At 69.2% G+C, this 56402-nt stretch carries 53 protein-coding genes and 1 tRNA gene (2 of these 54 cut by a window edge); 29 read left to right on the top strand and 25 right to left on the bottom strand.

The annotated features are described in order from the left end of the window. The 4 genes from J7E25_RS01895 to trxB all read left to right on the top strand — a co-directional run. Positions 1-527: the final stretch of an FAD-dependent oxidoreductase gene (locus J7E25_RS01895; RefSeq protein ID WP_214867392.1), read on the top strand. Its footprint begins 844 nt before the window's first position; 527 of the gene's 1371 nt are visible here — the last part of the coding sequence; its start codon lies off the left edge, out of view; its stop codon occupies positions 525-527. 492 nt (positions 528-1019) lie between these two features. Continuing rightward, on the top strand, positions 1020-1919 hold the full coding sequence (locus J7E25_RS01890; protein WP_214867390.1) for a metalloregulator ArsR/SmtB family transcription factor: 900 nt from the start codon (positions 1020-1022) through the stop codon (positions 1917-1919). Between the two features lie 79 nt (positions 1920-1998). Further along, entirely contained in the window at positions 1999-2409 is a 411-nt protein-coding gene (locus J7E25_RS01885) for an arsenate reductase ArsC (protein WP_214867388.1), read from the top strand. A 3-nt stretch (positions 2410-2412) separates the two neighbouring features. Then, positions 2413-3486 carry a thioredoxin-disulfide reductase gene (gene trxB / locus J7E25_RS01880; RefSeq protein ID WP_374196185.1) on the top strand — a complete coding sequence of 358 codons (1074 nt, stop codon included), beginning with the start codon at positions 2413-2415 and terminating at the stop codon, positions 3484-3486. A gap of 85 nt (positions 3487-3571) precedes the next feature. Here the strand turns inward: trxB and J7E25_RS01875 are convergent, their stop codons facing one another. The 9 genes from J7E25_RS01875 to J7E25_RS01835 form a co-directional block, all read right to left on the bottom strand. Continuing rightward, positions 3572-4756 carry an MFS transporter gene (locus J7E25_RS01875; RefSeq protein WP_214867386.1) on the bottom strand — a complete coding sequence of 395 codons (1185 nt, stop codon included), beginning with the start codon at positions 4754-4756 and terminating at the stop codon, positions 3572-3574. Between the two features lie 88 nt (positions 4757-4844). Next, positions 4845-5510, bottom strand: a complete 666-nt coding sequence (locus tag J7E25_RS01870) for a hypothetical protein (protein ID WP_214867384.1) — start codon at positions 5508-5510, stop codon at positions 4845-4847. A gap of 145 nt (positions 5511-5655) precedes the next feature. Next, positions 5656-6906: a cytochrome P450 gene (locus tag J7E25_RS01865; RefSeq protein WP_214867382.1), complete on the bottom strand. Its 1251-nt coding sequence runs from the start codon at positions 6904-6906 to the stop codon at positions 5656-5658. Continuing rightward, complete coding sequence (locus J7E25_RS01860; protein WP_214867380.1) at positions 6903-7166, bottom strand: hypothetical protein; 264 nt, start codon at positions 7164-7166, stop codon at positions 6903-6905. The genes J7E25_RS01865 and J7E25_RS01860 overlap by 4 nt, the downstream gene beginning before the upstream one ends. Positions 7167-7231: 65 nt before the next feature. After that, the gene (locus J7E25_RS01855; protein WP_214867377.1) at positions 7232-8149 is read right to left on the bottom strand and encodes an NAD(P)-dependent oxidoreductase; all 918 of its coding nucleotides are present in this window, start codon (positions 8147-8149) and stop codon (positions 7232-7234) included. A gap of 122 nt (positions 8150-8271) precedes the next feature. Further along, on the bottom strand, positions 8272-9837 hold the full coding sequence (locus J7E25_RS01850) for an FAD-dependent monooxygenase (RefSeq protein ID WP_214867375.1): 1566 nt from the start codon (positions 9835-9837) through the stop codon (positions 8272-8274). 64 nt (positions 9838-9901) lie between these two features. After that, positions 9902-10705: a DNA/RNA non-specific endonuclease gene (locus J7E25_RS01845; RefSeq protein ID WP_214867373.1), complete on the bottom strand. Its 804-nt coding sequence runs from the start codon at positions 10703-10705 to the stop codon at positions 9902-9904. Positions 10706-10758: 53 nt separating this feature from the next. Further along, positions 10759-14535 carry an SCO7613 C-terminal domain-containing membrane protein gene (locus J7E25_RS01840; protein ID WP_214867371.1) on the bottom strand — a complete coding sequence of 1259 codons (3777 nt, stop codon included), beginning with the start codon at positions 14533-14535 and terminating at the stop codon, positions 10759-10761. Between the two features lie 98 nt (positions 14536-14633). After that, the gene (locus tag J7E25_RS01835; protein ID WP_214867368.1) at positions 14634-15224 is read right to left on the bottom strand and encodes a hypothetical protein; all 591 of its coding nucleotides are present in this window, start codon (positions 15222-15224) and stop codon (positions 14634-14636) included. A gap of 123 nt (positions 15225-15347) precedes the next feature. Between J7E25_RS01835 and J7E25_RS01830 the strand changes: the two genes are divergently transcribed. Together J7E25_RS01830 and J7E25_RS01825 are read left to right on the top strand one after the other, a co-directional pair. Further along, positions 15348-15683, top strand: a complete 336-nt coding sequence (locus J7E25_RS01830) for a metalloregulator ArsR/SmtB family transcription factor (protein ID WP_214867366.1) — start codon at positions 15348-15350, stop codon at positions 15681-15683. Then, positions 15680-16162, top strand: a complete 483-nt coding sequence (locus tag J7E25_RS01825) for an SRPBCC domain-containing protein (RefSeq protein WP_214867364.1) — start codon at positions 15680-15682, stop codon at positions 16160-16162. The genes J7E25_RS01830 and J7E25_RS01825 overlap by 4 nt, the downstream gene beginning before the upstream one ends. Positions 16163-16260: 98 nt before the next feature. On the opposite strand, the gene J7E25_RS01820 is transcribed toward J7E25_RS01825, so the two are convergent. Then, entirely contained in the window at positions 16261-17973 is a 1713-nt protein-coding gene (locus J7E25_RS01820) for a cellulase family glycosylhydrolase (protein WP_251038699.1), read from the bottom strand. Between the two features lie 289 nt (positions 17974-18262). Between J7E25_RS01820 and J7E25_RS01815 the strand changes: the two genes are divergently transcribed. Then, positions 18263-19120, top strand: a complete 858-nt coding sequence (locus J7E25_RS01815) for a carbohydrate kinase family protein (protein WP_308164305.1) — start codon at positions 18263-18265, stop codon at positions 19118-19120. 26 nt (positions 19121-19146) lie between these two features. Here the strand turns inward: J7E25_RS01815 and J7E25_RS01810 are convergent, their stop codons facing one another. From J7E25_RS01810 to J7E25_RS01795, 4 genes are all read right to left on the bottom strand, one after another. Further along, positions 19147-20931, bottom strand: coding sequence for a beta-galactosidase family protein (locus J7E25_RS01810; RefSeq protein WP_214867362.1), 1785 nt, complete (start codon positions 20929-20931; stop codon positions 19147-19149). 130 nt (positions 20932-21061) lie between these two features. Then, complete coding sequence (locus J7E25_RS01805; protein ID WP_214867360.1) at positions 21062-22411, bottom strand: ABC transporter substrate-binding protein; 1350 nt, start codon at positions 22409-22411, stop codon at positions 21062-21064. 103 nt (positions 22412-22514) lie between these two features. Beyond that, positions 22515-23402: a carbohydrate ABC transporter permease gene (locus J7E25_RS01800; RefSeq protein ID WP_214867358.1), complete on the bottom strand. Its 888-nt coding sequence runs from the start codon at positions 23400-23402 to the stop codon at positions 22515-22517. Then, a complete protein-coding gene (locus J7E25_RS01795; RefSeq protein ID WP_214867356.1) occupies positions 23399-24352 on the bottom strand; it encodes a carbohydrate ABC transporter permease in 954 nt (317 codons plus the stop codon). Before J7E25_RS01795 ends, J7E25_RS01800 begins: the two co-directional genes overlap by 4 nt. An 87-nt stretch (positions 24353-24439) precedes the next feature. Here J7E25_RS01795 and J7E25_RS01790 point away from each other — a divergent pair, with 87 nt between their 5' ends. From J7E25_RS01790 to J7E25_RS01780, 3 genes are all read left to right on the top strand, one after another. After that, positions 24440-25501 carry a LacI family DNA-binding transcriptional regulator gene (locus J7E25_RS01790; protein WP_251038698.1) on the top strand — a complete coding sequence of 354 codons (1062 nt, stop codon included), beginning with the start codon at positions 24440-24442 and terminating at the stop codon, positions 25499-25501. Positions 25502-25601: 100 nt separating this feature from the next. Beyond that, on the top strand, positions 25602-25943 hold the full coding sequence (locus J7E25_RS01785) for a cupin domain-containing protein (protein WP_214867354.1): 342 nt from the start codon (positions 25602-25604) through the stop codon (positions 25941-25943). Positions 25944-26009: 66 nt separating this feature from the next. After that, positions 26010-26915, top strand: coding sequence for an LLM class flavin-dependent oxidoreductase (locus tag J7E25_RS01780; RefSeq protein WP_214867352.1), 906 nt, complete (start codon positions 26010-26012; stop codon positions 26913-26915). A gap of 49 nt (positions 26916-26964) precedes the next feature. On the opposite strand, the gene J7E25_RS01775 is transcribed toward J7E25_RS01780, so the two are convergent. Both J7E25_RS01775 and J7E25_RS01770 read right to left on the bottom strand, forming a co-directional pair. Further along, the gene (locus tag J7E25_RS01775; RefSeq protein WP_308164304.1) at positions 26965-27882 is read right to left on the bottom strand and encodes a DNA-3-methyladenine glycosylase 2 family protein; all 918 of its coding nucleotides are present in this window, start codon (positions 27880-27882) and stop codon (positions 26965-26967) included. Positions 27883-27912: 30 nt separating this feature from the next. After that, positions 27913-28725 carry a universal stress protein gene (locus J7E25_RS01770; protein WP_214867350.1) on the bottom strand — a complete coding sequence of 271 codons (813 nt, stop codon included), beginning with the start codon at positions 28723-28725 and terminating at the stop codon, positions 27913-27915. Between the two features lie 191 nt (positions 28726-28916). Here J7E25_RS01770 and J7E25_RS01765 point away from each other — a divergent pair, with 191 nt between their 5' ends. After that, positions 28917-30641, top strand: coding sequence for a GAF domain-containing protein (locus tag J7E25_RS01765; RefSeq protein ID WP_214867348.1), 1725 nt, complete (start codon positions 28917-28919; stop codon positions 30639-30641). Further along, positions 30638-31279, top strand: a complete 642-nt coding sequence (locus J7E25_RS01760; protein ID WP_214867346.1) for a response regulator transcription factor — start codon at positions 30638-30640, stop codon at positions 31277-31279. The genes J7E25_RS01765 and J7E25_RS01760 overlap by 4 nt, the downstream gene beginning before the upstream one ends. A gap of 27 nt (positions 31280-31306) precedes the next feature. Here the strand turns inward: J7E25_RS01760 and J7E25_RS01755 are convergent, their stop codons facing one another. From J7E25_RS01755 to J7E25_RS01745, 3 genes are all read right to left on the bottom strand, one after another. Beyond that, positions 31307-32143, bottom strand: coding sequence for a universal stress protein (locus J7E25_RS01755; protein WP_214867344.1), 837 nt, complete (start codon positions 32141-32143; stop codon positions 31307-31309). A 110-nt stretch (positions 32144-32253) separates the two neighbouring features. Continuing rightward, positions 32254-33720 (bottom strand): carboxypeptidase-like regulatory domain-containing protein, encoded by a 1467-nt coding sequence (locus J7E25_RS01750; RefSeq protein ID WP_214867342.1) that lies wholly within the window; start codon positions 33718-33720, stop codon positions 32254-32256. A gap of 150 nt (positions 33721-33870) precedes the next feature. Further along, on the bottom strand, positions 33871-34518 hold the full coding sequence (locus tag J7E25_RS01745) for an NADPH-dependent F420 reductase (RefSeq protein ID WP_214867340.1): 648 nt from the start codon (positions 34516-34518) through the stop codon (positions 33871-33873). 167 nt (positions 34519-34685) lie between these two features. Between J7E25_RS01745 and J7E25_RS01740 the strand changes: the two genes are divergently transcribed. Then, positions 34686-35012: a hypothetical protein gene (locus tag J7E25_RS01740; protein ID WP_214867338.1), complete on the top strand. Its 327-nt coding sequence runs from the start codon at positions 34686-34688 to the stop codon at positions 35010-35012. 20 nt (positions 35013-35032) lie between these two features. Here J7E25_RS01740 and J7E25_RS01735 read toward each other — a convergent pair whose 3' ends face one another. Then, entirely contained in the window at positions 35033-35602 is a 570-nt protein-coding gene (locus tag J7E25_RS01735; RefSeq protein ID WP_214867336.1) for a TetR/AcrR family transcriptional regulator, read from the bottom strand. A gap of 156 nt (positions 35603-35758) precedes the next feature. Here J7E25_RS01735 and J7E25_RS01730 point away from each other — a divergent pair, with 156 nt between their 5' ends. The 4 genes from J7E25_RS01730 to J7E25_RS01715 all read left to right on the top strand — a co-directional run bounded on the left by J7E25_RS01730 (position 35759) and on the right by J7E25_RS01715 (position 38960). Continuing rightward, complete coding sequence (locus J7E25_RS01730) at positions 35759-36808, top strand: zinc-binding dehydrogenase (protein ID WP_251038697.1); 1050 nt, start codon at positions 35759-35761, stop codon at positions 36806-36808. Positions 36809-37035: 227 nt separating this feature from the next. After that, the gene (locus tag J7E25_RS01725) at positions 37036-37569 is read left to right on the top strand and encodes a YbaK/EbsC family protein (protein ID WP_214867334.1); all 534 of its coding nucleotides are present in this window, start codon (positions 37036-37038) and stop codon (positions 37567-37569) included. Positions 37570-37615: 46 nt separating this feature from the next. After that, positions 37616-38320 carry an SOS response-associated peptidase gene (locus J7E25_RS01720; RefSeq protein WP_214867331.1) on the top strand — a complete coding sequence of 235 codons (705 nt, stop codon included), beginning with the start codon at positions 37616-37618 and terminating at the stop codon, positions 38318-38320. A 67-nt stretch (positions 38321-38387) separates the two neighbouring features. Next, on the top strand, positions 38388-38960 hold the full coding sequence (locus J7E25_RS01715; RefSeq protein ID WP_214867329.1) for an SDR family oxidoreductase: 573 nt from the start codon (positions 38388-38390) through the stop codon (positions 38958-38960). 3 nt (positions 38961-38963) lie between these two features. Here the strand turns inward: J7E25_RS01715 and J7E25_RS01710 are convergent, their stop codons facing one another. Continuing rightward, positions 38964-39266, bottom strand: coding sequence for a metal-sensitive transcriptional regulator (locus J7E25_RS01710; protein ID WP_214867327.1), 303 nt, complete (start codon positions 39264-39266; stop codon positions 38964-38966). A gap of 123 nt (positions 39267-39389) precedes the next feature. Here J7E25_RS01710 and J7E25_RS01705 point away from each other — a divergent pair, with 123 nt between their 5' ends. The 3 genes from J7E25_RS01705 (at position 39390) to J7E25_RS01695 (ending at position 42667) form a co-directional block, all read left to right on the top strand. Continuing rightward, entirely contained in the window at positions 39390-39695 is a 306-nt protein-coding gene (locus tag J7E25_RS01705; protein WP_214867325.1) for a heavy-metal-associated domain-containing protein, read from the top strand. After that, on the top strand, positions 39692-41992 hold the full coding sequence (locus tag J7E25_RS01700) for a cation-translocating P-type ATPase (protein WP_214867323.1): 2301 nt from the start codon (positions 39692-39694) through the stop codon (positions 41990-41992). The genes J7E25_RS01705 and J7E25_RS01700 overlap by 4 nt, the downstream gene beginning before the upstream one ends. Positions 41993-42073: 81 nt before the next feature. Continuing rightward, entirely contained in the window at positions 42074-42667 is a 594-nt protein-coding gene (locus J7E25_RS01695) for a DUF305 domain-containing protein (protein WP_214867321.1), read from the top strand. 182 nt (positions 42668-42849) lie between these two features. Here the strand turns inward: J7E25_RS01695 and J7E25_RS01690 are convergent. After that, positions 42850-42936 (bottom strand) — tRNA-Leu (locus tag J7E25_RS01690). Between the two features lie 188 nt (positions 42937-43124). Here J7E25_RS01690 and J7E25_RS01685 point away from each other — a divergent pair. The 9 genes from J7E25_RS01685 (at position 43125) to pknB (ending at position 55372) form a co-directional block, all read left to right on the top strand. Beyond that, positions 43125-43952 carry an HAD-IA family hydrolase gene (locus tag J7E25_RS01685; RefSeq protein WP_214867320.1) on the top strand — a complete coding sequence of 276 codons (828 nt, stop codon included), beginning with the start codon at positions 43125-43127 and terminating at the stop codon, positions 43950-43952. Next, positions 43949-46459, top strand: a complete 2511-nt coding sequence (locus tag J7E25_RS01680) for a glycoside hydrolase family 65 protein (RefSeq protein ID WP_214867318.1) — start codon at positions 43949-43951, stop codon at positions 46457-46459. Before J7E25_RS01685 ends, J7E25_RS01680 begins: the two co-directional genes overlap by 4 nt. Before the next feature lie 65 nt (positions 46460-46524). Beyond that, positions 46525-47274: a DUF3662 and FHA domain-containing protein gene (locus tag J7E25_RS01675; protein ID WP_214867316.1), complete on the top strand. Its 750-nt coding sequence runs from the start codon at positions 46525-46527 to the stop codon at positions 47272-47274. Further along, the gene (locus tag J7E25_RS01670) at positions 47271-47834 is read left to right on the top strand and encodes an FHA domain-containing protein (protein ID WP_214867315.1); all 564 of its coding nucleotides are present in this window, start codon (positions 47271-47273) and stop codon (positions 47832-47834) included. The genes J7E25_RS01675 and J7E25_RS01670 overlap by 4 nt, the downstream gene beginning before the upstream one ends. A 5-nt stretch (positions 47835-47839) precedes the next feature. Continuing rightward, positions 47840-49069 (top strand): PP2C family serine/threonine-protein phosphatase, encoded by a 1230-nt coding sequence (locus tag J7E25_RS01665; protein WP_214867313.1) that lies wholly within the window; start codon positions 47840-47842, stop codon positions 49067-49069. A 70-nt stretch (positions 49070-49139) separates the two neighbouring features. Continuing rightward, positions 49140-50471 carry an FtsW/RodA/SpoVE family cell cycle protein gene (locus J7E25_RS01660; protein WP_214867311.1) on the top strand — a complete coding sequence of 444 codons (1332 nt, stop codon included), beginning with the start codon at positions 49140-49142 and terminating at the stop codon, positions 50469-50471. Next, on the top strand, positions 50468-51922 hold the full coding sequence (locus J7E25_RS01655) for a penicillin-binding protein 2 (protein ID WP_214867309.1): 1455 nt from the start codon (positions 50468-50470) through the stop codon (positions 51920-51922). The genes J7E25_RS01660 and J7E25_RS01655 overlap by 4 nt, the downstream gene beginning before the upstream one ends. Continuing rightward, complete coding sequence (locus J7E25_RS01650) at positions 51919-53628, top strand: protein kinase (protein WP_214867307.1); 1710 nt, start codon at positions 51919-51921, stop codon at positions 53626-53628. The genes J7E25_RS01655 and J7E25_RS01650 overlap by 4 nt, the downstream gene beginning before the upstream one ends. A gap of 49 nt (positions 53629-53677) precedes the next feature. After that, on the top strand, positions 53678-55372 hold the full coding sequence (pknB, locus tag J7E25_RS01645; protein WP_214867305.1) for a Stk1 family PASTA domain-containing Ser/Thr kinase: 1695 nt from the start codon (positions 53678-53680) through the stop codon (positions 55370-55372). A 100-nt stretch (positions 55373-55472) separates the two neighbouring features. On the opposite strand, the gene J7E25_RS01640 is transcribed toward pknB, so the two are convergent. The 3 genes in view from J7E25_RS01640 to J7E25_RS01630 are tightly spaced (at most 1 nt apart) and all read right to left on the bottom strand, a layout consistent with a single transcriptional unit that may run on beyond the window. Continuing rightward, the gene (locus J7E25_RS01640) at positions 55473-56111 is read right to left on the bottom strand and encodes an aminodeoxychorismate/anthranilate synthase component II (protein ID WP_214867303.1); all 639 of its coding nucleotides are present in this window, start codon (positions 56109-56111) and stop codon (positions 55473-55475) included. Beyond that, positions 56108-56269, bottom strand: a complete 162-nt coding sequence (locus tag J7E25_RS01635) for a hypothetical protein (RefSeq protein ID WP_214867301.1) — start codon at positions 56267-56269, stop codon at positions 56108-56110. Before J7E25_RS01635 ends, J7E25_RS01640 begins: the two co-directional genes overlap by 4 nt. A gap of 1 nt (position 56270) precedes the next feature. Then, positions 56271-56402, bottom strand: partial view of a class E sortase gene (locus J7E25_RS01630; protein WP_215006875.1) — the 3' end only. 681 nt of this gene lie beyond the right edge of the window; the window shows 132 of its 813 coding nt (coding positions 682-813); its start codon lies beyond the right edge, outside the window — the gene reads right to left on this strand; its stop codon occupies positions 56271-56273.

The following is a 56402-nucleotide window of genomic DNA, read 5'->3' as shown; positions in this document are numbered from 1 at the left end:
TCGTCGACCGCTTCGAGATCGTGCGCCTCGAGCGCAGCGTCGCCCACTCGGGCGCCGACGCCGACGCCACCGTCGCTTCTGCCGGAGCCGCGCGCATCACGGGCCGCCGCCGCGACGGTCTCGAGACCATCGTCGCCGATCGCATCGTGAACGCCACCGGCTTCCGGCCGAACCTCGCCATGCTGCGCGAGATCCGTCTCGAGCTCGACGAGATCGTCGAGGCGCCGCGACGCCTCGCCCCGCTCATCGACCCGAACGTGCACAGCTGCGGAACCGTGGAGCCGCACGGCTTCGCCGAGCTCACCCAGCCCGAGCGCGACTTCTTCATCGTGGGCATGAAGAGCTACGGCCGTGCGCCGACATTCCTGTTGGCGACGGGCTACGAGCAGGTGCGGTCGATCTCGGCATGGCTCGCGGGCGACGAGGCCGCGGCGCGCAACGTCGAGCTCGTGCTCCCGACCACGGGCGTGTGTTCGACGGATGCCGCGCCAACTGCTGCCGGCAGCGGCGCCAGCTGCTGCGGGTGACCCGCTCCAGTTCGTCGGCCGAACCGGTGGCGGGGCCTGATGCGCGCGTGAGCAGGCGCGTGATGGCGCGCCACGCACGGGCACCCAACCGCCGATCGCGGCGTCGCTTCTCGCGCGAGTCGGGCCTGTGAACTCGACGCTGGCAGCCGCGCGGCACTGCCGATGGCGGCCGCACCCCACTCGCCGAACCGCGCAATGACCAGCCACGTGTCTCATGTGAGATCTGCCTCACATGAGGCGCGATCGACATGAGCCGAGCGGCACGTCGGTTTCTCGCTGGCCACGGCATGAGCTCACGGGTTCCGCACGTGCCAGGGTGGCTCCCGTGCTGCGGGCAGCCCGATTGAGCTGAAATGCAGGAGATTCGCGTGCAGAGGGCGGAATAGACACGTATGACCCCGGATCTCCTGCAGTTTCTCGCGGGTCCGACACGGTCAATGCCGGGAAGGCGGCGCGAGTCATCGCCCGGCCCCGTCGAATAGACTTCGGTCTATGGATGGGATCGACACGGCACGCGGCATCCGTCTGCTGACCGACCCGACGCGGCTGCGCATCCTCGGGCTCATCGAGTCGAGCCCCGACGGTCGCGCGCTCGTCGGCCGGCTCGCCGACGAGCTCGGGCTGCGCCAGCCCACCGTGAGCCACCACGTGAAGGCGCTGCTCGACGAGGGCGTGCTCGAGCGCACCCCCGAGGGTCGCCAGGTCTGGTACTCGATCGCGCCCGCGGCAGCAGAGCGGGTGAGTGAATTGCTGCAGTCGGATGCCGCGAGCCAGGTGTCAGACGAAGTGCTCGAGCGTGTGGCATCCGACCTCGCCCAGCGCTTCGCCGGCGTCTTCTCGCGAGAGACCGTCGAACGCTACGTGCACGAGAGCCACGACCTGCTCGCGGAACGCTCACGCATCACCCGATACCTTCCCTCGCTCACGTCGAAGTTCGCCGCCGACCGCCTGACGGCGCTCGCCCGGGAGCAGGCGCCGCGAGGCGACGAGCCGCCCGAGGTGCTGTTCGTGTGTGTGCAGAACGCCGGCCGCTCGCAGATCGCCGCGGCGATCCTCCGGCACCTCGCCGGCGATCGCGTGCGAGTGCGCACTGCGGGGTCGGAGCCGGCGAGTGCGGTGCGCTCGACCATCATCACCGCGCTCGACGAGATCGGCGTCGCGATCGGCGGGGAGTATCCGAAGCCGCTGACCGACGAGGTCGTGCGCGCGGCCGACGTCGTGATCACGATGGGCTGCGGCGACGCCTGCCCGGTGTATCCGGGGCGGCGGTATCTCGACTGGGAGCTCGACGACCCGGCTGGGCTGCCGCTCTCGCGGGTGCGCGGCATCCGTGATGACATCGAGGCAAGGGTGCGGCAGCTGCTCGACGAGCTCGAGGTGAATGCTGTATGAACACGGCCGCCGCGCCGTCGCCTGACTGGAAAAACGATAGACGCTGATCTATGCTTTGACTGTCGAAAGCGAGGGAACCATGTCTGAAACCCCAACCGTGCTGTTCGTCTGCGTGCACAACGCGGGCCGCTCCCAGATGGCCGCCGGGTATCTGCGCGAACTCGGGCAGGGCCGCGTCGAGGTGCTCTCCGCGGGCTCCGAGCCGAAAGACACCATCAACCCCGTCGCCATCGAGGCGATGGCCGAAGAGGGCATCGACATCGCCGGCAACACGCCGAAGATCCTCACCGTCGATGCGGTGAAGGAGTCCGACGTCGTGATCACCATGGGGTGCGGCGACGCGTGCCCAATCTTCCCGGGCAAGCGCTACGAGGACTGGGAACTCGAAGACCCCGCGGGCAAAGACCTCGAGACCGTGCGCCGAGTGCGCGACGACATCCGCGGCCGGGTCAAGACCCTCCTCGCCGAGCTCGTACCGACGGCGGCGTAGGCCATGAACGATCGCATCGACCCCGCCGCATCTGCAGCCGCTGCATCCGCTGCCGATGCCGAGGCGACCATGGAGGCCGACACCGAGCCCGCCACCGAGCCCGCCGTCGAGAACGTCGTCGTGATCGGTTCCGGCCCAGCCGGATACACCGCCGCCGTCTACCTCGCACGCGCGGGCCTCTCCCCGGTCGTGCTCGCGAGCTCGGTCGAGGCGGGCGGAGCGCTCATGACCACGACCGAGGTGGAGAACTTTCCCGGCTTCGCCGACGGCATCATGGGCCCCGATCTCATGGAGCAGATGCGGGGCCAGGCCGAACGCTTCGGCGCGCAAATCGTCTACGACGACGCGGTCGAGGTCGAGCTCACGGGTGACATCAAAGCCATTCGCACGATCAACGGCGTCGAATACCGAGCGCACACCGTGGTGCTCGCGATGGGCTCGGCCTATCGCAAGCTCGGCGTCGAGGGCGAAGAGCGACTCACCGGTCGCGGCGTCTCGTGGTGCGCGACGTGCGACGGCTTCTTCTTCAAGGGCAAGGACATCGCGGTCGTCGGGGGCGGCGACTCGGCGCTCGAAGAGGCGATGTTCCTCACGCGGTTCGCCGATTCCGTCACGCTCCTGCATCGCCGCGACTCCCTGCGCGCGTCGCACATCATGCAGGAGCGTGCGCTCGCGAATCCGAAGATCATCCCGTACTGGAACGCCGAGGTGATCTCCGCCGAGGGCGACGACGGCCTCGAGCGACTGCAGCTGCGCGACACCACGACGGGCGAGCTTGCGTCGCTCGACGCGACCGGGCTCTTCATCGCGATCGGCCACGACCCACGCAGCGAGCTCGTCGCCGGCCAGGTCGACGTCGACGAAGAGGGATACGTGCTGGTGGAGCATCCGTCGACCCGTACGAACCTCGAGGGGGTGTTCGCGTGCGGCGACCTCGTCGACAAGCGCTACCGCCAGGCGATCACCGCGGCGGGCACCGGATGCGAGGCCGCGCTCGACGCGGAGCACTACCTCGCCGAGCACGGGCTCGCCGATCCGGTGGAGGAGCAGGCCGCCGTCATCTTCGAGGCGTCCTGAGCCCGAAGGCCTGAGCCGTAAGGCCAGAGCTGGGCGGTCGAGCTCCGAGCGGATGCCTCGACCCCCGACGCCTCGCGCAACCGCCCTACGTGAGCCGCGCCGTCGCCGCCGCGACGAGCACCACCCCGGCCATGATCGCCGCCATCGCCGCGTACGATCCCACGCCGACGGCGACGGCCGGGCCGATCGCGGGCGTGAGCGCCGCCGCGATCGTGATCGGTGCAGCGAACGCGCCGTTGATCGCGCCGTAGTTGCGGGTGCCCCAGCGGTCGGCCACGGCGGAGGCCTGCACGAGCGTGTAGGCACCGCGCACCGCACCGGCCGCGATGCCGATCGCGATGAGGAGCCACGCCGGGCCGGGCACGAAGGCGAGTGCGCCGAGCGAGGCGCCCGCGAGCAGGCCCACGAGCATCACCGGCAGCCACGGCCGGCCGGTGCGCGGGCGGATCAGGAAGAGCAGCCGCCCCACCACTTGCCCTGCACCGATGAGTCCGAGGCCGAGCGCCGCGAGCTCGAACGAGAGCCCCTTCTCCATGAAGAGCGGCACGCCGGCGAGGGTCGCGCTGAGCAACGAGACGGTGAGCACGATCATGGTGATCTCGAGCAGCCAGAATCGGCGGCTGCGGATGACGCCCGCCACCGAGTGCATGGTCTCAGTGTGATGCGCGGCGGGCAGGTGCGCCCAGGACCGCTCGAGCGAGAACCAGTGGAGTGGGATCGTCACGACCGCGAGCACGCCGGCGAGCACGAGGAACGCCACGCGCCATTCGAGCACCGAGAGCAGGCCAGCGACGACCGGCGCGAACACGGTCGAGGCGAGTCCGCCCGCGAGGGTCAGGATCGTGAGCGGCGTGCGACGCCGCTCGCCGTAGCGCCGCGTGATGACGGTGAACGCGGCCTGGTAGAGCACCGCCGATTGACCGATGCCGCACACCACCCAACCGGCGGTGAAGACGATGAGATCGGGCGCGAGCGCGACGATCACGAAGCCCGAGGCGCCGATGGCGGAGCCGATCGTCATCACGTGCCGCGGTCCGCGCTCGTCGAGGAGTCGCCCGACCAGCACGCCGCAGATCGCCGACGCGATGAGGCCGCCCGAGAACGCCGCCGTGATGGCGACGATCGGCCAGCCCGTCTCGCTGGCGATCTCGGGTGCGGCGACGATGATCGCGTAGTACAGGATGCCCCAGCTGACGACCTGGCCGACCGAGAGGGCCGCGAGACGCGCAGGCGCACGCGAACTCGTCTCGAGGCTGGCGGTGCGGGTCATCAGCACCACCGTACCGCAGTGCATCGATAACTGTCGATATACGGATGTCGCAGCTGAACGGGCCGCGACCTGCCCCGCACGCCGCGCGTCACCCCACGAAGTCGCGGAAGGCATCGCCCGCGTCCGCACGGCGGGCCCGCTCGGCGTCGGCCTCACGGAGGTCGCGTTCGAGATCGACGAGCAGCTCGCGCGTGCGCTCGTCGCGCGCGAGCTCGTACTCCGCGTCGACCGCGATGTCAGGCCACTCACGGGCGAGGCGCGCGTCGATCGCGGCCGCGATGTCCTCCCACGCGGCGTCGCGCGCGTGCTCGGTGAGCCGCTCGAGGTAGGCGGGATCCTCCCGCAACTCCCAGAGCCGCTTCGCCACCCCGGCGTACACCCGCTCGCGATGGCGGAGGTTCACCGTGTCCGCTCGGTGGTAGTCGTGCTGGTGCGCCGAACGACCCTCGCGTTGCGATGCGCTCTCGCGCTCGGCGGCGGCTCGTTCCGCAGCCTCGTCGGCCTCCTGCACGAGTTCGTAGAGCACGTCGCGCGCCATCGCCATGGCACGGGCCGGCTCGAACCGCTCTTCACCCCGCAACGCGAACACGATGAGCCGGTTCTTCAGCGCCATCCGGCCTGCGGATTCCGCGACGAGCACGCCCTCGGCGAGCATCTCGTCGAACGATGGTGTCGGCCGCTTCGGCAACGCGGCCCGGTCGAACGGCTTGAACGGCGTTCGACGACGGAAGAGACGACGGAAGAAGCGCTTCATCCGCTCACCTCCGCACTCCGATCGTCCGTGCTTCCGAGCCTACCGATCGCCGCACCGACCCGAGCGGGCCGGGGCCATGGGCAGGGGCGGGGGCACCGTGGCGGACCGCGCGCCGAGATGGCCGCGGGCAGTGGACCGGCCGCACTCACGCCGCGAACGCGAGCCGCATGTGATCCGCGGGCAACGCGGGGAAGTGCCGCAGGTTCGCGCTCAGGTCCTGCGGCGGAACCCGGACCTCCTCACTCGCGAGGAAGCGCGCGAACTCCTCCATGAGGGCGATCGTGGCACCCTCTCCGGGGCAGCGGTGGCCGTCGTCGACGCTGCCGGGGCCCTGCGGGATGAGGGCGTTCACGTCGCCGTCCCAGCTCGCGAAGCGATCGGGGTCGAAGCGCTCGGGGTCGCGCCAGATGCGCGGGTCGTGGTTGGTCGCCCAGAGGTCGAGCAGCACCCAGTCACCGATGCGCACACGGCTGCCACGCCAGCCGAACGCCGCGCGGGCGGTGCCGCCGACGATCGGGAAGAACGGCGCCGTGCGCCGCACCTCGTTGACGAACCAGTCAACATGGTTACCGCGCTGGATCGGCTCCTTCCATTCCGGATGCTCGATGAGGGCGAGCGCCGTGAACGCGAGGAATCGGCTGACCGCTGCGATCGGCCGCAACAGGTTGAGCAGCTCCACCCCGGCGTCTTCGGCGGAGAGCGGATGCCCCTTGGCATCACGGTGCCGGGCGAGTCGGGCGATCGGCGAATGCTCGGCGACGGCGATCTGCTCGTGGCGCACAGCGATGATCGCCTCGCTCGCCCATCGCTCGGTGCCGCGACGCCTCGCCCGGGCACGCCAGTTCGAGGGTCCGACTCGTCCGGCGTTGTCGACCATCGAGATGAGCTGCTCGGCGAGTCGCTCGGTGTCGACGAGTTCGATGGGGATGCCGCTCCAGCCCAGAGCCGCCCGCGTGAGCGCGAGCGGGGTCGCGTCGGCGATGGCGAGCGGATGACCGCCGGCCGCGGCGACCTGGGCACCCCACGCCACGGCGAACCGCTCGCGGAGCCGCTCGAGCTCAGTCGGCTGCAGCACGTCGATGAACAGCGACTTGCGGTGCCGATGCTCCGCGCCCTCGAGGGTCTGCACGCTCCCCTTGTCTTGCAGCAGGTGCTGCACGGTCGAGGGCATGGCGCGCTCGCGTGAGAACCGGCGCCCCTCGGTGAACATGCGCGCGGCCTCGGCGCCGAACACCACCGTCACCGGGCGGCCCAGGAGCCGAGTGCGGAAGGCGTCGCCGCCCACCTGCTCGAATCGGCGACGGCCGAATTCGTAGCCGTCGGCCAGGAAGCCCGCGGTGCTGTCGGGCACGCCGAGGGCGGGGATGCCCCCATCGCGCGATCGCGCCACGGTCATCGCTCGCGCCGTGCCCGCAGGAAGGAGACCAACGCGAGCAGCAGGAGCAGCGCCCCGACGCCCACGAACAGCGCGGAGCCGATGATCACACCCGACTGCCACGCGGCATCCGCCGGTGCATCGCCTTCGGCAGGCGTGTTCCGCGGAGTGAACGTGTAGATGGCGACGCCGACGATGCCGATGGCCAGCGCGATCACGCCCGCGACACTGAGCACTCCGGTCTTCGCGCCGCTCGCCTCGATCTCGTCTCGGCTGTCCATGCTCCTGACGCTACGTCGGGCCCGTTCGACTGCACAGGGGGTTGACGTCTGCCGCGTGACCCGCCTCACACGGTCGGGTCGAACCCCTCCACGGTGCCGTCGGCCGACGCGTACTTCACGATGAGGCTGCAGTCCTTGCCCCCGTAGCCCTCGGCGATCAGCTGTTCGAACTGGTCGAGCGCGAGCCTCGCCCCAGGAAGGCGCAGGCCCGCCTCCTCGCCCGCGGCGAGCGCGAACGAGAGATCCTTCTCGGCGAGCATCGTCGTGAACGACGCGTCGAAGTTGCGGTTCGCGGGGCTCGTCGGCACGACGCCGGGCACGGGGTACCACATGCGCAGCGGCCACGAGTCGCCCGACGAGACCGACGCCACCTTCCAGAACGTCTCGGCGTCGAGCCCGAGTTCAGCCGCGAGCTGCGAGCCCTCGGCGAGGCCGACGAGCGAGACGAAGAGCATGAGGTTGTTCGCGAGCTTCGCGGCGATGCCCATCGTGGGGCCGCCGACCGCGAAGACGTGGCCGGCCATCGGCTCGACGAGCGCCGTCGCCTCCCGCACGTCGGCCTCCTCGCCGCCGAGCATGAACGTGAGCGTGCCCGCCGCCGCTCCCGCGATGCCGCCCGACACCGGGGCGTCGACGAAACGGAAGCCGTGATCGACGGATGCCTCGTGGCAGTACTGCGACGTGGCGACATCCACCGTCGACGTGTCGAGCAGCAGCGCCGAGCGCGGCGCGTTCGCCCAAACGCCGTCGGGTCCCTCGAGCACCTGCCGCACGTGCTCGCTGCGCGGCAGCGACGTGAACACGGCATCGGCGCCGGCGACCGCGTCGGCGATCGAGTCGACCACGAGCACGCCGCGCTCGGCCGCCGCTTCGCGCGCGGCCGGCACGACGTCGACACCCCGCACCTCGTGACCCGCGGCGGCGAGATTGCCCGACATCGGGCCGCCCATGTTCCCCAGACCGATCCACGCGATGGTGGCCATGGCCCCTCCCGACGTCGTCGACGCGAAGTGCAGTCGGCACCGGCGCCGCTCGGGCGCCCATGCGCTTCCAGCCTATGGTCGGGGCATGCGGCGGGCAACGGATGCCACGCCGTGGGCCGCGTTCACCCCGCGAGTTGCTCGCGGAACGCCCGCGGACCGCCGGGCACGGCGTGAGCGGATGCCTCGGCCGCGACGAACCCGTCGCGACGCACGAGGTAGACCCGATCGGGTCGCAACCGTCTGTTCGGATCACGACCGAACGCGTGCGCCTCGACGCCGAGCTCGCTCGCGATGCGCTCGACCTCGGCGGGCAGCACACCGTAGCCGTGCACCTGCCACGTCATCGAGCGCAGCACGTCGTAGTTGCCACCCGTCCACGGGAGGCGCCGGCCGACGACGGCATCGCGGCGATGGTCACGGCGACGGCCGCGGTCGCGGCCGCTCGGCCGCGTCATCCGATAGTGGATCCTCGTCTGCGAGATGTAGCCGAACACGCGCTCGCCGCCGACGACGCGCGACACGAGTCGCGCGACGATCGGGCCGATGACCGGCACTACGCGTCCCCGCATGAACCGGGCCCACCGCGAGTCCGAGGTGATCGTCGCGAATGCCCGATCGGTGGTGCCCACGAGTCGCGCCGCGACCGGTCGGCGCTCCTGCTCATAACGGTCGAGGCGCTCGTCGGGCATGCCGCCGACGAGCACGTCGGCGAACGCGCACGCGAGGTTGTGCGCTTCCTGCAGCCCCGTGTTCATGCCCTGGGCACCGACCGGCGAGTGGATGTGCGCCGCGTCGCCGGCGAGGAAGAACGGGCCGTCGCGGAAGCGCGCCGCGAGCCGGTGGTGCAAGCGGTAGGTCGTGAACCAGCTCGAGTCGCGATAGCGCACGCCGAAGCCGCGCTCGACGCGTTCGTGCACGAGCGACTCGGGCAGGGTGCCATCGGCGGCGAGATCCCGGTCGCGCACGATACCGAGCAACCGGGTGTGCCCGCCCGGCCCCATCGGGAACGCGAGCAGGAAGTCGTCGGCGTTGAACCTGATGTTCACCGCGTCGTCGACGAGCCCCGTCACGCCGTGGGCGTCGACCACGTAGAAGGTGTGCACGTTGGTGACACCCTCGAACGGGATGCCGCGGAGGCCCCGCACGATCGAGTGCGCCCCGTCGGCGCCGACGCAGTAGCGCGCACGCACCGTGACGGGTCCGCCGGGCGAGTCGAGCGTCGCGGTCACCGGATGGCGCCGCCCCGCGGCATCCGCTCGCACCGATGCCTCCTCGAGCGACGTGAGCCGATGCTCCCAGAGCACCACCCGCCCGAGCTCGGCGAGCGCGTCGACGAGGATCGCCTCATTGCGGCTCTGCTCGAGCACCGTGACCTCGGGGTACGGCGTGACCCGTGTGCCGAGCCCGCGCAGCGCGATGCTGCCGAACGGCCGGTCGCGGAAGCCGGGCACGGCGTTGCGGGCCGGATAGCTCTCGGCGAGCACCCGGTCGATGAGGCCGAGCTGGTCGTAGAGTTCCATCGACCGCGCTTGCACGCCGAGCGCCCGCGACTCGCGCGTCGGCCCCGATTTGCCATCGACGATCACCGCATCGACGCCGAGCCGCGCGAGGCACACGGCGAGCATGAGGCCGCTCGGGCCTGCTCCCACGATGAGCACGTCGGTGCTGAGCTCGGTCACGTCGCCCATGCCCCAACTCTTTCACCGCCCGGCGGCCGCGACCACCCCGCCCGTGCGTGGCGGCGCAGTGCGATCAGAGCAGGAGGTCGGCGGATGTCTCGAGCCGCCGCCAGCCGGTCGCTGCAATCGTCTTGGGCAAGCGATCGGCCCCGACGAGCTCGGGCATCTCGAGCCCCGTGAGCGCCGCGACATCCGCGATCGGAACCTGGAACGTGCGGAACGGCCCCAAGTCGGGCACTTCGCCCGGCAGTGGTGCCCGAGCCTCGCTCGTGTCGACGAGCGGCGCCTGGTCGACCACGAATGCGGCTGCGGCGAGCTCGCCGCTCGAGTTCCACGCGGCCACCTTCCAGTACCTGAGCGGCACGCGGATGCCGCGATACGCCGGGTCGCCCGCGGCGAGGATCGGCGCCGTGAAGACGCTGAGCCGCAACCCGTTCACGCTCGCGTGCGCGAGCACGTGGTCTTCGAGCCCGAGCCAGAGCTCCTTCGACTGGTTGAAGCCCGAGGCCTGCGGCGCGGCGTTCGGATAGCGGAACGTCTCGGCGTTCGCGCGCGCCGCGACCTCGGGGCTGCCCCACACCGGGTCGCGGCGACGCACGAGGTGCCCGCGGTCGAGGTCGTTGCGCGCATAGACCGCCGGGCCGGCCTGCCAGTCGGCGGGGATGCGCTCGTCGAGCTGCCAGTCGTCGCCGCCGCGATCAAGCTCGACGAGGGCGGCGCCGTCGACATTCACGCCCGTGACCCGCGCGAGGCGCCTGGCGGTGTCGAGCAGCACCGAGAAGTGCACGTAGTCGAGTTCGACGGATGCCGCGGCATCCGCTTCACCCACTCGCGGCATCGGAGCGTGCAACTCGAGGAACCGCGCGTCGAAGCCCATGGCCCCACTCGACCACGAACCGCCGACACGGCGCCACTCGACCACCGGGCGGGTTACTCGAGCTCGCGCAAGCGCGCCGCGACGCCCCTCCCCTGGTTCGTGCGCCGCTCGGAGCCGACCGCGATCGCGAGCAGCACGGCGCCGGCCGTCGAGAGCGTGATCCACCACGGCATCGCCCCGACGGCGCGATCCACCTGCGCCGAGAACACCACGATGTTCTCGATCGGCAGCACCGCGAGGCCGAGGATGAACGGGGCGGCGAGCTTTCGCGACGAACCCACGAGGATCGCGACGAGCGCCAGCGCGATCACGAGGATCGGCCGGTACAGTTGCGGATCGGTGCCGGTCGCGAGCACCGAGGGCAGCAGAGTGAGCACGATTCCGGGTGCCAGCAGGCGCCACGAACCCGTGAACCCGAGCGGCCATGAGCCGAGCGTCGCCCGCGTCGGCAAGGAAGTCGCACGCATCGCGACGATTCCAGCGGCCAGCACCGTGAGACCGAGCGGGAGCGAGAACACCTCGACGCGCAGGTCGCGCTGGCCCCACCCGGCGACGCCGGTCACCCAGGCGAGGGCGTACACGAACCAGAACGGCGGCAGCACCGGCACGGTGGTGCGAGCGCGCGCGACCATGACGAGCGCCACGCCGAGCAGCAGCGCCATGAGGCCCCAGAGCGTGAAGATCGCGAACCAGTCGCGCCGGATCGCCGCGATCGGGCCGACGACGAGGAACACGAGGGCGGGCGCGTACAGCCACCTCGAGCCGAGCAGCCACCGCTCGAGCACCGACCGGCCGAGCGCCACGCGAGCTCCTCTCCGAAACAGCGACGCCGAGGCGACGGCGATCGCGACACCTGCGAGCGTGAGCCCGAGCACCGTCGACATGAGGAAGACAGGGTCGACGACGTCGAGAGGGTCGCGCTCGAGACCGTAGCGCACGGCTTGGACAGGTCCGGCGGATGCCGCGACGAGCGCACCCGCGAGCACGGGAACACGCAGCATCCGCTCACCCCTGCTCCTTCCCGCCCCGCGGCGGGTGAGCGCCCAGCCCAGAGCGAGCAGCACGACGGACGCCGCGAGCAGCGCCGCAGTGCGCCACGCGAACGTCGCCGAGCCCCAGGCGCCGAGCATGATGAGCGACGGAATGAGGGCGAGGGCGAGCCCGCTTGCGAACAGCGGCACCCCACGGCCGCCCCTCGCGACGAGGATCGCCGCGACCACCACGGCGCCGAGCGCCGGCGGCAACGTGTACGGCTCCACCACGTCGACGCCGAGCATCGCCCAGATGCACCAGAGCGCACCGGTCCAGCTCGCCCCGGCGAGCGGCCAGCCGTAGCGGCGGCCGGCGAAGACACTCGTGGCGGCGGCACCGAGCCCGATGATCACGAGCACCGCGATGGTCGTGCCGAGACCGGCAGCTTCCCGCACGACTGCGAGCAGCACCGCGATCGCAGCGGTCACGAGCGACGAGATCTCGATCCAGCGACGCGCGGATGCCGCGTCGGCGACACCGAGTCCGTGCCGCACGAGGGCCGCCTCGATGACCTTCGTCGCCGGCAGCGCCACCGCGACGATCACCGCGATGACGGGGAGCGTCACGGGCGAACCGCTCACCTCGAGGAACTCCGCGCCGAGGCAGACCACCACCACGGAAAGCGCGGGCACGAGCATCGCCGCGGCAGCAGAGCGCACCAGCCGGTTGAGCCCCGGTCGGCGCGTGAGCACGAGTGCGAGCGCGAGCAGGAACGTGACGCCCGTCGAGAGCGCCGTCCAGCCGCTCCGCTCGCTCAGCACCGACGCGACGCCGATGAGGAACGGCACCGCGGTCACGATCAGGATCGCGTACCACGACCGGGCATCCATCCGCTGCACGAGCGTCGCGGCGAGCGCGCTCAGCGCGGCGAGGGTCGTGGTGAGGCAGAGCACCGCGATCGTAACGGCGCCCGCCTGGTCGAGCGCGGTCGCGAAGACGATGAGCGCGTATGCGTACGCGATCGCGACGTGCGCGGCACGGGCGCCGGCGGGCACCGAGCGTGCGAGCACGAGGATCGCGGCGACGATGACAGCGCCGACCGGCACGGTGATCGCAGGCTCCGTCCACGTGATGAGGGCGGCTTCCACGAGCGCGAGATGACCGAACACGATGAAGGGCGAACGGATGCTCCTGCGCGCCCGAGTGAACCGCGACCACGGCACGAGCACTGCGGCGCTCGCGAGCACTGCGGCGGCGATGCCGATCCCGGCCCGGGCAAGTGGCACGAGGCCGGTCCACGCGATGAGTGCGAGCGCGCCCGTCGCACCGAGCCACAGTGCGAGGCCGAGGGTGCCCACGGGGAATCCGTAGCGCGTTTCGGGCGGCGAGACCCGCCGGGCCGCGACCGCGAGTGCCGCGACGCCGAGCGATGCGGCGAAGAGCCCGAGCACTCCGGCCAGGCTCGGGACGACCGGCAACGCGTCGGAGCTCGTTGCCACGGTCCTCAAGCTGAACGGCGCAAGTCCGACGGTCGCGAACTCCTGCACGACCGCGCTGAGGCTGACGAGCGCCAGCATCACGGCGGGCACCGCGACGCCGAGCCCGACCGTCAGCGCGCCGGCCTGCGCGGCCCGGGCGTGAAGGATGCCGCGGGCACGGACGAGTCCTGACGTGCCGACGCCGACGGCGGCAGCGAGCGGCACAAGCATGGTCAGCCAGGCAAAGTCGACGCCCGGCATGGCGAGCGGGAGGACCGCGAGCGCAGCCACGCCGAGAGCGCCCGCCGCGAAGCTCCAGAGTCGGGGCACGTGGTTGCGTGTCGACAGCGACGCGAGGACCGCGAGTACAAGGAGGATCGCCGCGCGCGCGAGCATCGCGGACGACCATGATCCAGACGGCAGCGTCGGCTCCGACGGCAGGAACGCGAGTTGCGCGAGCACCACGACGGTCGCCCCGAGTTGCAGACCGGTGAGCATGTCGCGGTCAGCACGGAGCCCGCTTTCGAAGCGCCCGACCGCGCGGCGCACGACCTCGTGCGCCGCCAGCGCCACCGCGACGACGCCGACGTGTCCCCATGCGGTACTCCACGCGCCGCCCGGGTATCCGAAGAGTGCGGGCACGACCGCGAGACCGATGAGCGACGCCCACAGCCAAGTGCGTATTCGCGCGCGCCACGCGACGACGAGCATGGCGATCGACGCGAGGAGCGTGCCGATCCCCGCGAAGATCCAGCTGCTCATCGCCGCGGGCGCGATCTCGGAGAACGCCCACACGTCGAGGACGAGGAAGACCACGCCGAGCGCACCGATCGCCTCTGCCGAGAACTGCACGCCGCGTCGGCGCAGCATCCATGCTCCCGTGAGGAACAGCACGGTGACCACGGCGATCACCATCGTGCGGACCCCGAAGCCGACGTCGGGATTGAGGAACGCGAACACGATCGCAGCGACCGCGAAGAGGGCGGCGCCCGCAACCGCGAGCACGGATTGCACGCTCACCTGTGATGTCTCGGGCGGTTCGGCGGGTGTCTCCCCTCCCGTCGGTGCCGCGGCATCCGCTCGCGTCGATGGACTCGACCCCGATGCTGCCGCCGGCGCGGTGACCCGAGGTCCGGCCGCCGCGACCGCTGCGACGACCGCCGCCCGCGCGGTGGGCAGCTCCGCAACCAGCCGCTGCCGCTCCAGGACCGCGTCGGCCGCACGCTTCGAGGCCCGCCACACCGACGCACCCTCGGGACCGCCGAGATCGGCCGAGCATGAAGCGCACACCGGAGTGCCTCCGAGCTCGGCGTCGCAGCGCGGACAGATCGTCGTGGCGAGCAGATATCGGGCGGCGTTCTCATTCCATGTGCTCACCATTCGCGAAGTCTATGCACGCGCGTGGCGGATGGGGCGGAGGTGAGGGTGCTCGGCTCGTGGCGGGCTGCGGTGCGATGCGCGTCGGGCTTCGCCCGGCGCTACTCAACCACCGGGAGCCGCTCGACCATCGTGACCTGCAGGCCGTCGAGCGCATCGTGCACCGCCGGCTTCGTCTTGCCGCAGCCGTCGCGCGGATAGTGCACGGGCACGAACCCACCGGATCGGGCCTCGAGCCAGAGCGGCGGCACCATCTCCATGTCGGCAGTGCACATGAGCCCCTCGGGTGGCACGTCATCGGCCACCGCGAGGGCTTCGAGCAGCGGCCCGAGGTCGCCTTCGAAGCGTTCGACCAGCCAGAAGACCTCCATCTCGTCGCCGGCCTCACCAGGCTCGCCGAATTCGACGGAACAGCGAACGGCAGCAGTTGCCTCGAACCCCTCGGGTACCCGGCCAGGCACCGGAATCGACGGGTCGGCGGTGGGCTCCTCCGCGTTCGGCAGCAGGGAGCTCGGCTCCGACTGGCAGTCGATGGCCTCATGGAGCTGGGCCTCGGGGCGGTCGGGCGCGTTCGCTCCAGGGCCGTCGGGTGCATTCTGCGCGCAGCCGCTCGCCAGGAGCCCGGCGAGGACCGCGAGGGTCGCGAAGCCAAGGCCACGACGTCGGCCGTGATCGCTCGTCATGCTCGTCATGTCGTCTCCATCCCGAAGGTGCCCTTACCCTCTGAGACGTGCGACGGCCGGAAAACGTTGGGTCGGAACTCGACCATCGGGGCATCATTGAACTTCCGGGTTCAGTGTCATATACTGAACCACATGGTTCAGCAACAGACATTGGATCGGGCGTTCGCGGCCCTCGCCGACGAGACCCGCCGCGGCATCCTGACCCGGCTCGGAGACGGGCCTGCCACGATCACCGAGCTCGCCGAGCCCTCGGGCATGACGCTCACCGGCATCCGGAAGCACGTCGACGTGCTCGAGGCCGCGGGCCTCGTCACCACCGAGAAGGTCGGCCGGGTTCGGCAGGTCCAGCTCGGCACCGAGCGTTTGGACGACGCCATGGCATGGATCACCTTCTACCAGCGGCTCTGGGAGCGTCGACTCGACGGTCTCGAGGCCTACTTCACCCTCAGGAAAGGAATGGAATCATGAGCGAGACCGAGTCCGGTCAGTCGACGCAGACCGACGAGACCATCGGCCTGCGGATGACGCGGCAACTGCCCGCCACACCCGAGGAGGTCTTCGACGCCTACACCGACGCTGAGAAGCAGAAGATCTGGTATCCGATCCTCGATGTGGAGCCGAGCATCGTCGAGATCGAGGTCGACCTGCGCGTCGGCGGCAAGCAGACCGCCGTATGGGGGCCCGACCGCGACACCCTGTTCCGCGAGACCCAGACCTTCCTCGAGATCGACCGCCCGCACCGACTCGTCACCGAGTCGAGCGGCAGCGACCCGAGCGGCGCCACCATGTCGACCAGGGTCGAGGTCACCTTCGAGGCGCTCGACGGCGGCACCCTCGTGACCGTCGAGCAGACGGGGTTCCCGACGCCCGAGATCCGCGACTTCTTCCAGACCGAAGCGTGGGTCGGCGCATTCGACCGCATCGAGGCGTACCTCACGCGCGCCTGAAGTGGATCATCGGAGGACTGCAACAGCATGCGTGGCACGGTCCGGAAATGCCCTTGGGGCGGTGCGTTGCTCGCACCGCCCCAAGAGTTTTTCGTGTGTCAGGCGACGCCGGTGACGGCCGTGCCGTCGCGGGTCACCGTGAACTCGAGGGTCTTGCCGCTCCAGAAGTGGAACGTCAGGGACACCGGCGAGCCGTCCGTGATGCTGTTCAGGTACCGCTTCGTCAGTTCGATGGTCCCGCCCTCGTAGTCCGGCTTGAAATCGTCCCAGAACTCCGGGAAGATCGTCCAGTTGTGGTACCCGGCCCCGGTGCCGTCAGCGTAGACGGACTCCATCGTGGCCAGCCGGTCGCCGTTGAACGCCGCCGGGATCAGCAGCGAATCGGTGGCGCCGGTGGCGCCTTCGATGACCGGGTCCTCTGAGCTGATCACGTTGAGCTTCCACGGCATGCCGTCGGAGAAGCGGACCTTCAGCTGCGCGGTGGTGCCGACCTCGCGGTCGCCGAGGATGCGCTTCAGCAGCTTGGCCTTGAGTGTCAGCGTGGTGCCCTCGAGCGTGTAGTCCGGCCCGGGCTTCAGCGTGCTGTTCCCGAAGCGGAGGTCCTTGAACTCGAGGTCATTCAGGTTCAGCGTGACCGACTTGTCCGTGACCTTGTCCGAGGCGTCGACGAACACGAGGTCGGACGAGGCGGTGGCTGAGCGCGTGGTCCAGGCAGTGGAGATGTAGTCGAACTGCTCTTGGTCGCGCCACACGCGCTTGTAGCGGTCGAAGTGCGTGCCGTTGTCCCACCACATTGTCGTGATGCCCGTGGTGCGGGCGAGGTAGCCGAAGTGCTCGAAGAACTTCAGAGATTCGCCACGCTCGACCTTGTTCTCGGAGTTGTCGAGCAGGCCGTACTCCCCGATGATGACCGGGACGCCCTTGGAGACGAAGGTGTCGACCTGGCTCTGGAAGTTCTCCACCAGCAGGTCCTGGACCTCTTCGTTGTACGTCGTGTACCCGGCGACATTGACGCTGAAGGGCCAGAAGCTGTAGTTGTGGGTGGTGGCCGCCAGCATCGGGTCGTCGAGTGCCACGATCTCGGCGGCGAGCGCGTCCATGTCGCCCTGGTCGGCCCCGGTATGGAGTGTCGGCAGAACCAGCAGGCGGTCGGCGTTGTTGCCGCCGGAGGGGCGCACGATCTCGTGGAATGAGCTGTTCAGCTCGGCCATGAGCAGGTGGTCAGCTTCCGACCCGCCGGACCAGGTGCCATCGAAGCCCACCTCGTTGACCGGCTCGAACACCAGCTCCTGCGGGTAGTCCTTGAAGGTGTCCGCGATCTGGGTCCAGGTTGCGGTGTACTGGGCCATGACCTCGTCGTGCTTCTCTGGCTTGGCCAAGTTCGTGATCCACTGCCATGAGTCATGGTGCGTGTTGATCATGACGTAGAGGTTCGCGTCGAGCGCCATATCGACGACCTCTTGCACGCGATCCATGGTCTCGGGCTCGACGATGTAGTCGGGCGCCGGGCCGGTGTGGTTGCCCCAGCTGACTGGGATGCGGACCGAGTTGAAGCCTTCGGCCTTGATGTCCTGGAAAAAGGTGTTGTCGACGCGCGGGTTGCCCCACGCGGTCTCGTCATCGCCCTCGCCGCAGCACATGGCGTCGAGGGTGTTGCCGAGGTTCCAGCCCGGCTGCATCGCCGCGACGAGCTCCTGAGCGGACAACTGGGCGGTGTCGGCATCTTCCTGGGCCTGCGCTGTGGTCGGCAGGGCCACCATGGCAAGTGCGAGTGAGGCTGCGACGAGCAGTTTCGAAGTTCTGCGTATCAACGGACGTCATTCCTTCCATCGCGCCAGGGACTGGCTGCGTCGGTGCAGCAGGTGGCGCGCTCCCTAGAGAGAGTGGCAATATTCGCACGCATATGTCAACCAAAGATTGGACCTCTGACGCACGAGAATCGGGCATTTCCGGGATGATCGCGCGCTCATTCTGGCGTTGACCGGGTATTCATACGATCTTAAGTCGGTGAAGCGCTTCGATAACAAAACCCTGGTGACGGTGGGCTGCGGCAGGATGGAGCGGCACCATCCGAACGCCACGCACCTAGGAGCGCAACCGGTGACCGAGCACGTCTTCATCGCCGGGCCCGCCGCCTGGAATCGCATCGTCTACCTCGACCGACTGCCCGAGCCGGTGCCGCACATGCAGTTCGCCCTCGACGACTACGAGACCGTCGGCGGCACCTCGGTTGGCAAGGCGCTCGGGCTCGTCGGCCTCGGCCGCCGCGTCACGCTGCACCTGCTGCTGGGCCGCGACCCCGACGGTGCACGGCTCCGCGGCTTGCTCGAGGCCGCCGGCGTTGAGCTGCTCGCCGAAGACAGCCCCGCAACCGAACGGCATCTCAACCTGATGACCCCGGCGGGCGAGCGCGTGTCGCTGTACCTGTCGACTCCCGGCGATCCGGCCGAGGGCCCCGGCCCGGCGGTCGGGTCCGCGATGACGGATGCCTCGGCCATCGTGCTCGATCTCGGCGAACGCTCTCGCCGGCTCATCCCCGCAGCGCGCGCGACCGGTCGCCCGATCTGGACCGACATCCACGACTACGACGGCGAAGCCGACTTCCATCGCCCGTTCATCGAAGCCGCCGACGCGATCTTCATGAACGCCGACCGCATCGGCGACCCGCAGCCGTTCATGGAGCGCTGCATCCGCAGCGGGGCCCGACTCGTCGTATGCACCCTCGGCGAGAGCGGAGCGATCGCGGTCGACGAGCGGATGACGCTCCACCAGGTCGCGGCGGAGCCCGTCGACGTGCGCGATACCAACGGCGCCGGCGACGCGTTCATGGCCGGCGTGCTCGATGCGACGCTCGATGGCGCCGAGCTGCCCGACGCCTTGCGGGCGGGAGCCCGGCACGCTGCATCCGTACTCGTGACCCGGCACCTGCATCCGAGCCTCGACGCGCTGCTCGCCTGACGGCGAGCCACCGCGCTGTTGCCGCGCTACACCTCGGTGTGGCCGAGGCTCGGTCGGTCGACGAAGCTCGCGCTCGCGCCGGTGAACACGTCGAGCTCGAGCACGACGAGCTCGTTCACGCCGTCGCGCGTCGCGGGGCTCGGCACGTACAGCGTCTGCTGCGGCCCGCGGCGCCAGTAGCGGCCGAGCGCGAAGCCGTTGATCCACGCGAATCCCTTGCCCCATGCGCTCGTGTCGAGGAAGAGGTCGGCCGCCTCGTCGAGGGTGAAGCTCGCGCGCGCGATGACGGGACCTGCGACGGGCGCGGCAGGTGCGACCGCCGCGGCAGGAAGGAAGCCACCGACGGACGACGGGGTCGCGAGTCCCGGCACGCGTTCGAGATCGAGCGGGGTCACGCTCCAACCGGTGATCGGAACACCGTCGAGTGATGCGCCGCCGATGAGCCCCTTCTCCTCGCCGATCCGCGTGCCGTAGTCGACCCGGCCCTGGTCTTCGACGAGCACGGTCAGCTCACCCCGGGTGGCCGGGAGCGCGAGCACTCGCTCGTGCGCATCGCGTGAGAGCACGCCGACCGGCACGCCGTCGAGGAACAGCCATGCGCGATCGCGCACCTCGCCGAAGCTCAGGATGCCGGCCCCGCCGTCGCCCTCGAGGCGGGTGCGGAACAGCGCGAGCCCGCGGTCGTGGTGGAGCTCGTCGAAGGTCGGCAGCTCGTCGTGCTCCCGCCGCTCGCCGAGCTGCGCGTCGACCGCGAGCAGCGAGGCGGTGAGCTCGAGCGGCACGTCGAAGGCCGGGGCGGGAGCGGATGCCGCAGGCTCCTCCTCGGGTACGGGCGCGTACTTCGCGATCACGTCGCGGAAGGCGAAGTACTTCTCGGTCGGGCGACCAGCCTCGTCGAGCGGGGCGTCGTAGTCGTACGACGTCGTGATCGGCACGTAGCGGCCCTTGTGGTTGGCGCCATTCGTGAGGCCGAAGTTCGTGCCGCCGTGGAACATGTAGAGATTGACCGAGCCGCCGACAACGAGGAGCGCGTCGAGGTCGGATGCCGACTGCTCGGCCGACGTGGTGTGGTGGTGGGTGCCCCAGCTGTCGAACCAGCCGTCCCAGAACTCCATGCACATGAGCGGGCCTGTCGGCTGGAACTCGCGGAGCGTCGCCATCCGCTCGACGGAACGCGAGCCGAACGAAACGGTCATGTGCAAGCCGGGAAGCCTTCCGGCTTCGAGCATCTCGGGCACCGGCTGGTCGATCGTCGTCAACGGCAGGGTGATGCCCGACTCGCGGGTCACCCGCACGAGTGCGGTGAGGTAGTCCTTGTCGTCGCCGTAGGCGCCGTATTCGTTCTCGATCTGCACGAGCACGACCGGTCCGCCGTGCTGCACCTGCAGCGGCGCCACGATCTCGTAGACCTGACGGAGGTACTCCGTGACGGCGTCGAGGTAGGTGGGCTCCGAGCTGCGCGGGCGAACTGCGGCATCGCGCAGCAGCCAGGCCGGCAGGCCGCCGTTGTCCCACTCGGCGCAGATGTAGGGGCCGGGTCGCACGATCGCGTGCATTCCCTCGGCCGCTATGAGCGAGAGGTAGCGACCCAGGTCGAGCCCGCCGTCGGTGATGAACTCGCCCCGACGCGGTGCATGGGCGTTCCAGGCGACGTACGTCTCGATCGTGTTGAGTCCCATGAGCCGGGCCTTGCGGATGCGATCGGCCCACTGGTCGGGGTGCACGCGGAAGTAGTGCATCGCTCCGGAGATGATCCGGTGCGGTTTCCCGTCGAGCAGGAAGTCGTCCGCTCCGATTGAGAACTCTGGCATGAGGCTATGTTGCCTTCCGTGTGGTGGGCGAACGTGTGCGGGCCGGTTTCCCGGCCCGCACACGTCGGACTGCGGCGATCAGCCGCGGCGATGAACGGCGCCGGTCAACGGCTCCGATCGGCTGCGATGATCAGCCCTTGACGTCGAAGCCCTGCTCGTTGCCGTAGTCGACGAGCTGCTTCTGCCAGGTGGCGAGTCCGGCATTGAGGTCGGACTTGTTCGCGTAGGCCTGGCCCACGGTGTCGCCGAAGATGCTGTTGGCGTACACCTGGTAGGGCAGGTACGACCAACCGGGCAGAACGTCGCTTGCCGCCTGTGTCAGCACCTCGTTGATCTTCTGGCCACCGAAGTACTCCGACTCCTGATTCACGAAGTCCTCCGATTCGAGCTCGGCGACCGTCGACGGGAACCCGCCGCTCTCGCCGAAGATCTTGATCGACTCGGGGTCGCTGTTGAGCCACTCGAGGAAGGCCGCGGCGAGCGCCGGGTTCTTGCTCTGCTTCAGCACGGCTTGGCCGCCGCCGCCGTTCTCGGCGGACACGGGCTCGCCGTCGTACGTCGGGATCGGCGCGACTCGCCAGTCGCCGGCGGCGTCGGGAACGCTCGACTCGAGCACGCCCGGCATCCACGCACCGACCACGAGGCTTGCGATCGTGCCGTCACCGAGACCCTTGAACCACTCGTCGCTCCAGCCCGGGATGTCGGAGAGCAGGTCCTTCTCGAGCAGCTGGTTCCACGTGTCGGCCCACTTGGCGCTGCCTTCGTCGGCGAGGTCGACAGTGATGTCAGCGCCGTCGACGTCGAACGGGTGGCCGCCGGCCTGCCAGATCATGCTGGTCGCGAAGCCGGAGTCGCCCGTGTCGGAGGTGATGTACTTCGTCGGGTCTGCAGCGTGCAGCTGCTCACCGGCGGCGATGTACTCGTCCCACGTCGTCGGCACGGCGATGCCGAACTGGTCGAACACCGTGGCGTTGTAGAACAGCGCCATGGGACCCGAGTCCTGTGGGAGGCCGTAGAGCTTGCCGTCGATGTTGACGGAACCCCAGGTCGAGGCGGTGTACTGGTCTTCGAGCTCGTCGAGGCCGTAGGCGGAGAGGTCGAGCAGCGAGTCAGAGAGTGCGAACTGCGGCATCGCGTAGTACTCGATCTGCGCCACGTCGGGGGCGCCCGAGCCGGCCTTGATCGCGTTCTGGAGCTTCGTGTACTCCTCGGTGTTGGTGCCGGCGTTCACGAGCTTCACGTCGACCTTGGGGTAGGCCTTCTCGAAGGCCGCGACCTGGGCCTCGGCCGAGGGGGTCCAGCTCCAGTAGGTGATCGTGCCGCCCGCTTCGAGGGCTGCCTCGAGGTCGGATGCCGAGCCCTCTGCGGTGCCGGCGCCGGCCTGGGGTGCACAGGCGACGAGCGCGCCGCCCAGGGCGGCGACGGTGACGACGGCAGTGGCGATCCGGCGGAAGCCGGACCTGCTGCGCTTGGTGGTCATGGTGTTCCTTTCACTTCGTTGTAATCGGTGATCGTGATATCGGGTGTTCGGTGCAGGACGCGCCGGGTGAGAGGGATGGTGCTCGGCAAGACAGCGCCTCTCGTCACTGCTTGACGCTTCCGGCGCTCAGGCCCGACTGCCAGTACCGCTGCAGCACGAGGAAGGCGACGACGATGGGGACGATCGTGAGCAACGATCCGGTGAGCACGAGGTTGTAGATCGGATCCGCGGCGGCACCCGTGGCCTGGTCGTTCCACTGGTCGAGACCGACCGTGAGCGGATACCACGCGGGGTCGCTCAGCATGATGAGCGGGAGGAAGTAGTTGTTCCACGTCGCCACGACGGTGAAGAGCAGCACCGTGACGATGCCCGGCGCGAGGAGCCGGATCGAGATCGTGAAGAACGTGCGGAACTCCCCCGCGCCGTCCATGCGTGCCGCCTCGAGGAGCTCCGTCGGAACGGAGTCGACCGCATAGACCCAGATGAGGTAGAGGCCGAACGGGCTGATGAGCGACGGGATGATGATCGCCCACGGCGTGTTCGTGAGTCCGAGCTGGCTGAACATGAGGAACGTCGGCACGGCGAGCGCGGTGCCTGGGATCGCGATCGCACCGAGCACGATGGCGAACACCGCCCGGCGGCCCGGGAACCGGAACTTCGCGAGGCCGTAGCCGGCCACCGTCGCGAGGAGGGTCGCCCCGCCGGCGCCCAGCACGACGTAGAGCAGCGTGTTGCCGAGCCAGCGCACGAAGATTCCGTCGCGGTAGGTGAGCGTCTCGACGATGTTCTGGCCGAGCACGAACTCGTCGCCGAACCACAGGCCGAACGTCGTGAAGAGGTCGGCCTGGGTCTTGCTGGCGTTGATCACGAGCCAGAGGAGCGGCACGAGCGTGTAGATGAGGAAGACCGACATCAGCACGGTGAGCGTGATCGACTTGCGGGTGCGCGGGCTGGCGTTGCGGGGTGCACCCGCGTACGCGATGCGGCTCATCGTTCTTCCTTTCGCGACCCGCGCAGCTGCACAACGTAGGCGATCACTGCGGTGATCAGGCCCATCACGATCGCAACGGTCGCCGAGTAGTTGTACTGCTGCCCCGAGAACGACAGGTTGTAGGCGTACATGTTCGGGGTGAAGAAGGTGGTGATGATGTTCGGCGCCAGGGGCTTCAGGATGTTCGGCTCGTTGAAGAGCTGGAAGCTGCCGATGATCGAGAAGATCGTCGAGATGACGATCGCGCCGCGGAGGGCGGGAATCTTGATGCCCGTGATCACCCGGAACGGGCCCGCCCCGTCGAGCTCGGCCGCTTCGTAGAGCTCGGTGGGGATGGTGCGCAGCGCCGCGTAGAAGATCAGCATGTTGTAGCCGACGAACTCCCACGTGACGATGTTGCCGATCGAGGCGAGGATCCACTCGCGCGCGAACGGTGTGATCGCCTCGAATCCGAGCAGGTCGTTGATGTTCGCCGCGAGGCCGAAGTTGCCGCCGTAGATGAACCCCCACATGAGCACGGCCACGACCCCGGGCACGGCGTAGGGCAGGAAGATCACGATGCGGAAGAACCCGGCGACGTGCAGCCGCGCGCTGTCGATGGCGAGCGCTGCGGCGAGGGCCATCAGGAGCATGATCGGCACCTGCACGACCAGGAAGAGCAGCACCCGCAGGAAGGACTCCCAGAACTGCGTGTCGGTGAACACCTCGCCGAAGTTCTCGAGACCCACGAACGCGTTGCCCCCCATGAGCTGCTCGCGGAAGAGGCTGAGGTAGACCGCGTAGACGATCGGTGCGATGAACACCAGCACGAACACCGCCATGAAGGGGCCCACGAACGCCCAGCCGCGCCAGTCGAGGCGGGCCTTCACCTTGCGGCCAGGGGTCGGGGCGCCGTGCACTTTGCTCGGGCTGGGGGCCGCCGGGGCATCCAGTTTCGACAACGTCGTCATTTCGCTCTCTCGGGCTCGGGCTATGTTCACGTAAACATGAGTCCAGCGACTGTAGCATGTTGACGTAACCATCACCAAGGGGGACCGATGACCGTTGCCGATGAGGCCACCGACGCAGGCCAGCCGCGCCGGCGGAGTCCTTCGATGGCGGATGTCGCGCGCGAAGCAGGCGTGTCGGGCCAGACCGTCTCACGCGTCTCGACGGGCCGGCCCAACGTCGACGAAGACACCCGCAACCGAGTGCTCGCGGCGATGCGCAAGCTCGGATACCGGCCGAACAGTGCCGCTCGAGCCCTGCGCTCGGGCCACTTCCGCAACCTCGGCGTCATCATGTTCACGCTGTCGTCGTTCGGCAACATGCGCACGCTCGACTCCATCGCCGTCGCCGCGGCGGCGGCCGGCTACTCGATCACGCTCATCCCGGTGCAGCACCCGACGCAAGGGGAGGTGACCGTCGCGTTCAGTCGATTGAGCGAGCAGGCCGTCGACGGCGTGATGATCATCATCGAGGCGCATGCCCTCGACGAGGCCGACATCGAGCTACCGCCAGGGCTCCCGGTCGTCGTGGTCGACTCGAGTGCCCGCTACCAATACCCCGTCGTCGACACCGACCAGGCCGAGGGCGCGCGGCTCGCGACCGAGCACCTCCTCGACCTCGGTCACCACACCGTGTGGCACATCTCGGGCCCGGTGCACTCCTATTCCGCCGAGCGGCGGCGCAATTCGTGGGCCGAGACGCTCGCGGCCCACGGGCGCCCCGTTCCCGACGTCATCGTCGGCGATTGGTCGTCGGATGCCGGCTACCGCGCGGGCCTCGAACTGGCCGCGCGTCCCGAGGTCACCGCGATCTTCGCCGCCAACGACCAGATGGCGCTCGGCGTACTCCGCGCGCTGCACGAGCGCGGCCGGGCGGTTCCCGGCGACGTGAGCGTCGTGGGCTTCGACGACATGGAGGAGTCGAAGAGCTTCTGGCCGCCGCTCACGACCGTGCACCAGAGCTTCGAGGAGGTCGGACGGCACACCGTCAGCCAGCTCATCGAGGAGATCGAGGGCGCTCCCCCCTCGTCGGTGAGCGTGCTGGTGCCGACCGAGCTGGTCGTTCGGGCGAGCTCCGGGCCGGCGCCGCGGCATCCGATCACCGACGCCTAGCCTGACCCCGCGCACGTTGCGCCAGCGGCACTCCGGACACCTCTGGACCGCGCCTCCCGCAGCGCGGTAGCGTGTGCGCGTCAAGCTCTGGAGGTCAGCGATGTCCATCTATCAGCGCACCGGCGACCAGCCCGACGACCTCGGCTGGAACGAGAGCATCGAGGGTGTCGCCCTCGGCTCCGAGGTCTCGGTGATCCTCATGCACACGTCCAGGCCGGGCGCCGGGCCTCGGCTGCACCGGCATCCGTATTCCGAGACCTTCGTCGTGCGCCGGGGCCGCGCCATGTTCACGGTGGGCGACGAGCGGCTCGAGGCCCACGGCGGGCAGGTGCTCGTGGTGCCCGCACTCACCCCGCACAAGTTCGAGGTGATCGGTGGCGAGCCGTTCGTGTCGACGAACATCCACGCGAACCCGACCTTCGAGACGGAGTGGCTGGAGTAGAACGCAGGCCCACCCTGTTGTAAGGGGCGAGAACAGCCTTCGAACCCGGCACAGGACGGAGCACGGATGACCGACTACGGGCACGACCTGATCTTCGGCACGTTCATCACGCCGATGCACGAGAGCGCCGAGCAGGTGGTGCAGGCGGCGCAGCACGCGGAGCGGGCGGGACTCGACCTCGTGACGTTCCAGGACCACCCCTACCAGCGGCGGTTCCTCGACACGTGGACCCTGCTGAGCTACGTCGCCGCTCGCACGCATCGCGTGCGACTCGCGGGCGACGTGCTGAACCTGCCGCTGCGGCCGCCCGCGGTGCTCGCGAAGTCGGTCGCGAGCCTCGACGTGCTGAGCGGCGGGCGCGTCGAGCTGGGGCTCGGCGCGGGTGGCTTCTGGGACGCCATCGAGGCGTACGGCGGCCGGCGGCTCTCCCCCGGCCAGGCCGTGAACGCGCTCGGCGAGGCCATCGACGTGATCCGCGCCATCTGGGACGTCGACGCGCGTGAGGCGACCTCGATCCGCGGCGAGTACTACCGGCTGGTGGGCGCGAAGCGCGGCCCGGCGCCGGCGCATCCGATCGAGATCTGGCTCGGTGCCTACAAGCCGCGGATGCTGCGACTGACGGGCACGAAGGCCGACGGCTGGCTCCCCTCGATAGGTCGCATGAGCATCGAGGAGATCGTGAAGGCGAACGAGACGATCGACGAGGCGGCGACCGCCGCGGGCCGGGATCCGCGACACCTGCGCCGGCTCGCCAACATCATCGGGCAGTTCGGGCCGACGAGCCCGCGGCTGCTGTCGGGGCCACCCGAGCAGTGGGTCGAGCAGCTCACCGCCTTGACGCTCGAGCACGGCTTCTCGGGCTACATCCTCGCTGGAGACAACACCGGCGACTACGACCGCATCGGCCAGGAGGTCATCCCGGCGGTGCGGGAGCTGGTCGCCGACGAGCGCCGACGAAGCGTGGCATCCTGACGCCGCGGGTCGAGACGACGCTTCGCGGCTCCTCAACCCGCGGGCCGCGTCAGATCGCCCGGTGGTCGACGAACGACATGCGCGGGCCGCGCCGCGGGCGCCCGCGCACCCCGGCGGCGCCGAGCAGCCGCACCACGCGATAGCGGTGGCCCGCCCACGGCGTCATCGCCTCGAGCATCTCGTCGTCGGTCATGTCGCGACCCCAGAGCGCGTGGCCGAGGTAGTTCGAGAGGTGGTAGTCGCCGACCGAGAGCGCGTCGGCGTCGCCGAACGCGCGCTGGGCCACTTCGGCCGCCGTCCACGCGCCGATGCCGGGCAGCAGGGTGAGGCGGGCCGCGGCATCCGCCGGGCTCATCCGCACCGCCTCTTCGAGCCGAGACGCGTACCGCGCGGCGTTGACGACCGTGCGGGCCCGGCGCGGATCGACGCCGGCCTGGTGCCACTCCCAGCTCGGGATCGACGCCCAGCCGCTCGGCGACGGCACGACGTGCATGGGTCGGGGCGTCGGGCCGGGCGCGACGCTGCCGTGCCGCTTCACGAGTCGCCGCCAGGAGGCGTGCGCCTGGAGGGTGATCACCTTCTGCTCGAGGATCGCCGGCACGAGCGCCTCGAACACGCGCCCGGTGCGCGGGATGCGCAGGCCCGGATTGCGCCGGTGCGCGTCGGCGATGAGCCTGATGCGCGGCTCGAACTCGGATGGATCGTCGAGCCCGCCGGCCAGCACCGGCGCCGCCTCGACGGCAGCGCCCGCGCCCGGCCCCCAGCCAAGGCAGCGGAGCTCGCCCGCTGACCGCTGCTCGATCCGCAGCGTCGCCGGCCCATCATCGGTGAGCGTCGTGCGCCACACGGCGCCCGCCGAATCGATGTGCAGCGTCGGGTCGCCGCCGCCGCGCCCGAGACCCGAGAGCGTCTGCAGCAGGTCGGTCGGATGCGCCGGGCTCCACGTCAGTGCATGGTCGGCGATCACCCCTCCAGTGTGCAACACCGCACCGACGATTCAGACCGGTGCCTCGACGAATTGCGGCACGAGGATCGCCGGTCCCCCGAGATTCATGAGCAGATCGCTGTTCGCGCGGCCGAGCGGCCGAAAGGAGTGGTTCCCTGCGGCGGTCGGTCTTCCACTCACCGTCACGACGGCGCGTCGCGACGCCGCGGAGAGCGCCTCACCCGGCGCGGACTCGGCGTGCCGCAGCTCGATGCGGAGATCGGGCTCGGCATCGCTCGCGAGCTGTGCCGCCCGCGTCATCCGTTCGTCGCCGGCCTCTCCTCGTTCACCCGCTCGCAACAGCACGAGAGGCTCGTCGAGCGTGAGGGCCTCGGATGCCGCGAACCTCACGATCGGGCCCCAGCCGGGCGCATCGCCGACACCGACGACGACCCCCCTGCGCCCACGAGCCGTGACCACGGGGACCACCGCAACAGGCACCGGGGCCAACACGGCGAGTTGCAGGCTTCGGGAGCCGAGCGCATGGCCGTGGAAGTAGCCGAGCTTGTGCGTGCCGATCGCGACCAGGCCGAACTCGGTCGACTCCCCCGAGAGGGTGAGCATCGGGTTGCCGCTCGCGAGTGCGACTCGGACACGGGCGGACGAGGCCGACTCCCGTGCGAATTCGAGCTCGCGCTCCGCGAGCTGCTCGGCGGACTCGCGAAGCTCCCGCAGCGAGGGATCGCCGATCGTGCCCCATTCGTTGTCGACGACCATGAGCAGTTCGACGTCGACCTGGGAGGAGGCGGCGCGGGCGAGCGCCCACGTGATCGCCGCCCGGCTTGCGATCGAGCCGTCGATCCCGACGAGGAGTGGAGCGTCCATCACCTGTTCCTTCCGCCTCGCCTCGCCCCTGCCGTGCCGTTGTGAGCGGCCGATACCGCATGGGAACAGGCTCGCCGAGGGGGTCGTCGCAGGGCGGGCCTTTGGTCCTTCCACGGCGGTTCCCCCGCGGGATTCCGCCGATGACCGCAGCCCGAGTGGTAGTCTGCGGCCATCACCGCGCCGGAGGTGTCGTGACCGCTCAGCCACCGTTGTCGTTTCCCGATCAACCGCGATCCGAGCTCGACCGGGCATTGCGGGAACTCGTCGAGCGCGCCGGTGAGGTGATGCACACGCAGGGGCGCCTGCGCGCCCTGCTCCGCGCCACCCAGACGGTCGTCGAGCAGATCGAGCTCCCCGTGGTGCTCCGGCGCATCGCCGAAGCGGCGGTCGGACTCGTGGATGCGGAGTACGGCGCAATCGGGGTGCTCGGTCCCGACGGCGGGCTCGAGGAGTTCATCCACGTGGGCATGCCACCCGACCTCGCGAAGGAAATCGGGCACCTGCCAGAGGGCCGCGGCGTCCTGGGTGCGCTGATCGAGGACCCCCGGCCGATCCGCCTCCGTCACATCGACGACGACGTCAGATCGGTCGGCTTTCCGGCGCGGCATCCGCCGATGGAGACCTTCCTCGGCGTGCCCATCCGAGTGCGCGACGAGGTCTTCGGCAACCTCTACCTCACGAATCGACGGGTCGGCGAGTTCTCGCGGGAAGACGAGGAACTCGTGGCGGCGCTGGCCGCGACCGCAGGGTTCGCGATCGAGAACGCACGCCTGTTCGCCGAGACGCGGACGCGCGAGCTCTGGGCCGAGGCATCCGCCCAGATCGCCGCCTCGCTCGCGACGAACCCGAGCACGGCAGCAGTGCACGTGCTCGCCGACGAACTCATCGACCGGGCGACGGCCGACCGGGTCTGCGTCGTGCTCGCGGGCCCGGAGCCCCTCACCCTTCGAGTCGACGAGGCCCGCGGAGTGGGCGCCGACAACCTTGCCGGCGGGGTCCTCGCGTCGATGGACTCCCTCGCGGGAGTGGTGCTCGAGAGCGGAGAGTCGCGCGTGATGAGCGGGGTGCGGAGGGGTGCGGAGCCGGTCGAGTCGCTGGCGATCTCCGACGACGATGCGATCGGGCCGTCGATGTTCGTCGCGCTGCGGAACGCCGCATCCGTCTGGGGGGTGCTCGTCTTCGGCAGGATGCCGGGCGCCCGTCACTTCACGCAGGCGGAGCTCGACATCGCCGACGACCTCGCGAACCGCGTCAGCCTTGCAATGGAGCTCTCGAGGGCTCGCGAGGACCAGCAGCGGGTCGCGCTCCTCGAGGACCGCTCGCGGATCGCCCGCGACCTCCACGACCACGTCATCCAGCAGCTGTTCGGCACCGGGCTCGAACTGCAGACCCTCGCGGCACTGGCGGAGGATGAGGATGTCGCGCGCAGGCTCGAGTCCGCCGTCGCGACCCTCGACCAGAGCATGGCGCAGGTCCGCACCATCATCTTCGCCATGACGCCGCGCGAAGACGACTCCCCCTCCCTTCGCCACCGGATCCTCGACCTCGCCGCCGAAGTGTCGAGGTCGCTGCCACAGCCGGTCGCCGTGAGCTTCAGCGGACCCGTCGATCTCGTCGTCACGGGTCGCGGCTCCGACGACGTCATCGCAGCGGCACGGGAGATGCTCACGAACACGGTCAAGCACGCGTCGGCGAACTCGGTGCGCATCGACGTGGCGGTGCACGACGGCGCCGTGCGGGCAACCGTCACCGATGACGGCGTCGGCATGGCGCCCACCGGGCGGCGCAGCGGTATCGCGAACCTGCGCGAGCGCGCCGAGCTTCTCGGGGGCACGCTCACCATCGAGTCGTCGGGCGCCGGCACGTCGGTCGAGTGGTGGGTCCCCGCCTCGCGGTCGTACGGAGCGCGGGAGTGATCCGGGTCTTCCTCGTCGACGATCACGAGATCGTGCGGCGCGGCGTGGCAGAGCTCCTCGAGCGGGAGGATGATCTCGCGGTCGTCGGCGAAGCCGGCACGGTCACGCACGGATTGTCACGCATCGCCGCGACCCGGCCCGACGTCGCGCTGCTCGACATGCGGCTGCCCGACGGCGACGGCATCGACCTGTGCCGTGAGGTGCGCTCGCGGCATCCGGGAATCCATTGCCTCATCCTCACCGCGCATGACGACGAGGAGGCGGCCATGGCCTCGATGCTCGCGGGGGCTTCGGGCTACGTGCTCAAGAACATCAGGGGTTCCGCCCTCGTCGACGACATCCGCTCGGTCGCGTCGGGGCGCGCCCTGAGGAACACCCCGGTCACCGAACGCCTCGCAACCCGAGCATCGCACCCCGAGCACGACGACCCCCGGTTCGGGGCGCTGAGCCTGCGAGAACGCCAGGTGCTCACCCTGATCGCCGACGGCCTCACCAATCGGCAGATCGGCGACCGGCTGGAGCTCGCCGAGAAGACCGTGAAGAACTACGTCTCGGGACTGCTCAGCAAGCTCGGGTTCGAACGCCGGACGCAAGCCGCCGTGTACCAATCGGAGCGGCGGGCCCGTCCGGGCGGATGACTCGGCGCGGGCGCTTCGGTGCGCCGGTCACTCGCCGGGTCGCACGACGATCGTGGGCGACGGCATCGAGACCAGCACGTCGTGGCTCACCGAGCCGATCAGGAATCGGCCCACCCAGTTGCGGCCGTGGCTGCCGACCACGAGGAGCGACGCGTCCTTCGCGGCGAAAATGAGCTCCGCGGCTGCGCCACCCTCCTCGAGCCGCCCCTCCGCCGCCGCGCCGCGCGAAGCGGCGATGTCGAGCGCGTCGTCGAGGATCTGGCGGTGCATGTCCTGCACGACCGCGACGTCCTCCGCGTAGTCGTCGTAGACCGACTGCCATTCCGTGGGCACTCTCCAGACGTGCACGAGCGTGAGCGGCTCGCCCGAGCGTGCCGCCTCGTCGACACCGATGCCGATGGCCTCGAGTGATGCCGCAGATCCGTCGACGCCCACGACGATCCCCGAGCGCGCGGACCGGTCGAGGCCTTCGGGAATCACGGCCACGGAGCCTCCGCCCGGCCGTCCGGCGAGGCGCGAGCCGAGCGTCCAGCGTGACGAGCGACCGTGGGACGCGGCCCCCACGACGATGAGCGTGCCCTTGGTGAGATAGTCGTCCAGTTCGCGAAGCGGGTCGCCGTGCACGGTCGCCGTCGTGAGCCGAAGCTCCGGGTTGGCCTCCCGCACCTCGTCCGTGACCTCCATGAGGCCGATGCGTGCCTCCGCCGGTGAGCCCTCGGCTCCGCGCTGCTCGCCCGACTGCTCTCGCCCCGGCATCACCTGCACGACGACGAGGGGAACTCCGTCGGTACGATCCACCGCCCAATGGAGCGCGTCTCGAGCCGATGGAGTGTCATCCCAGCCCACCACGATCTTGTCGAACATCGTGATCACCTGCTCTCGGGCGTTGGTCGCCCTCTCCCAATTCTCTCACCGGCGATCGTGCGGCACTCGGTCGAATGTCACGTCGTTGATGTGTCCAGACGGGCCTCGTATCAGCGACGACTGGCGGTCGCTCTGACCCTGGCCTCTGCCGGCTTCATCCGTCGCAGCGCGAGAGCACCGAGGCCGGCGATGAGCAGCAGACCGGCGAGGAGTCCGGCGGGGGCCGGATCCTGCCCCGTCGTGGCGAGCCGAGCCGTTGCGGCGGCTCCGGCCACTGCGGCGGGAGAAGCCACGGACGCGGATGCGGCGGTGACGGTGATGTCCTCCGAGGCGTACCCCCTGGCCTCATCATCGACGAGCACGAGGTGATGCACGCCGGCCGGAGTGGTCACCGGTACTGCAACACTCGCCGTGATGGCGCCATCCGCGTCGGCGACGACCGTGCCGAGCTTGACGGGCGTCGACTGCAGCCACATCGCGAGCGACTGGCCGGGTTCGAATCCCTGCGCCGTCACCGAGAGGAGGCCGCCTGCGGTGACCGTCTGTGCTTTCGTCAGGTTCTTCGGTCCCGCTTCTGCGGGGGGCGTGGTCCCGAACACGACATCGATGCCCGTGACGGACTCCCCGTCTACGACCGTGATGACCGCTGCCTCTTCGAACGTGGAGGCGTTCTTCCACCACCCGAGCACCTGCCGCGACGGCATGTCGAAGTCGGCCACGAAGGAGATCTTGTACGAGCCCGCGGGAATCGAGTCGATGGTGAACGTGCCGTCAGCCTGGACGCCCGCCGCAGTGACGGTGCTCTCCGGCTGATTGCGTACGGAGACCAGGATCGAGTCGGGCAGCTCCGTGCCGGGCGCGGCGCTCACCCGCCCGGAGATCGAGGCGCCACGTACGAGCGTGACATCCGCACCGGTCACGTCGGCGTCTGCGACATCGACGACGAGCGCGTCCTGCGCGTAGGCGTAGCCTTCCGCGGACACGCTGATCACGTACGAGTTGCCGGCAGCAACCGGAACGGCGAAGGCACCGTCTGCGCCTGTCGTCGCGGAAAAGGCCTGGAACGCCGTCGTGTTCCTGACGATCACCGTGGCACCGGCGAGCGGCTCGGTGACGCCTCCGGCGCTGCCGTAGACGATGCCGGAGATCACCGGACGTGCCGGGAGGGTGATATCCACCGTCTTCTGCTCAGCGTCGCCGACGGAGACGATCGGAAGCGTCGCCAGCTCGGCCGCAGTCGGCAGGAACGAGGCGATGGTCGGCACGTTGACCCAGGGGGATGACCCACCCTGCTGCTTGACGGCGATGCGGTAATCGCCCGCCTGGAGGTTCGCGATCGTGAACGTTCCGTCGCCCGCGGTTGTACCCCATCCGGCCGGGAAGGTCGAGTCGCTCCGATACGCCGTGACCTGCGCCCAAGCGATGACCGTGACGTCGACGCCCGCGCCGATGACGACGCCGCTGATCGACGCACCGGAAGTCGAGGCGGCAGCGGGACTCGCGACACCCGCCAATGCCAGTCCGGTCAAGATCGTCGCCAACCAGATGAGCGCGCGTCGTCGAACCGGGATCGCCATGCTTGCCTTTCGCAGGAGCTCGCAAGGCGAGCACGGTGGGTAACTCCGAAAGTCTACGAACATCCCTCGGAAAGCGCTTGTCCCCCGTTCGGGGAACATCGGCGTGGCCGCTTCGATGAAGAAGCGGCCACTCCGGGTCTCGGTCTGCGACTATGCCGCGAGGAGTCGCTCGGCTCGATCGAGGTTGGCCTCGAGCTCTTCGCGATTCTGCCGCACGACATACGCGGGCTGGTCGCGCTCGATCCGCCAGCTCTCGGAGAGCGGGCCGACGTTCACGGTGTCGAAGCCGAACTCGTCGTAGAGCGCGGTGACGAGCTCGATGGCGTCGTCGAAATCGCTCGCGGTCCCGAGGGCGCGGCGGTTCGGTGAACCTGCGGGGCTGCCGTCGGTGAGGATCTCTCCGGCGTTGATGTGGTTGAACGCCTTCACGACTCGCGACTCCGATAGGTGCGCCTGCACGAGGGCGGAGGTCGTGGTGCGGGCCTCGTCGAGATCGGGGATGCGCCCGGCGCTCTCCCAGTAGTAGTTGTTGGTGTCGAGCACCACCTTGCCGGCGAGCGGGGCAGCCGGGATCGACGGGTACGCCTTGAACGGCAGAGTGACGATGACGAAATCGCCGGTTGCGGCAGCAACATCGGGAGTGCTTGCCGTCGCCCGCGGGCCGAGCTCCCCGATGAGGGCGCCGAGCGTCTCAGGCCCCCGCGAGTTGCTGATGGTCACGTCGTACCCGCGCTGGATGAGCCCGCGTGCAAGGGTTCCGCCGATGTTGCCTGCGCCGATGATTCCGATTCTCGTCATGCGAGAGGACAACGCTGACAGGTGGGGTGTATTCCGCCGAAGTCGTAATCCACGAGATGGATGGCTGGATCGAGTGACGCTCGCGGGTGGAGAATGGAGAGGTCCCTGCTGCGTCCGCACGTAGCGCCCGCCGCCGGTGGCCTCGCCCCGATCGCGGAGTCGAAGAGATGACAGCGACACCCCCTGAGCACGACCCGCCAGTGCCGAACACCGATTCGGCCCCGTCCGAGGTGCGCGCCGATCCGCCCGTGCCGCCGAGGCCCAGCATCCACGTGACCGCGCTGATCGTGTGGCTGACGATCTTCCCGCTCGTCGCCATCTTCAGCACGCTGCTCGGCCCGGTGATCATGGACTGGCATCCCGTACTCAGGGCGTTGGTGCTCACCCTCATCGTCGTTCCGATCGCCGCGTACTGGCTCATGCCGCAGATGTTCCGGTGGTATGCGGCGTGGGCGCAGCGTCGAGCGCGGCGCGCACAGAAGCCCGTACCGTAGTCGCTCGTCAGCGACGGGCGTCAGACCGGGCGATAGGGCTCGAGCAGGCGACGCACCGACTCCGACAGCACGCGCCGGAGCGTTGCCCGGTCGACGAGGCTGCTCGCCGGGTCGGCGCCCGTCATCATCAGCCCGCCACCCGCGATGATGAGTGCCGCTCGGGCCGCGGGCGTGGGGTTGTCGCCGATGAGCGCACGATCGAGTCGGTCGGTGAGCGAGGCGAATGAGCCGTCGGCCGCGAGGACCTCGGCGACCGCGGCATCCCTTCGGATCATCGCGGCGATCTCACCGTGCTCCATCACGAGATCGACGAGCCCCTCGAGCACCGTCTCGAAGGCGTGGGCTCGCGAGCCGGCCTGCTCGGCGTCTCGCGGGATGCTCCGCATCTGCTCGATCGCGGGTTCGAGCACCGCTGCGAGGATCTCCGCCTTCGAGGGGAACTGGTGATAGACCGCCGCTTTGGTGACGCCCAGGGCGTCGGCGATCATCTGCAGCGATGTCGCGGCGAAGCCGCGGTCGATGAAGAGGGATCGGGCGGTGCGGATCACCCGGTCTCGCGCCGAGAGCGTGCCGACTCGACCTTCCGCCACGTGCACCTCCTGAGTGTCGGCTGCGACTCTACCCGAACTGTTGAGGCGAACTAGCCGATCGGCTATCCTCGTGATCGATCCTAGCCGATCAGTTAGGCGGTTGACGGATGCCACGGCACCGGCAACCCCGACCACACATCTGAAAGGCGCCCGACCATGAGCCCCGAGGCATCCGTCGCCCCCACTGACACCATGCACGCCGTCTACGTCACCGGTCCCGGAACCGTAACGAAGCTCGAGGTGCCGCGACCCGCGGCCGGCCCGAAGGACATCCTCGTGAAGGTGCGCGCGTGCGGCATCTGCGGATCCGACGCCTTCTACACGCAGATCGGCGGCATCCCCCCTCGGCAGGGCCACACTCCCCTCGGCCACGAGCCGGCGGGCGAGGTCGTCGACGTCGGGGCGGAAGTGGTCGACATTCCGCTCGGCGCCCATGTCGTGATCAACCCGATGGTCGCGCCGAGCGGCATCATCGGCAACGGCGGCGCGACCGGCGCCCTCGCGAACTACCTGCTCATCGAGAACGCCGAGCTCGGCTCGAGCGTGGCGATCGTGCCCGACCACATCCCGTTCGCCGTGGCCGCCCTCAACGAGCCGATGGCCGTCGCGCGTCACGGCGTCAACCGCCTCGACCCGAAGCCGACCGACAAGGTCGTCGTGTTCGGCGCCGGCCCAATCGGCCTCGGTGCGGCCATCGGATTCAAGCTCCGCGGCGTCGAGAGCGTGGTCGTCGTCGACCTCATCCCCGCCCGCCTCGAGACCGCACTCGAGGTCGGTGCCGACGCCGTCATCAACTCGGCAGAGGAAGACGTCGTCGCGCGCCTGGTCGAGCTCCACGGCAACGCGCCACGGCGCCCGGGTGAGTCACGTCCCGGCACCGACCTCTACCTCGATGCCGCCGGCGCTCCTGTCGTGATCGACATGATCCTGAAGAACGCCAAGCACGGCGCGAAGCTCGGCATCGTCGCGGTGCACAAGAAGCCCGTCGAGGTGGACTTCGGCTCGATCCTCTCGACGGAGCTCACGATCGTGATGGCGGTGGGCTATCCGACCGAGATCTTCGAGGTCACGAACGACATCATCGAGCACTGGGAGCGCTACGGCGCCATCGTCAGCGACCAGTTCTCGTTCGACGACGTCGAGGAGGCGCTCACGACCGCGGCGACGCCCGGCGCGGCGGACAAGGTGGTCGTGACGTTCGACTGAAGTCGGTGAGCTCGGCTCAACGGCTCGGGAGGACATAGCGCGATTGGGAGGACACCTGCGCCCGCATTCGTCCTCACCAACCCGCGGATGTCCTCCCAAACCCCCGAGTCGTTGATCACGACATCGTCACGGAGCGCACCGCCCACGGTGTTCGCGCCGTGGAACTTCGGGGTCGGTCACGTCTCGCGAGAAGCCGGCCGCGGCATCCGTCGTACGCTGAAGCCACCATGCGCTTCGGAACGCTCGACTTCACGCCAGCCATCGACTCCCCCGCGCTCCTCGCCGCACCGACGGCTGCGCTGCTCCGATCGACGGATGCCGCAGGCGTCCTGGTCGCGGCGATCGACCCCTCGCTCGCCGATACCGCTGCATTCTGCGAGCACTACGCGATCCCGATGGCCGATGGCGCGAACTGTGTGATCGTGCAAGCCCGTCGCGGCGAGCGGAGCTGGTACGCGGCCTGCCTCGTGCGCGGATCCCACCGCCTCGACGTGAACGGCGCCGTGCGGCGACACCTCGGCGCCCGCAAGCTCTCGTTCGCGCCGATGGACGACGCCGTCGAGCTGAGCGGCATGGAATACGGCGGCATCACGCCGATCGGCCTTCCAGCCGACTGGCCGATTCTCGTGGACGAGTCGGTCGCGGCCCACGATCGACTCATCGTCGGCAGCGGCATCCGCGGATCGAAGCTGCTCGTCACCGGGGCGTTCCTGGCCGGCCTCCCGAACGCCGAGGTACTGCCGATCGCCCAGCGCGACTGAGCGCCGATCGATGGCGACTGTCGGCGGGCGGGTGCAGACTGGGGGCATGTGCGGACGCTTCGCGAACGACGCCAAGGTCGACGAGATGATCCAGGAGTTCGTCGCGCAAGGCAATGACTACCGCGACTGGAGGCCGCAGTACTCGCTCGCCCCCACCCAGCTGGTGCCGATCGTGCGTGAGCGCCAGAACAAGGAGACCGGCGAGATCGTCCGGTCGATCGACCCGGCGGTCTGGAACTTCCATCCCTCCTTCATGAAGGAGTCGAAGCGCCCGCAGTTCAACACCCGCATTGAGACCGTCGCCACGAACGGGCTGTGGAAGGGTGCGTTCGCGTCATCCCGATGCCTGGTGCCGATGCGCGGCTACTACGAGTGGACCGGCGAGCCGGGCAACAAGCAGGCGTTCTTCCTTCACGGCCCACACCCGATGCTCGCCGCGGCCGGCATCTACACGGCGCGCAAAGTCGGCGACGAGTGGGAGGTGTCGACGTCGATCATCACTCGCGAGGCTCGGGATGCCTCGGGCGAGGTGCACGACCGCATGCCGGTCTTCCTCGACCGCGACGCGTGGGACGAGTACCTCGCCCCGGTCAAGCTCGACGACGCCGGCAAAGAGGACATGGTCGCGCTCCTCAACGCCGAGTCCGAGAAGGTCGCGTCGACCATCACGAACTACGAGGTCGACCGCAAGGTGAACAACACCCGCACGGTCGACCCCGAGGACCCCACGCTCATCGAGCCGCTCGAGTGATCAGGTGAGCACCGCCGGGCAGCTGACCTCGAACGGCTGAGCGACACCCGCCGTCAGCGCGGGGCGAATGCCGCGTGGAAGAGCGCCCACGCCCGCCGCGATCGCCCGGATCCTGTCGGCCGCGGGCGACCGCATCGACGCGCTCGCGAACGTCGCCGGCATCATGGACGACATGACCCCCGTCGGCGAGATCTCCGACGCGGTCTGGAAGCGTGTGTTCGCGATCAACGTCGACGGCACCATGAAGCTCATGCGCGCCGTCGTGCCCTCGATGCTCGCGCAGGCGAATGGATCGATCGTGAACGTCGCCTCCGAGGCCGCGCTGCGCGGCTCCGCGGCAGGCGCCGCGTACACCGCCTCGAAGCACGCCGTCGTCGGCCTCACGAAGAGCAGCGCGTTCATGTACGGCCCGAGCGGCATCCGCACCAACGCCGTGGCCCCCGGCCCGACGATCACGAACATCGAGGCGAAGTTCGCGTCAGCGCTCGGGGCCGAGCGGGTTCGCACGGGCATGGCCGTCATGCCTGAGGCAGCAGAAAGCGACGCCCTCGCCGCATCGATCACGTTCCTGCTCAGCGACGACGGCGTGAACGTCAACGGCGTGGTGCTCCCGAGCGACGGCGGCTGGTCGGCCGCCTGAGCATCAGGATCGAACGAGCCGGGCGATGGCGTCGGATGCCTCGCGCAGCTTCTCTTCGGCCTCCGCGCCGCCTTCCTGCGCCGCGGTGAGCACGCAATGCGTCATGTGGTCGTTCAGCAGGCCGAGCGCGACGGCCTCGAGCGCCTTCGTCATGGCCGACACCTGGGTGAGGATGTCGATGCAGTACTTCTCGTCGGAGACCATGCCCTGCAGCCCGCGTGCCTGGCCTTCGATGCGCTTCAGGCGGCGCAGGTACTCGTCTTTGTCGCTGATGTAGCCGTGGTGGCCGGAAGCCGTGTGGCTCATGTGCGTCCTCGTTCCGCTCGTGCGATCTGCGCTGCCTTGTTTGACAGACTACCCCTCAGGGGTATAGTCGAGGTGTACCCCATGGGGGTATATACTTCGATGAGTTCGAGTGAGGACACACCTATGCGCGACACCAACGGCACCTACGAGCACGCAACTGAGCAGGGTCACGCCCACGAACACGGCACTCCCGCGGCGGCTCTGGTGAGCGCCGACTTCGGCGTCGCGGGCATGACCTGCTCGCACTGCGTCTCGTCGGTCACCGAGGAGCTTGCGCGCCTCGACGGCGTGAAGCACGTCGACATCCAGCTCGTGGCCGGCGGCGTCTCCCGCGTGACGGTCGCAAGCGAGGCATCGCTCGACGAGCACCGGGTGGCGGCCGCCATCGATGAGGCCGGTTACGAGCTCGTCGGCGGCCTGTCGCGATGAGCGCTCAGCAGGTCGAACTGCTCGTCGGCGGCATGACCTGCGCGTCCTGTGCCGCTCGCATCGAGAAGCGACTCAATCGGATGCCAGGGGTCGAGGCGACGGTGAACTACGCCACCGAGAAGGCGAGCGTGCACCTGCCCGACGGTGTCAGCGTCGATGACGCGATCGCGACGGTCGAAGCGACCGGCTATACCGCCGAGCTGCCGGCGCCCCCACCGACCGAGTCGACCGAGGCAGGCGGCGCGCGCGAGATCGGCGCCGAAGCGGCATCCCTCCGCCAGCGCCTGTTCATCTCGATCGCCCTGACGATCCCGGTCGTGGCGATGTCGATGATCCCGGTGCTGCAGTTCACGAACTGGCAGTGGCTCGCCCTCGCCCTCGCCGCGCCCGTGGCGGTCTGGGGCGCATGGCCGTTCCACCGGGCAGCGTGGGTGAACCTCAGGCACGGTGCCGCGACCATGGACACCCTCATCAGCGTCGGCGTGCTCGCGGCGCTCGGCTGGTCGCTCTACGCGTTGTTCTTCGGCATGGCCGGAATGGCCGGCATGACGATGGACTTCGTCCTGTTCAGCGAGCCCGGCGGCGGAGCCGACGAGATCTACCTCGAGGTCGCTGCAGCGGTCACGGTCTTCATCCTCGCGGGGCGCTACTTCGAGGCGCGCGCGAAGCGGCGCTCCAACGCCGCCATCACCGCGCTGCTCGAGATGGGCGCCAAAGATGCAACAGTGCTCCGCGGCGGAATCGAGCTGCGAGTCCCCACCGCGACCCTCGTGGTGGGCGACCTGTTCGTGGTTCGCCCCGGCGAGAAGGTCGCCACCGACGGCACGGTCGTCGAGGGCAGCTCCGCCGTCGACGCGAGCATGCTCACGGGCGAGGCCGTTCCCGTCGAGGTCGGGCCCGGCGACGATGTGGTCGGGGCGACCATCAACGCCGGCGGGCGGCTCGTCGTGCGCGCAGAGCGAGTGGGCGCCGACACGGAACTCGCGGTCATGGCCCGTCTCGTCGAGCAGGCGCAGACCGGCAAGGCCGACGTGCAGCGCCTCGCAGACCGCGTGTCTGCGGTGTTCGTGCCCATCGTCATCGCGCTCGCGCTCGCGACGCTCGCCGTCTGGTTGCTCATCGGCGCGAGCCCCGAGGTCGCGTTCACGGCCGCCGTCGCGACGCTCATCATCGCGTGCCCCTGCGCGCTCGGCCTCGCGACGCCCACGGCGCTGCTCGTCGGCACCGGGCGCGGTGCGCAGCTCGGCATCCTGATCAAGGGCCCCCAGATCCTCGAGTCGACCCGCCGCGTCGACACCATCGTGCTCGACAAGACGGGAACCGTCACGACCGGGAAGATGAGCCTCAGCACCGTCATCCCGGCAGCCGGCGAGGATGCATCCGAGGTGCTGCGGCTCGCCGGCGCGGCCGAGACCGGCTCCGAGCACCCGATCGGCGCGGCGATCGCTGCTGCGGCCCGTGACGGCGACCAGCCGTTGCCGGCGTTGGAGTCGTTCACCTCTGAACAGGGACTCGGCGTGCAGGCCGTCATCGACGGACACCTCGTGCTCGTCGGCCGCCCCTCGTGGCTCTCCGCCCAGTGGGGCGTCACGCTTCCGGCCGACCTCGCCGATCAGCAGGCGTCGCTCGAGGCGGGCGGCGGCACCGTCGTCGCGGTCGCCTGGGACGGTCGGGCTCGAGGCATCCTCGCAGTCTCCGACACGGTGAAGGTCACGAGTGCCACGGCAGTCGCGCAGTTGAAGGCGCTGGGTCTCACGCCGATCCTCCTCACGGGCGACAACGAGCGCGCGGCTCGCGCGGTCGCCGCGGAGGTCGGCATCGACGAAGTGCGCGCCGAGGTGCTGCCCGCCGAGAAGGCCGAGGTGATTCGCGCCCTGCAGCAGAACGGTCGCGTCGTCGCGATGGTCGGTGACGGGGTGAACGACGCGGTCGCGCTCGCGACGGCAGACCTCGGCATCGCCATGGGAACCGGCACGGATGTCGCCATCGAAGCGAGCGACCTGACCCTCGTGCGCACCGACCTGGTCGCCGTCGTCGACGCGATCCGCCTCTCCCGGCGAACGCTCGCGACCATCAGGGCGAACCTCTTCTGGGCGTTCGCATACAACGTCGCGGCGATCCCTTTGGCGATGCTCGGCATGCTGAACCCGCTCGTCGCGGGCGCGGCGATGGCGTTGTCATCGGTGTTCGTGGTGAGCAACAGCCTACGGTTGCGCCGCTTCCGCGGTGCCCCCGACACCGCGGCCGCTCCTTCCCTGCGGCAGCGCCGAGGCGAAGTCGCGTTCGCCGCCCCGTGAACCGCGCTGCCGACTCGGCCGTGCATCGGCCACACCGCGGCGGCTCCGATCCGATCAGTACCGACAACGAAGGAACTCACAATGCTGAACACTCGCAACCTTCTCCTCGTGTCCGCCGCGGCGGCGGCCACCCTCGCCTTGAGCGGCTGCGCGGGAGGCATGTCCGGCATGGACATGAGCGGCTCGGATGCCCCGGCCGACTCAAAAACGTCGGCCGGCACCTTCAACGGCGCCGATGTCACCTTCGCCCAGATGATGATCCCGCACCACGAGCAGGCCGTGGAGATGAGCGAAACGCTCCTCGCCGAAGACGGAATCGACGATCGGGTCCGTGACCTCGCAACCCGGATCAAGGACGCCCAGCAGCCCGAGATCGACCAGCTGAAGGGGATGCTCTCCGACTGGGGTCAGGAGGAGAGCGACATGGGCGGCATGAATCACGGCGACGGCATGATGTCCGACGACGACATGACGGCGCTCGAGGATGCGACGGGCGACGATGCGGCCCGGTTGTTCCTCGAGCAGATGACGGTTCACCACGAGGGCGCCATCGAGATGGCTCAGGCCGAGGCGGCCGACGGTGAGAACGCCGAGGCGACGAAGCTGGCCGAGACCATCATCGCCGCCCAGACCGACGAGATCGCCGTCATGAAGGAGATGCTCGCCGACTTCTAGTCGGGTCATCGCCGAGGCGGAACGCGGCGATCGACCTTGTCGCGTTCCAGGCGGGGGCCCTTCCTTCTTATATGGGCTCCCGCTGACCCTTCTTCGAGTGAGATGCTGCAGAAGACCATGCGGAAGGCTCCTCGCCTGAAGGGCGGGTCGCGGCTCGAATGGGAGCCTGCTGAAAAGCCAGGTGGTGCGCGAGGGGGGACTTGAACCCCCACACCCTTGCGAGTACTGGCACCTGAAGCCAGCGCGTCTGCCAATTCCGCCACTCGCGCACGTGCAGCGCGCCGAAGCGCGCCAACCAAGCGAGATTATCACCCTTGGCCGACCAAAGCCATTCGAGCTCTTCCGCGGCATCGCGCGGCCAACCCTTGGCGATTCCTTGGAGTCTGCATTCTGCCTCGCGCTCGCCCGTCCTCGGGAATAGCATCGTCTCGCGGGTTCTGGCGCCCCGGCCGACGCGATGAAAGGAACGCCCGTGACCCCCTCCCCCACCTCAGACGCCGCTGCCGTCGATCTCACCGGCATCCGCGGCTATCTGTTCGACCTCGACGGCGTGCTCACGCCCACCGCCGTCGTGCACATGCATGCGTGGTCCCGCCTGTTCACGCCGATCCTCGAGGCGCATGGCGCCGCGCCGTACACCGACGACGACTACTTCGCCTATATCGACGGCAAGCCCAGGTACGACGGCGTTCGGAGCCTCCTCGAGAGCCGCGGCATCCGCGTGCCAGAGGGTGTGCCGACGGATGCCCCGACCGCCGATACCGTGCACGGCTTCGGCAATCGCAAGAACGAGGCCTTCAACGCGACCCTCGCCGAGGAGGGCGTCACGGCCTATCCCGCAAGCGTCGCGTTCCTCGACGCCGTCGAGCGCGCAGGCCACAGGGTCGCCGTGGTCTCGAGCTCGAAGAACGCACCGTCGGTGCTCGAAGCCGCGGGGCTCGCCCACCGGTTCGATGTCGTCGTCGACGGCGCCGTCGCCGTGCGCGACGGCCTCCCCGGCAAGCCCGAGCCCGACACGTTCGAGCGTGCCGCCGAGCTGCTCGGCCTGCCGACCACCGTCTGCGCCGTCGTCGAAGACGCGGAGTCGGGCGTGAAGGCGGGCGCGGCGGGTGAGTTCGGCCTCGTGATCGGCGTCGACCGCGGCGTCGGGCGCGCCGCCCTCGAGGAGCTCGGCGCCGACGTGATCGTCGACGAGCTCGATGAACTGATTCCCGCGGTCGAGCGTGCCGCCGCGGCATCTGACCCCCATACCAACACCTCTATCCCCCGAGAGGACCCTGAATGAGGTTCGCCGACCACGACCCCCTGAACCGCAGCCGCTTCCCCGTCGACGAGTGGGCGCTTGTCGAGACCGAGTTCGGCATCGGCGACCTCGGCCGCACCGAGACGCTCTTCGCCGTCGGCAACGGCTACCTCGGGCTCCGTGGCAACGTCGAGGAGGGTCGCGACGGTCACATGCAGGGCACGTTCGTGAACGGGTTCCACGAGACCTGGCCGATCCGTCACGCTGAAGAGGCGTTCGGCTTCGCGCGCGTCGGGCAGACGATCGTGAACGCTCCCGATGCGAAGATCATCCGTCTCTACGTCGACGACGAGCCGCTCGTGCTCACCGAGGCCGAGCTGCTCTCCTATGAGCGCCGACTCGATTTCCGGCTCGGAGCGCTCTCGCGTTCGATCGAGTGGCGCACCCCGTCGGGCAAGCGCGTGCTCATCACGAGCCGGCGCATGGTCTCGTTCACCGACCGGCACCTCGCCGTGCTCGACTACGAGGTCGAGATGCTCGACGCGGATGCCGCGGTCACGATCTCGAGCCAGATCCTCAACCGTCAAGACGGCCGCGACGAGTACCGCTCGGGTGTGCTCGAGGCGGCCGGCGCGTTCGACCCCCGCAAGGCCGAGCAGTTCACCGAGCGCGTGCTGCAGCCGCGACTCAAGCGTCGCACCGAGAGCCGCTACGTGCTCGGCTACCAGTGCACCAACTCGGGTATGACGATCTCGATCGGCGCAGAGCACTCGATCACGACCGACAACACGTTCACCGAATCGGGCTCGATCGAAGACGACCTCGCGAAGCACATCTACAAGGTGCAGGCCAAGCAGGGCGAGCCGATCCGCATCACGAAGACCGTGAGCTACCACACGGCGCGCCGAGTGCCCGCGCGCGAGCTCGTCGACCGGTGCGACCGCACGCTCGACCGCGCAGCCGACCTCGGCGTCGCGGAGGTGTTTGCGCAGCAGCGGGCATGGCTCGATGACTACTGGACCCGCTCCGACGTCGAGATCGCCGGCCAGCCCGCGATCCAGCAGGCCACCCGGTGGAACCTCTTCCAGCTCGCGCAGGCCACCGCCCGCACCGACGGCGGCGGCGTCGCGGCGAAGGGCGTCTCGGGCTCCGGCTACGGCGGCCACTACTTCTGGGACAGCGAGGTCTACGTCCTCCCGTTCCTCAGCTACACGGCGCCGATCGTCGCGCGCAACGTGCTGAGATTCCGGCAACGGATGCTCGACGCCGCCCGCGCCCGCGCGCTCGAGCTCAACCAGCGCGGGGCCCTGTTCCCGTGGCGCACGATCAACGGGCTCGAATCGTCGGCGTACTACGCCGCCGGCACCGCGCAGTACCACATCGACGCCGACGTCTCCTATGCGCTGTGCCAGTACGTGGCGGCCACGGGCGACGAGGACTTCCTCGGCCGCGGGGCCATCGACATCCTCGTCGAGACCGCGCGCATGTGGGAAGACCTGGGCTTCTGGCGCACGAACACCGACGACGTGTTCCACATCCACGGCGTGACCGGCCCCGACGAGTACACGACCGTCGTGAACGACAACCTGTACACGAACGTCATGGCGCGCTCGAACCTCGCGGCCGCGGCATCCGCCGTCGACAACCTGCAGGTGCTCGATCCCATCGGCTACAACCGGCTCGTCGACCGTCTCGGCGTCACCCCGGCCGAGGTGGCGAGCTGGCGACGTGCCGCCGCGCACATGCATATCCCGTTCGACCAGCAGCTCGGCATCCATCCGCAGGACTCGGCCTTCCTCCAGAAGGAGCTCTGGGACCTCGAGAACACTCCCGAAGACCGCCGCCCGCTGCTCCTGCATTACCACCCGCTCGTCATCTACCGCTTCCAGGTGCTGAAGCAAGCCGACGTGGTCCTCGCGCTCTACCTGCAGGGCGACCGCTTCTCGACCGAGGAGAAACGCGCCAACTTCGAGTACTACGACCCGCTGACCACGGGCGACTCCACCCTCTCTGCGGTCGTGCAGTCGATCATCGCCGCGGAGGTGGGCTACCACGAGCTCGCGCTGCGCTACTTCCGCTCGGCGCTCTTCGTCGACCTCGCCGACCTCCACCACAACGCCGCCGACGGCGTGCACGTGGCGTCGACCGGCGGCGTGTGGAGCACGCTCGTGTCGGGATTCGGCGGATTCCGCGACCACAACGGCATCTTCAGCTTCGATCCGCGGCTGCCCGACGGCTGGGAGCAGCTGACGTTCCGCATCACCCTGCGCGGCACCCGCCTCCGGGTCGTCCTCACGGGCGATTCGATCACGTTCGCCGTCGAGGAGGGCGTGGAGGCCCGGGTCCGCGTTCGCGGTGCCGAGGTCGTCGTGACCACCCTCTCCGAGGTGTCGGTGCCGCTGCACGGACAGGGCCCGCGACTCTACGGTTCGCCCACGATGCGCGACGTCACGGGCTCGCGGCGGGCTGACGGCACCCTGCTCACCGCGTCGATCCCGACCCTGTCGCTCGACTCCGAAGAGGCGGAATCCACAATCCCTGTCGACTGATCGCAAGTGTTCACAGTCGCTCGGGCTACCATGTCACACAGTCACGGAACCGGATCGGGAGACCTGTGGGCCTACTGGACAACTTCGAGAAGGGTCTCGAGCGCGCCGTCAACGGCGCGTTCGCGAAGACCTTTCGCTCGGGACTACAGCCCGTCGAGATCACCTCAGCACTGAAACGAGAGATCGACACGAAGGCCGCGGTCGTCTCGCGCGACCGCGTGCTCGTGCCGAACACGTTCACCGTGCGCATGGCGCCTGCCGATCACGACAACATGGCGAGCCTCGGGCCGGCCCTCATCGACGAGCTCGTCGACCTCGTGCAGAAGCACGCGGCGAGCCAGCGCTTCCAGTTCGCGGGCGGCATCTCGATCGCGCTGCAGGCAGATCCCGGCCTCAGCGTCGGCATGGTGCAGGTCGACTCGCGCAACGTGAAGGGCCAGGTCGCCTGGACGCCGGTGCTCGAAGTCAACGGCAAGCGGCATCCGATCCTGAAGGGCCGCACGGTCATCGGGCGCGGCAGCGAGGCCGATCTCACGCTCGACGACTCCGGCGCCTCGCGCCGTCACGCCGAGGTGCAGTGGGACGGATCGCGGGCTCGCGTGCGCGACCTCGGCTCGACGAACGGCACCCAGCTGAACGGGTCACCCGTCAAAGACGCCATCCTCGAACCCGACTCGGTGATCACCATCGGGCGCTCCCGCATCACGTTCCGGGTGCTCGCGCAAGCGACACCGGGCGGCACCGACTCCAGGGGTCGCACCGACCCGGCAACCGAACGCCATGACATGGGCGGGTTCTGGGGGCCCGGCGAATGAGCGAACTGACCCTCCTCGTCCTGCAACTCGGCTTCCTCCTGCTCCTCTGGGTGTTCATCTTCGCGATCATCTACGCCCTGCGCAGCGACCTCTTCGGCCAGCGGGTGCGCAAGCTGCAGCCCGATGTCGCCGCCGCACCGGTCGCCGCCGCGGCATCCCCCTTCCCGAGCTCGCCGGTCACGCCCCCGCCGACTCCAGCGGTCACCTCCCCCGTCGGCCGGCCCGGCGCGGCGACCGGAGGACACGACGGCGAGCTCGCCTCCACCGAGAACGCCACGCGGCTCGTCATCACCTCGGGAGCGAAGGCGGGGGCCGAGTTCCCGCTCGGCAGAGACGAGATCACGATCGGGCGCTCGAGCGACTCGGCGATCATCATCCGTGACGACTACACCTCCACGCACCACGCGCGGCTCATGCTGTGGAACGGTCGCTGGATGCTCCAAGACCTCGACTCCACGAACGGCACGTTCCTCGGCGGCTCACGAGTGACGGTGCCCACCCCGGTGCCCCTCGGAGCCACGGTGAAGGTCGGAGCAACCACGTTCGAGCTGCGACGGTAGCCCCCATGGCGACTGTCAAAGCGAGCGCTGCGGTCTCGCACGTCGGCCGGATCCGCGCGAACAATCAGGACTCCGGCTACGCCGGCCGGCGGTTGTTCCTCGTCGCCGACGGCATGGGCGGCCACGCAGGCGGCGACGTCGCGAGCGCCATCGCGACGCGCCGCATCGCCGAGGCCGATGCCGACTACGACGGCGTCACGGATGCCGCGGCCGAACTCCGGTCCGCCCTGATCTCCGCGAACCGCCAGCTCGCCGAGACGGTCGCCGAGCACTCCGAGCTCACCGGCATGGGCACGACCGTGAGCGCGGTGCTCCTGCAGGGCGACCGCGTGGTGATCGCGCACATCGGCGACTCCCGCATCTACCTGCTCCGCTCGGGCGAGCTCAGCCAGATCTCCACCGACCACACGTTCGTGCAGCGCCTCGTCGACGCCGGCCGCATCACCGCCGAGGAGGCGATGGTGCACCCTCGCCGCTCGGTGCTGATGCGCGTGCTCGGCGACGTCGAAGCCTCACCCGAGATCGACTCGATGCTGCTCGACACCCGCGCCGGCGACCGGTGGATGCTGTGCTCCGACGGCCTCTCGGGCGTCGTGAGCTTCGACGACATCCACGAGCTGATGTCGGCCGAGGCCGGCGCGAAGCAAGTCGCCGACCGGCTCGTGAAGGCCTCGCTCGACGGCGGTGCACCCGACAACGTCACGGTCGTGGTCGTCGACATCGGCGAGCCGCCCGCCCCCGCCACCCCTCCCCTCGTGGTGGGCTCCGCGGCGGCGCCGCTCGCGTTCGGCGCCCCCGAACCGGTGCGAGCCCGCGGCATCCGGCTCACGCCCTTCCGGCCGCACCCCGTGCAGGAGACGCACTTCGAGCCCGACTCGGCCGACTACTTCGACGAGATCATCGAAGAAGACGCCCGGCGACGGCGACGGCGCCGCTGGATGTGGGGGTTCTGGATCGTGCTGCTCATCGGCGCGATCTTCACGACCTTCGCACTCGGCTACCAGTGGACCCAGACTCGCTATTACGTGGGCGAGTCGAACGGGCGAGTCGCGATCTTCCAGGGCATCCAGCAAGACCTCGGACCCATCTCCCTGCACGAGCTCCACACCGAGACCGGCCTCGACGTCGCCGACCTCCGAACCTACGACCAGCAACGCGTCGAACAGACGATCAGCGCCGGCTCGTTCTCCGAGGCGTACCGCATCGTGCAGCGACTGGAGGACTCCCTTGACTGACCAGAGCGGGCCCGCAGTTGGCGCACCGCGGTCGGCCGCCCCGCCGACCGCCAGCGTGCGACGCATCCGGATGCCCCAGAAGCTGCGCAACCTCGAGCTCGGCCTCCTGCTCGTCGCGTGCATCATCAACGCCGGTGCGATCGTGCTCGTGCAGCTCGGCGCGCTCGGCCGCGTCGACACCCAGCTCGTGCTGCTCGGCGCGGGGCTCTCGGCCCTCGTCTTCGGACTGCACATCTGCATGCGGTTCGTCGCTCGCGACGCCGATCCGTTCCTGCTGCCGATCGCGACGGTGTTGAACGGCCTCGGCATCGCCATGATCTATCGCATCGACATCGCGTTCGGCGACATCGGGTGGGAGAGCGCCGCCGTGCGGCAGATCGCGTGGAGCGCGATCGCGATCATCGGCGGCATCGTCACGATCATCGTCATCCGCAACCACCGCGTGCTCTTCCGGTACACCTACCTGTCGGGCCTCCTCGCGATCGTGCTCCTGCTCCTGCCGCTCGTGCCGGGGCTCGGCCGCCAGGTGAGCGGCGCCCGCGTGTGGATCGGCTTCGGCGACATCGCGACCTTCCAGCCCGGCGAGATCGCGAAGATCGCCCTCGCGGTCTTCTTCGCCGGATACCTCGTGCGTAACCGCGACAGCCTCTCGATGGTCGGCACGAGGTTCCTCGGCATGCGGTTCCCACGGGCTCGCGACCTCGGTCCGCTCCTCGTGGTGTGGGCGCTGTCGATGGCCGTCATCGTATTCCAGCGCGACCTCGGCACCGCACTCCTCTATTTCGGCCTGTTCCTGGTGATGCTCTACGTCGCGACGAGCCGGCTGTCGTGGGTCGTGCTCGGGCTCACGCTGTTCTTCAGCGGCGCGCTCATCGCGAGCCAGACGCTCGACTACGTGAACGGCCGGTTCCGCAACTGGCTCGACGCGTTCAACCCCGACGTCTACAGCGCTGACGGCGGCAGCTACCAGCTCGTGCAGGGGCTCTTCGGCCTCGCGCACGGCGGACTGATCGGCAGCGGACTCGGCGAGGGCCGACCTGACATCACCCCGGTGCCGCAGAGCGACTACATCATCGCGAGCCTCGGCGAGGAGCTGGGTCTCGCTGGCATCTTCGCGATCCTCGCCCTCTACGTGCTCTTCGTCGCACGAGGCTTCCGCATCGGCTTCGCCGGCCAGGACGACTTCGGCAAGCTGCTCGGCGTGGGCCTCGCGTTCGTCGTGGCGCTGCAGGTGTTCATCGTCGTGGGCGGCGTCACTCGCGTCATCCCGCTCACCGGCCTCACGACGCCGTTCCTCGCCGCGGGCGGTTCGTCGCTCGTCGCGAACTGGATCATCGTCGGGTTGCTGCTGCGGCTGTCCGATACGGTGCGCAACCACCCGAGGCTGGTGATCGACGGATGAATCGCGAGCTCAAGCGAGTCTCGATACTCGCTCTCCTCATGTTCCTGACCCTTCTCGTCGCCTCGACGATCATCCAGTACGCGCAAGCGGAATCGCTCGCGGCCGACCCGCGCAACGCGCGCACCCTGTACGAGAGCTACTCGGTGGAGCGCGGCCCGATCCTCGTCGGCGGCGACCCGATCGCCCACTCGCAGCCCTCCGGCGACGACTACAAGTTCCAGCGGGTGTACGCGAACGGCCCGCTCTACGCGCCGATCACCGGGTTCATCCCCGTGAACGGCGAGGCGACGGGGTTGGAGCGCTCACTCAACGACTTCCTGAGCGGACAATCGAGCAGCCAGTTCTTCGACTCCCTCAACCGCTTGATCTCCGGGCAGGATCCGATGGGCGCGTCGGTCGAGGTCACGATCGACCCCGTACTCCAGCAGGCTGCGTGGGACGCGCTCGGTGAGTACACCGGCGCCGTCATCGTGACCGAACCGAGCACCGGACGCATCCTCGCGATGGTCACGAAACCCACCTACGACCCCAATTCGCTCGCGGTGCACAGCGGAGACCAGGTGGAGGCGACCTACGAGGGGTTGCTCGCCGACCCGGGCGACCCGCTCTTCAACCGTGCGACGGGCGGCGACATGAACCCGCCCGGGTCGGTGTTCAAGCTCGTGGTCACGGCGGCCGCCCTCGAATCGGGTCGCTACACCCCCGACAGCACCTTCCCCAACCCCGCATCACTCACGCTGCCCGGAACCGACGCGGTGGTGCGCAACTCCGGCGGCGGCACGTGCGGCGGCGGCTCAGAGGTCACGATCGCCACCGCGCTGCGGCTCTCGTGCAACATCCCGATGGCGGAGCTCGGCATGGAACTCGGCGATGCCGCGATTCGCGAGCAGGCGGAGAAGTTCGGCTTCAATCGCGAGTTCGAGATCCCCACCCTCACGGAGGCGAGCGTGTACCCCCGTGCCCTCGATGATCCCCAGACGGGGCTCAGCGCGTTCGGTCAGAGCGAGGTTCGCGCCACTCCGTTGCAGATCGCAATGGTGTCGGCGGCGATCGCGAACGGAGGCATCGTCATGAACCCGAATCTCGTCGATGCCATCGTCGCTCCCGACTTCACTCCATTGCAGGAGTTCGAGGGCTCGGAGTTCGGTCGTGCGATCAGCGAGTCGACGGCGAACACCATGGTGGAGATGATGGTCAACGGCGTCGAGAACGGTGCCGCGAGTAATGCAAGAATAGACGGCGTCAGCGTGGCCGGTAAGACGGGTACAGCAGAGAACGGTGAGAGTGACCCCTACACTCTCTGGTTCACAGGTTTTGCCCCCGCCGACGACCCTCAGTATGCAATCACGGTGCTCGTGGAGGATGGCGGGGGACTTGGTCAGGAGGGGTATGGCAATCTCATTGCCGCACCCGTCGCAAAGCAGGTACTAGAGGCGGTGCTGAACAAATGAGACCGAGCGCAGGGCTCACCTTCGGAGGGCGCTACGAGCTGCAATCCCGCATCGCGATCGGCGGGATGGGCGAGGTTTGGCAAGCCACCGACCTCGTGATCGGCCGTCAGGTAGCGATCAAGATCCTGAAGGATGAGTACCTCGGCGACCCCGGGTTCCTCGAGCGCTTTCGCGCTGAGGCCCGGCACGCCGCCCTCGTGAACCACGAGGGCATCGCGAACGTCTTCGACTACGGCGAGGAAGACGGCAGTGCCTACCTCGTCATGGAGCTCGTGCCGGGCGAGGCGCTCTCGACCATCCTCGAACGAGAGCACGTGCTCTCGACCGACAAGGTGCTCGACATCGTCGCCCAGACGGCGGCGGCGCTGCAGGCCGCCCACGCGGCCGGTCTCGTGCACCGCGACATCAAGCCGGGCAACCTGCTCATCACGCCCGATGGGCGCGTGAAGATCACCGACTTCGGCATCGCTCGCATCGCCGACCAGGTGCCGCTCACAGCCACGGGCCAGGTTATGGGCACCGTGCAGTACCTCTCGCCCGAGCAGGCCTCCGGCCACCCCGCATCGCCGACGACCGACATCTACTCGCTCGGCATCGTCGCCTACGAGGCCCTCGCCGGGCGACGCCCCTTCACCGGGGAGTCGCAGGTGGCGATCGCGATGGCGCAGATCAACGAGACGCCGCCCGACCTGCCGGTCACCGTCTCGGAGCCGGTGCGCAATCTCGTGTACGCGTGCATCGCGAAGAACCCGGCCGACCGACCGCAGTCGGCGGCGCACCTCGCCCGTGCCGCGATCGCGCTGCGCCGAGGCGACGTGCAGGCGGCCGCAGCGGCCGTGCCCGCCGTGCTCGGCGCCGGCATGACCGCTGCCACGATGCTCATGCCGAGTCAGGGCGCAACGGCGGCGACGACGGTGCTGCCGTCTGCAGCCGCAGCGGGTGCAGCCGGTGCGGCTGGGCTCGGCGTTCCCGTCGACGAGGAGCCGAAGAAGAAGCGCAGCCCGTGGACCTGGCCGCTCATCGTGCTCATCGCGCTTCTCGCGATCGTGCTCATCGGCACGATCATCGCGCTCGCGCTGAACAACGGCGGCGGCGGCGCGGTGCCGTCCTCCACCACGAGCCGGCCGACGTCGACGGTCGCTCCCAGCACAACACCTCCGCCTCCCCCGCCCACGAGTCAGGCGCCCACGACAGCGCAGATCACGCGCGAGGAGTACCTCGGTCTCACGGTCGACGAGGCGCGGGCCAAGCTCGAGGGTCTCGGAATGGTCGCGAACGCCGTCGAGGGCAACGCGGCCACGACCCCCGACGACGCCGGCCGTGTCTACGAAGTGAACCCCACCGGCCCTGTGCCGATCGGCGACCAGGTCACGATCACGTACTACGTCGACCCCGTCGCGCCGTCGACCCCCACCACCGCGCCGACCACCGACAAGAACACGGTGAACACGGGCGGCACGGTGAAGGTGTCGTGGACCGCGCAGAGCTGCCCTGCCGGGCAGACGCTCTCCGGCTACGAAGTGCAGGTCACCGCAGATGCCGCGATCCAGGGCGGCGGCGTCGTCGGCCCCGGCACGACCACCGTCAACGTCACGGCCGGCACTCAGGCGTTCGACGTCTCGTACCGCTACTTCTGCGGCCAGCTGAACTCGGAGTTCTCGCCGACGACCCACGTCGACATCAACGGCCTCGGCGTCGACGGCTGAGCACGGCACACACTGACGAGACGGCGAGCGGAAGGAACGGGACTGCACGGTGAGCGATGAAGGACGCATACTCGCGGGGCGATACCGCGTCGGTGCCCTCATCGGGCGCGGCGGCATGTCCGACGTGCACGTCGGTTCCGACACGCGTCTCGGCCGTCAGGTCGCGATCAAGCTCCTCAAGCCGCAACTCGCCACCGATCCGGCGTTCCGCATGCGCTTCCGTCAAGAGGCGCAGTCCGCTGCTCGAATGGCGCACCCCACGATCGTGCGGGTCTTCGATGCCGGCGAGGAGACCGTCGTCGACGCCGCCGGGCAGGAGGTGCAGCTGCCGTTCATCGTCATGGAGTTCGTCGAGGGGCGCCTGCTCAAGGAGATCATCCACGACGGCCCCCTCGAGGCCGCCGCTGCCGTGCGCGTCATCGACGGCGTGCTCACGGCGCTCGAGTACTCGCACCGTGCCGGCGTCGTGCACCGCGACATCAAGCCCGGCAACATCATGATCACCACCACCGGCCAGGTGAAGGTCATGGACTTCGGCATCGCGCGCGCCGTCTCCGACGGGTCGACGACGGTCGCGCAGACCACTGCGATCCTCGGCACCGCCTCCTATTTCTCGCCCGAGCAGGCCAAGGGCGAGGTCGTCGACGCACGAACCGACCTCTACTCCACCGGAGTCGTGCTCTTCGAGATGCTCACGGGCCGTCCGCCGTTCCGCGGCGATACCCCCGTCGCGGTCGCCTACCAGCACGTGAGCGAGCGCCCGGTGAAGCCGAGCGTCATCAACCCGAAGGTCTCCCCCGCACTCGATGCGGTCGTACTGCACGCCCTCGCGAAAGACCGGGCCGAGCGGTACCAGTCCGCGGCGGAGTTCCGCACCGACGTCGACGTCGCGGCATCCGGTCGCGTGCCGGTGCATCGGGAACCCGATCAGGCGACCCTGCTCTTCGGTGCGCCCACCGGCTCGCTCTCGACATCCGAGCTCGCACTGCGCCAGCTCACCGAAGACGAGACCATGACGCGCACGCAGCGTCGCCCTCCGGCGATCTGGATCTGGTCGGGCATTATCGCCGTCGTCGTCATCGTCGTCGCCGTCATGTACTGGGCGTTCAACCTGCAACCCACCGACGATCTGCCATCGACGTCGCGTGAGATCCCGATGTTCACCGGCATGACGTTCGAACAGGCCGCAGAGCAACTGCAGGAGCTGGGCCTGCCGGCGACGCGCATCGACCAGACCGACGACACGGTGCCCACTGGCGAGGTCATCCGCACCAACCCGGCGGCCGGCGAGATCGTGAACGTCGGGGTCGCCGTGAGTGTGTACGTGTCCACCGGGCGCGAGGCGGTGACGGTTCCCGATGTCAGGAACAAGAACCTCGAGCAAGCGAAAGCAGACCTCGCGGCGGTCGGGCTTGTTCCGGGCACCGAGACACGCCAGACCTCTCCATCCGTTCCGGCCGACACCGTGATGGGCACCAACCCCGAACAGGGCGCCTCAGTGGAGGCGGGGTCGACCGTCGACTTCACGCTCTCGAGCGGCCTCGTCACGCTCTCCGACCTCACCGGGCAGACGCTCGCCGCTGCGTCGTCCTACCTCTCCGCCGAGAACCTGCAGCTGAACCCCGTGCCGAAGCCCGACGCGACGTGCAAGTCGCAACCCGGGTCACCGGTCACGCAACAGTCACTCGCCCCCGGTGACGTGCCGCAGCACTCCGACGTCGAGCTCACTTACTGCGCAGGCTGACCGCAGGTCGTCCTCCGGTAATTGAGTAGACCGAAGGCCCGTATGGAATCCACCCCCGCGCAGCGCCCACCCCGACGCGCCCGCCATCGAGCAAGCCCGCTCAGCTCACCCGCACGAGCGGGTTCAAGTGGAGGGCGCGCTCACGGGCCTCAGGCAGGCCTGCCACAGCGAGCCAGTTGCCGAGCATGCGATACCCGCCCTCGGTGAGCACCGACTCTGGGTGGAACTGCACGCCGTAGATCGGCGCACGTTCGTGCCGCAGCCCCATGATGACACCGCCCTGCGTGCGACTCGTCACGATCAGCTCACTCGGCACGGTGCTGTCGACGACCGCGAGTGAGTGGTACCTGGTGGCCGTGAACGGCTGCGGCACCCCGTCGTAGAAGGCGCTGTCGTCGTGCGTGATGCGAGAGGTCTTGCCGTGCATCAGCTCTTCGGCGTTCGTCACGACGGCGCCGAACGCCTCGGCAATGGCCTGATGGCCGAGGCACACGCCGAGGATCGGCTGCCCGGTCTTGAGTGCGGCCTCGACGACCGGAATCGACACCCCGGCGTCGGCCGGCTTCCCGGGCCCGGGCGAGATGAGCACCGCGTCGTACTGCGCGATGCGAGCGGGCACGTCGGCTGCCTCGATCGCGTCGTTGCGCACCACCTCGGTCTCGGCGCCGAGCTCCTGCAGGTAGCCGTTCAGCGTGTACACGAAGCTGTCGTAATTGTCGATGACCAGAACGCGGGTCATTGCTCCCCCACCGTGACGTCGATCGGATTCAGGGCGGCGTCGATCAGTGGGAAGACCCACGTGAAGAGCGCGAAGACGACCGCGGCAGCGAGAATGAGCACGAGGATGATGCGCAGCCACACGGGGCCGGGCAGCACACGCCAGAGTGCACCGTACATATCAGGACTCCCAGGTGGCGACGATCGGGGCGATCTCGGCGGGCGGTCCGGCCGAGATCGGCTGCCAGGACTCGAGCACCCCGTAGGCGACGATGCGCTCGTCGGTCGAGTAGAGCGGGTTGCAGGTCGTGAG

The organism is Agromyces sp. ISL-38, assembly GCF_018613935.1.
GTDB lineage: Bacteria > Actinomycetota > Actinomycetes > Actinomycetales > Microbacteriaceae > Agromyces.
The sequence above is the reverse complement of the archived record's forward strand: the minus strand, read 5'-3'. Positions and strand labels throughout refer to the sequence as shown.

Excerpts from the sequence above, each read along its gene's own strand:
- J7E25_RS01790 (WP_251038698.1), top strand. The coding sequence starts at position 24,440 with ATGACCGTTGCCGATGAGGCCACCGACGCAGGCCAGCCGCGCCGGCGG.
- J7E25_RS01885 (WP_214867388.1), top strand. The coding sequence starts at position 1,999 with ATGTCTGAAACCCCAACCGTGCTGTTCGTCTGCGTGCACAACGCGGGC.
- J7E25_RS01670 (WP_214867315.1), top strand. The coding sequence starts at position 47,271 with ATGAGCGAACTGACCCTCCTCGTCCTGCAACTCGGCTTCCTCCTGCTC.
- J7E25_RS01850 (WP_214867375.1), bottom strand. The coding sequence starts at position 9,837 with ATGGGCGACGTGACCGAGCTCAGCACCGACGTGCTCATCGTGGGAGCA.
- J7E25_RS01795 (WP_214867356.1), bottom strand. The coding sequence starts at position 24,352 with ATGACGACGTTGTCGAAACTGGATGCCCCGGCGGCCCCCAGCCCGAGC.
- J7E25_RS01745 (WP_214867340.1), bottom strand. The coding sequence starts at position 34,518 with ATGACGAGAATCGGAATCATCGGCGCAGGCAACATCGGCGGAACCCTT.
- J7E25_RS01680 (WP_214867318.1), top strand. The coding sequence starts at position 43,949 with ATGAGGTTCGCCGACCACGACCCCCTGAACCGCAGCCGCTTCCCCGTC.
- J7E25_RS01830 (WP_214867366.1), top strand. The coding sequence starts at position 15,348 with ATGGTTCAGCAACAGACATTGGATCGGGCGTTCGCGGCCCTCGCCGAC.
- J7E25_RS01710 (WP_214867327.1), bottom strand. The coding sequence starts at position 39,266 with ATGAGCCACACGGCTTCCGGCCACCACGGCTACATCAGCGACAAAGAC.
- J7E25_RS01650 (WP_214867307.1), top strand. The coding sequence starts at position 51,919 with ATGAGACCGAGCGCAGGGCTCACCTTCGGAGGGCGCTACGAGCTGCAA.
- J7E25_RS01725 (WP_214867334.1), top strand. The coding sequence starts at position 37,036 with ATGCGCTTCGGAACGCTCGACTTCACGCCAGCCATCGACTCCCCCGCG.
- J7E25_RS01695 (WP_214867321.1), top strand. The coding sequence starts at position 42,074 with ATGCTGAACACTCGCAACCTTCTCCTCGTGTCCGCCGCGGCGGCGGCC.
- J7E25_RS01755 (WP_214867344.1), bottom strand. The coding sequence starts at position 32,143 with ATGTTCGACAAGATCGTGGTGGGCTGGGATGACACTCCATCGGCTCGA.
- J7E25_RS01655 (WP_214867309.1), top strand. The coding sequence starts at position 50,468 with ATGAATCGCGAGCTCAAGCGAGTCTCGATACTCGCTCTCCTCATGTTC.
- J7E25_RS01750 (WP_214867342.1), bottom strand. The coding sequence starts at position 33,720 with ATGGCGATCCCGGTTCGACGACGCGCGCTCATCTGGTTGGCGACGATC.
- trxB (WP_374196185.1), top strand. The coding sequence starts at position 2,413 with ATGAACGATCGCATCGACCCCGCCGCATCTGCAGCCGCTGCATCCGCT.
- J7E25_RS01860 (WP_214867380.1), bottom strand. The coding sequence starts at position 7,166 with ATGGACAGCCGAGACGAGATCGAGGCGAGCGGCGCGAAGACCGGAGTG.
- J7E25_RS01700 (WP_214867323.1), top strand. The coding sequence starts at position 39,692 with ATGAGCGCTCAGCAGGTCGAACTGCTCGTCGGCGGCATGACCTGCGCG.
- J7E25_RS01740 (WP_214867338.1), top strand. The coding sequence starts at position 34,686 with ATGACAGCGACACCCCCTGAGCACGACCCGCCAGTGCCGAACACCGAT.
- J7E25_RS01665 (WP_214867313.1), top strand. The coding sequence starts at position 47,840 with ATGGCGACTGTCAAAGCGAGCGCTGCGGTCTCGCACGTCGGCCGGATC.
- J7E25_RS01805 (WP_214867360.1), bottom strand. The coding sequence starts at position 22,411 with ATGACCACCAAGCGCAGCAGGTCCGGCTTCCGCCGGATCGCCACTGCC.
- J7E25_RS01870 (WP_214867384.1), bottom strand. The coding sequence starts at position 5,510 with ATGAAGCGCTTCTTCCGTCGTCTCTTCCGTCGTCGAACGCCGTTCAAG.
- J7E25_RS01730 (WP_251038697.1), top strand. The coding sequence starts at position 35,759 with ATGAGCCCCGAGGCATCCGTCGCCCCCACTGACACCATGCACGCCGTC.
- J7E25_RS01825 (WP_214867364.1), top strand. The coding sequence starts at position 15,680 with ATGAGCGAGACCGAGTCCGGTCAGTCGACGCAGACCGACGAGACCATC.
- J7E25_RS01835 (WP_214867368.1), bottom strand. The coding sequence starts at position 15,224 with ATGACGAGCATGACGAGCGATCACGGCCGACGTCGTGGCCTTGGCTTC.
- J7E25_RS01875 (WP_214867386.1), bottom strand. The coding sequence starts at position 4,756 with ATGACCCGCACCGCCAGCCTCGAGACGAGTTCGCGTGCGCCTGCGCGT.
- J7E25_RS01785 (WP_214867354.1), top strand. The coding sequence starts at position 25,602 with ATGTCCATCTATCAGCGCACCGGCGACCAGCCCGACGACCTCGGCTGG.
- J7E25_RS01800 (WP_214867358.1), bottom strand. The coding sequence starts at position 23,402 with ATGAGCCGCATCGCGTACGCGGGTGCACCCCGCAACGCCAGCCCGCGC.
- J7E25_RS01840 (WP_214867371.1), bottom strand. The coding sequence starts at position 14,535 with ATGGTGAGCACATGGAATGAGAACGCCGCCCGATATCTGCTCGCCACG.
- J7E25_RS01660 (WP_214867311.1), top strand. The coding sequence starts at position 49,140 with ATGCCCCAGAAGCTGCGCAACCTCGAGCTCGGCCTCCTGCTCGTCGCG.
- J7E25_RS01855 (WP_214867377.1), bottom strand. The coding sequence starts at position 8,149 with ATGGCCACCATCGCGTGGATCGGTCTGGGGAACATGGGCGGCCCGATG.
- J7E25_RS01780 (WP_214867352.1), top strand. The coding sequence starts at position 26,010 with ATGACCGACTACGGGCACGACCTGATCTTCGGCACGTTCATCACGCCG.
- J7E25_RS01865 (WP_214867382.1), bottom strand. The coding sequence starts at position 6,906 with ATGACCGTGGCGCGATCGCGCGATGGGGGCATCCCCGCCCTCGGCGTG.
- J7E25_RS01890 (WP_214867390.1), top strand. The coding sequence starts at position 1,020 with ATGGATGGGATCGACACGGCACGCGGCATCCGTCTGCTGACCGACCCG.
- J7E25_RS01640 (WP_214867303.1), bottom strand. The coding sequence starts at position 56,111 with ATGACCCGCGTTCTGGTCATCGACAATTACGACAGCTTCGTGTACACG.
- J7E25_RS01720 (WP_214867331.1), top strand. The coding sequence starts at position 37,616 with ATGTGCGGACGCTTCGCGAACGACGCCAAGGTCGACGAGATGATCCAG.
- J7E25_RS01635 (WP_214867301.1), bottom strand. The coding sequence starts at position 56,269 with ATGTACGGTGCACTCTGGCGTGTGCTGCCCGGCCCCGTGTGGCTGCGC.
- J7E25_RS01685 (WP_214867320.1), top strand. The coding sequence starts at position 43,125 with ATGAAAGGAACGCCCGTGACCCCCTCCCCCACCTCAGACGCCGCTGCC.
- J7E25_RS01845 (WP_214867373.1), bottom strand. The coding sequence starts at position 10,705 with ATGGGCTTCGACGCGCGGTTCCTCGAGTTGCACGCTCCGATGCCGCGA.
- J7E25_RS01705 (WP_214867325.1), top strand. The coding sequence starts at position 39,390 with ATGCGCGACACCAACGGCACCTACGAGCACGCAACTGAGCAGGGTCAC.
- J7E25_RS01770 (WP_214867350.1), bottom strand. The coding sequence starts at position 28,725 with ATGGACGCTCCACTCCTCGTCGGGATCGACGGCTCGATCGCAAGCCGG.
- J7E25_RS01810 (WP_214867362.1), bottom strand. The coding sequence starts at position 20,931 with ATGCCAGAGTTCTCAATCGGAGCGGACGACTTCCTGCTCGACGGGAAA.
- J7E25_RS01715 (WP_214867329.1), top strand. The coding sequence starts at position 38,388 with ATGCCGCGTGGAAGAGCGCCCACGCCCGCCGCGATCGCCCGGATCCTG.